Below are 57,671 nucleotides of genomic sequence, written 5' to 3'. Positions count from 1 at the left end.
GAAGGAAATTTTTGACTTTCTTGAAAATGAGATAGGAGTAGCTTATCCCTGGCAAAATTATAAGCAGATTCCTGTAAGCGATTTTTTATATTCTGGCATGGAGAATACTAGTGCTACTATTTTCTCGGATCAGTTTATGATTGATTCCACTGCATATGTTGATAAAAACTATTTTAATGTAAACGCACATGAATTAGCCCACCAATGGTTTGGTGATTTGGTGACGGAAAAAAGTGGCGAACATCATTGGTTGCAAGAAGGTTTTGCTACTTATTATGCCTATCTGGCGGCGCAGCATGTATTTGGTGATGATTATTTTTATTGGAAATTATTTAATACTGCAAAAGCGTTGCAAAAAATTTCTGATGATGATGGAGGACAAGCGTTAACAGACCCAAAAGCTAGTAGTGCAACTTTCTACGAAAAAGGAGCTTGGGCATTGGTAGTATTAAAAGAACAAATAGGAGTAGAGGCCTTTAAAAAGGGGATAGGTACATACTTGAACAAGTATAAGTATGATAATGTAGCTATTGCATTTTTTATTAAAGAAATGGAATTGGCATCTGGACAAAATTTAGATGCTTACAAGGCAAAATGGATAGAAGCAACTGAATTTCCAGCCGAAGACGTGAAGACTTATTTAATGACTTATAATTCTTCCATTCATAAGTTTTACGAAACTGAAGAAATGAATAATGAAGCCATAACTTATTTATTGAAAGACATAAATGAGCCTGTAGAATACAAACTGGCTGTTTTAAGTAAATTAGAACAGAAACCTTCACAAATGGTCTTAGCTGAATCGATAAAACATTCAAACCTCGAAATTAGACAAAAGGGAGCTCAATTATTAGATAAAGTTCCTGTTGAATTAAGAAATGATGCAGAAAAACTACTTTTTGATAAAAGTTATGTGACTCAAGAAACTGTTTTGTATAAACTATGGTCTAGTTTTCCAGAAAATCAGAAAGCATATTTAGATCAAACCAAGCATATAGTAGGACTTCCAAATAAAAATGTAAGATTGCTGTGGTTAACTTTAGCTATATTAACAGATGGATACGAATCGTTGAAAACAAAGGAATACTTTCAAGAATTGAGTGGTTATACAAGTTCGGAATATTCTTTTGAAATTCGTCAAAGTGCTTTCTTTTATCTAAGGGAAACATTTGGTTTTAATAGATTAGCTTTGACAAATCTTGTAAAGGCAACGAACCATCATTCGTGGCAATTTAGAAAAGCCACAAGAGCTATTTTAGATGATTTATTAAAAGATAAAGAATACGAACCTCGATTAATAGCGCTTTCAAAAGAACTAAATTTTGAGGAAATTCGTTATTTAAAAAGTAAACTTAAAGAATAATGCGCGCATTAGTAATTTCGGGAGGTGGCAGTAAAGGTGCCTTTGCAGGTGGTGTTGCTCAATTTCTTATTCAAGAGGCCGGAAATGAATATGAGCTCTTTGTTGGCACTTCTACTGGTAGTTTGCTTATTTCCCATTTGGCATTAGGCAAACTTGATAAAATCAAGGAGATTTATTCTAATGTAGACCAGAAAACCATTTTTAGTAATTGTCCGTTTGTAATCACCAAAAAGTACGGTGTTGATGAAATTTCTATAAATCATTGGAATGTTGCTAAGAACTTAATTCGCGGTAAAAAAACATTTGGAGAGAGTGAAAACCTTAGAAAGCTTATTCGCGAAAGCCTTACAATTGAAGAATTTGAAGAGCTGAAAAACGGTCCTAATGATGTTGTTGTAACAGTTTCTAATTTATCGCTAAATCAAGTTGAATATAAATCAATAAATGATTGTACATACGATGAGTATTGTGATTGGATTTGGATTTCATCTAATTACACGCCATTTATGAGCTTGGTTCGTAGAGATGGTTGTGAGTACGCCGATGGTGGTTTGGGCAGCATTGTACCTATAGAAGAAGCTATTAGGCGCGGTGCTACAAATATTGACGTTGTGGTTTTACATACTGAGGTGAATTATATGAATCGTATGCCATCTCGTAACCCATTCGAGCTACTAACAACTATGTTGAGTTTTATTTTGGACCGTATTGAAAATCAGAATATAAGAATTGGTAAATTAGTTGCTAATCAGAAAAATGCGATAATTAACCTGTATTATACGCCTACTATATTAACTACAAATTCTTTGATTTTTAATAAAGAAAAAATGACTCGTTGGTGGAAACGTGGGTATTTGTACGCCAAAAATAAAAACGAAGAAACCAATCCTATTGAACCAAATGAATTGGAATAGTATTGGTTTCGTATTAAATCAATTCGATAATTACCTTACCAAAGTTGACCAATTTCTTTTTTAACAAAAGCTAAAGCCGTACCGGAAGGTGAGCTCTTGTCCATTGTTTCAGTCAAAACATCTTCTCGAAGTTTATCGGCAGATTCGGTTTCACTTAAAGCCGCTTTTCTAATCATTTGAATCGTTGCACTTTTTGCAGCTTTAATAATATTCCAACATTCATCGGATATATATATTTGTTGTGTAAGATTGTGTTCAAATTCGCTTTCAATTGTTTTGATAAGCAAATTTTCATAGTCTGCTTTATCAGCATTTTGTGGTGCAATTCGAACAACTAGGTTTGGTATTGCTATGCGCTCTAAAAATAAAGCCATTCTTTCGTAGGCCTGCAAACGAATAGGTAAGGTACTAGATTGAGTCTCTTTTTGTAACATAAAACGGCGGCGACCTTCCTCGTTTTTAGTGTGCATTTTAAAAAAGTAAAAAGCAACAACACCTGTTACGACTGCAGGTAATAAAAAACCGAACATTTGTAGAATTCCTTCTTCTTGCATTTTGGTTGTGGTTAATTGGTTTCTGAAAATACAACGATGATTTTTTTCAAAAAGTATTTGTGCCAAGTAACTCCATTGTTTTGATGAGCTTAATTTTGCGATTCAACTAAATTATTACCAGTTGTTCGAAAGGATTACACTAAATAATAAGTGTAATGCGTTAGACGTTTATCAAGCCCTAATCCTCTTAGAATGCGACACAAGTTGACTATAATAATTGTTCTTTTAATTTCATTTTATTCTTGCGAACAAACAGAAGACCCAATAACTAACATACCTAATAATGAAGATTCAACAGAAGATATTAAAGAAGACCCAGTTGAAGTTGATGAAACGGCACCGGTTTTGACAATATCAGGATTTACAGATGTTATAGAAACTATTTCTGATGTTTCAATAACAATTGAAGATGATTCTTCGGTAGAAACTAAAGTATTCTATGAAGGAGAAGAAATTGCTGTAAGTTTAGAAAAGCAATTAAGTTTTGCACTAAATCCTTATATTTTACCGGTCGGAGATATAGATATTGAAGTTGTTTCTATTGATGTTTTAGGCAATGAAACAACCGAAATTCTTACAACAGAAATAAAACACCTTTTGATGACCTATAGTCAAAGCCCTAGTGAAAATTATTCCACAAATTGGTTGTTTTTTAATAGTTTAGAGGGAACAGAATTAGCAGTTGTTCAGCCAATTATTGGCGATTTAAAAATATATACCGATGAAATTATTCTTGAGAATAGAGTTTTATATTCATATGCTCGATTAGAAGAATTCAAATACGGTAGCGGTAGTGATAGACAACTACAAATAACAACATTTGCCATTAGTTTGGGTAGTACTAAAATTTCACCCCAACCGTCAACTGTTTATAAAGATCCTGAAAATATTGTAGAGGTTACGGTAAATAATGTGCCATTTCAAAACTATAGCCCAGATTATACTTCTTCCGGCTCAGGTTATTATACAACTGAATTTGGAGGAGATGAAATGCAAACTGTTTTAACTATTAAACATGATGTAGAGAACGCTATATATTTAGTTCCCAATTATTATGGAAACACATATTTTGATGGAAAAAAAGAAAATTATAAATACGCAAAGCTCTTGCCGGAATCTGGGAATACCACTACTGAAGTAGATGTAAATGAATTTTTACAAGCGGAAGATAATTTTAAAATTAATATACCTGAGCACGATGCTGGCACTTTGTTTTTTAATCGTACAGGTATTGATAATTATGATGATTTTAATGAAAAATTTTTCAATATATATTGGATGGATGAAGATGAAGAACAAGGATTAGTTACTTATTTGGATTTACCCAAGTTTTCTACTATGAATGAATATAAAAATGAAATAAGTTATTCTAAGGATGGAGTTTATTATAGTAGTAATGGTACTGATAGTAGTATTGAAGTTGATTTCCCAAACTGGAATTCGGAGATTGAAGTAACTAAAACCGAAATTAAATTAGTAGAAAATAATCCTGATGTGGATTATTATGCTATTTCTTTGGATAAAAGACAGTTCGAAAATGCAGAAGGTAGAGTTTTAAATTGGAATTACAGTGTGTTTGGTAAAGACAATGGTATCCGAAATGTTAAACGTTTGACATTGCCAAATTTAATATCTGAAGAGTTGAATGAAGCATTTTTTGAAACAGCTGATGACTTAGAATTATATAGAGAAGTAAGGTATGACTATAAGGATATTGAATCTTACGATGAAATTTTAAACCTAGATGTTTTTCATCAATTTGTACCTGATGTAACATTGTTTTTAAGAAGTACCAATGAAATGTTTTCTACATCTTTTTCAAATAAAAGTACTCAATTGAATAAAAAAGCATTTATACAAGACGAGAAACAACAAAGGTTTGGAGTAAACCCTGATTTTTAGATTTTCATAAATTAGCTAATTCACTAAATAAAAAAGCCACTATTTATAGTGGCATTTTTATTTAATATATAGAACTTTTAATTCTTCATTTCCTCTTTAACCATAGCGTAGAAATCGTCGTAATTAGGATGTATTTTAAGATTTATTCCCTCTTTCAAATTCCCATCTTTACCTAAAGAAGATAGGCGTTCTGGTGCAATTTCAAATTTGGTTTTGAGCACGTTTTCTATCGCTAATGCTTGTTGTGCAGGTGTATTTAAATCCCCAGTCATACTCAGACCTTCAATAGTCAAGGATGTTTTAGGGTTTGCTACTAATACAGCAGCTATTTTCCCTAACCATTCTTCTGAACTGGCCGTGACACTAGTACCAGTATCGCTTCCGAATAAGGTTGCTAATTTTTCAGATATAATAACTGCACCGTTTGAAACTCCTATTTTGGCATTTTCACCTAAAGTCTGTTTAGCATTAGTTAATACTACTAAGGCTGTAGAATCATGACTTGCAAGTGCTGCTTTGATTTTTTTCAATTGTGCTTCTTTTGCTTCAATTGTTGCCATTGCGGTATTTACAATACTTGTATTTTTGTTTGATACTTCTGCGAAACTATTTAAGTTTTTCATTAAAGTAAGATTGGCATCTTGTAATTCAGTAACCTGTTTTTTATATGTAGCCGCTTCTGTTAAGCCAATTTTTTCATTCTGTTTGGCTAGGGCAACTTCCGAAGAAACTGAATCCAATTGTGTTCTTAAGGTTGCTACCTCAGCAATTAAATCACTTTTTCGTTGTGCGTTCGTAAAAGTGCATAAAAATAGAATTGCACAAAAAGTAAGTAATTGTTTAGTCATTTTTGATACTTGTTTGGTTCTTATTGTTTGTTGTTACAAATATACAATTGTATATTATTTGAACTATTCGTATTTCGTTAATTAAGTCATCGTAAAAAAGCGAATCTTATAATTCTTTATACTTTTAACGAAGAGCAAAGACATTTAATATATTTAACCAATAGCTTATTTATTATTTAGGTAGTCTAGACTCATTTGTGTTAAGGTTTTTACGCCTAAAAGCATTCCTTTATCATCAATCAAAAAATCTGGAGTATGATGCGGAAAAGACTCCGTATTCCCTGGTGTCATTCCTCCTAAAAAAAAGAAAAAACCGGGAACTTCACGTTGAAAATATGAAAAATCTTCAGCTCCGGTAACCGCTTTTTGTAACTGTACATTCTTGTTTCCAGCAACCGACTGTATACTTGGCAGCATTTGTTCTACCAAGTCTGGATCATTATAGGTAATGTCAGTAGCATCCTTAATAACACAAGTTGCTTCACCGCCATAGGCTTTAGCAATATCACGCACCATTTCCACCATTCGCTTGTTTAGCTTTTCTTTCATATAATAATCCAGTGTGCGAATGGTTCCTATCATTTCTGCAGATTCTGGTATAATATTGAAGCGAACTCCACTTTTAATTTTTCCAACCGTAATAACAGCAGCTTCTTCTGTAAGTTTTGTTTCCCTACTGATTATTGTTTGTAAACCATCTATTATTTTGGCGCTTATTAAAATAGGATCAACGCCAGCCCATGGTTGTGATCCATGACTTTGTTTGCCTTTTACATTTATGGTGAAATATTGAGCCGCAGCCATTATTCCACCTGGTTTATAACGAATAACACCAACTGGAGTTTGCGAGTTAATATGTAATCCGAAAATAGCATCAACTCTCGGGTTTTCTAATACGCCTTCTTTCACCATTAGTAACGCGCCCCCTTCTTCGCCTGGTGGTGGGCCTTCTTCAGCTGGTTGAAAAATAAACTTTATTGTGCCCTTAATTTTATCTTTATGTTTCGAAAGTATTTCAGCAACGCCCATTAAAATTGCAGTATGTGTGTCATGTCCGCAAGCATGCATTACCCCAACATTTTCTCCACCAAAATCTGAAGTTACAGTAGATTTATAAGGCAAATCATTTCTTTCGGTTACCGGCAATGCATCTATATCTGCACGTAAGGCAACTACCTTTCCGGGTTTATTTCCTTTAAGTAAACCTACAACACCTGTATGAGCAACACCTGTTTGCACTTCTATTCCTAATGATTTTAGGTGTTTTGCTATTTTTTCTGCTGTTTTAAACTCTCTATTGCTTAATTCAGGATTCTCATGGAACCAATGTCTCCAATCAATAACCTTGCTTTCTATAGCAGTATATTCTTTTTCTAAATTCTGTGCTTGAATTTGAATTGAATACCCTAAAATAATTAGAACTATTATTTTTTTCATACTATTTATTTATAACTAATTATACCTTGCTTAACATCAGTAATATATAAGATATGTTATACTAAACACAAGTCTTAAAATACTTTACGATAATCATCATCTTGTAATTGGATTAAAGCGGTCATTGCAGAAAGTGATACTTGTACACCCGCTATTAAATCAGTCTTTAAATAGCCCAATGATGAAAAGGTTTGACCACAAAAAATAACGTGTACACCCACATTCATTAAATCTTGTAACATCTTTTCGTTCGGATTATCTACACCATATTTAACCTTATAAGCTTCAGAATTTAGTAAATCTTTAGAAGAAGTACCATGTACGACCAAGGCAACCTTTAATTGTTCTAAAGGAACACCTTCTTGAACATGCATATTTAAAAATCGTGCAGCTGTTTCCAAACTTCCATTTAGTTTAGATTTGTCTTCTGGTGAATATGAGACATCAAAAAGTGCTTTAAAAGTATTGGATTTATTTGTTTTAAAATCTAGTTGGTCTATTTTCCATACTTTCCCATAATCTGTTAATACAGGTCCGGTTTTTTGAGCTGTGATACATACCGTAAATCCTAAAAAAGTAAGTATTAATACAGTTGAATTTAATGATTTTCTTCGCATAGATAAATAAGTTTAAAAGCTAAATATATTCAAATTGAAAGGAAATACAATCCATTGTTTATAATTCTAAAAGACAACATTTTTCCTATCGCTATTTATTGGCTAAATTCACGCTCCTAAATGAAAGTATATTGAATAAGTATATAGACGAATTGAATGAAGCCCAAAAAGCGCCAGTTTTACATAAAGATGGCCCTTTAATGGTGATTGCTGGTGCTGGTTCAGGTAAAACGAGGGTTCTTACATATAGAATTGCTTATTTAATGGATCAGGGTGTAGATGCGTTTAATATTTTGTCATTGACGTTTACTAACAAGGCTGCACGCGAAATGAAAAAGCGTATTTCTGATATTGTTGGTGCCGAGGCCAAAAACCTCTGGATGGGTACTTTCCACTCTGTTTTTGCAAAGTTACTGCGGTATGATGGTTCCAAATTAGGGTATCCAAGTAATTTTACAATTTATGATACGCAAGATAGTCAGCGCCTTATTTCTGCCATTATTAGAGAAAAAGCATTAGATAAAGATGTATATAAATATAAGCAGATCCAGAATAGAATTTCTTCTTTAAAGAATAGTCTAATTACTGTAAAAGCTTATTTACAGAATCCTGAACTTACTGAAGATGACGCCATGGCGAAGCGCCCTAGATTGGGTGAAATTTACCAAGAATATGTAGAGCGCTGCTTTAAAGCTGGTGCGATGGATTTTGATGATTTACTTTTGCGGACTAACGAATTATTAACACGTTTTCCAGACGTTTTGATGAAATATCAAGACCGTTTTAGATATATCTTGGTGGATGAGTACCAAGATACAAATCACTCGCAGTACCTTATTGTAAAGGCCTTGTCAGACCGTTTTCAAAATATTTGTGTTGTTGGCGATGACGCTCAGAGTATCTATTCTTTTAGAGGTGCCAATATTAGTAATATTCTTAATTTTCAACGCGATTATGAGAATGTAGGTGTTTATAGACTGGAGCAAAACTATCGATCGACTAAGAATATTGTAAACGCTGCAAATTCGATAATAGCTAAAAATAAAAATCAATTAGAAAAGGTAGTGTGGACCGCAAATGATGACGGACCATCTATTAAAGTTCATCGAAGTGTTACCGATGCAGAAGAAGGTCGTTTTGTAGCTGGTTCTATTTTTGAGAATAGAATGCAACAGCAATTACCTAATGGTAATTTTGCAGTTTTATATCGTACGAACTCGCAATCTCGTGCTATTGAAGATGCTTTACGAAAAAGAGATATTCCGTATCGTATTTATGGTGGATTATCTTTTTATCAACGTAAAGAAATAAAAGATGTATTGTCGTATTTGCGATTGGTAATAAATCCAAAAGATGAAGAAGCACTTAAAAGAGTTATCAATTATCCAACTAGGGGTATTGGGCAGACAACTGTAGATAAACTTGTGGTTGCCGCAAATCATTATGGACGTTCGATTTTTGAGGTGATTCAAAATCTAGATAAAATCGACTTGCGAATTAATGGTGGCACTAAAAGAAAATTACAAGATTTTCTAACCATGATTCAGAGTTTTCAGATTATGAATGAAAATGCAGATGCATTTACACTTGCAGAACATGTTGCCAAGAAGACAGGAATTTTAATAGAATTTAAAAAAGATGGTACTCCTGAAGGTATTGCCCGTATGGAGAATATTGAGGAACTTTTAAACGGTATTAAGGATTTTGTTGAAGGGCAAAAAGAAATTGCCGATGCCACCGGAAATATTTCTGAATTCCTTGAAGATGTGGCTTTGGCTACTGATTTAGATAAAGATACTGGAGAGGATGACCGTGTGGCATTAATGACTATTCACTTAGCAAAAGGACTAGAATTTCCATACGTGTACATTGTAGGCTTGGAGGAAGATTTATTTCCTTCAGGAATGAGTATGAATACACGAAGCGAACTGGAAGAAGAACGCCGGTTGTTCTATGTGGCTTTAACAAGAGCTGAGAAACAAGCATATCTTACTTATGCCCAAACTAGATATCGTTGGGGAAAATTAATTGATTCGGAACCTAGTCGATTTATTGAAGAAATTGATGAAAAGTATATTGAAAACTTAACGCCGATTGAAAATACATACCGTTATAAATCATCAATAGACGCTGATATTTTTGGGGAAATAGATAAGTCTAAACTACGTCAGATTAAACCAAAAAGCGGAACGGCGCCAACAATTGGTTCACCCAATGCTTCACAATTGCGTAAGCTTCGAAAACTAAAACCCGAATTAGCGAAACCTGTTGCAAATACCAATGTAATTGATTCTAATTTGACAGAAGGATCTTTAGTAAATCATACACGTTTTGGTAGGGGCAAAGTTATAAAAATTGAAGGTATTGGTAACGACAAGAAGGCCGAAATTCAATTTGATCAAGGCGATATTAAGAAATTACTGCTGCGCTTTGCTAAGTTAGAAGTACTAGGGTAGAGAGTAGCGAATATTAAGATAATTAAAGACCTTGAAACTTTTTGTTTCAAGGTCTTTCTGTTTACTAATTAGCAATAAATGGTGCTTTTTTAACAAACAAATTTGAGTCAATCTGCTCAATAATAAAATTTGCTAAGTCTGTGGCACTTATCGAATCTCCCAAACAATCTTCAAGACTAATCTTGACTTCGTAGTGTTCATCTGTCATTATTATTAATGGTAAACGGACTAGTGTCCAATTAATAGAACTTGCTTCTAATAGCTCATATTCGTATTGTCGGTCTTTTGTTGTTTCGGGGAAGTTAGCATGCATCCAATCTGTTCCCGACTGCGTTGTACCCCCTTTTTGATCGTTCGCTGTATTAACATTTAGGCCTGTAACTACGATATAGCGTTGCATGTTAAATTCAGACATCGCCTTTAATATGTTATTTGTCGCTTGACTAAAAACTGTAGGTTCACTTAAAGGTGTTCCCCCTAATGTGCTAATTACAACTGTACAATCTTTTATTAGGTTTCGTACAGTATCATAATCGCGAACATCGCCATATACAACTTCTACTTTGGGACTATTGACTTTGAAATTTTCTTTATTCCGTACAAGTGTCTTTAAGTTATATTGCGTATTAAGTAATTGCTGAATTAAATATCTTCCAGATTTTCCTGAACCGCCGATAACGGCTACTTTTATTGCATTATTCATTATTTCTCTTTATAAAATTATAGTACTAAGATTTTGACATCAATGTAGTTGTGATGTCTTAAAAGAAGTGTTTAGCTTCTGAAGATGTATATGTTATAAAGAGATTCTAATGGTTTAAAATTAAGTAAACCTTTGCAATTAATTGTAGAAATTTGATACTGAATTACAAATTAGCTTCAATAAAGGCTTTTAGTTTTATGGAAGTATCAAATAAATCTAATCCAACCCAGCCATGTGCACCATTTTCATAATGGGTAAATTCATGGGTTACATTTAAAGAATCTAGTTTGGCATTCAAATCAATCCCCTGTGAATTTGGTATAAGTGGGTCTTTTTTGCCATAAAAGAGCTGTGTAGGTGCTGAAGTTTCTTGAACTTTATACAAGGGACTTACTTCTTTTAAAACAGTTAGTTCTGTTCCGAATTGAAAAATTAGATTCTTTAATTCCTGACTAGTTGAATTAATATAGTTTTCATCTGCTAGGTTGGTGGGACCAACAATACTACTTACCATTTTCACTTGATTTCTAGCATCATACGCGTAGGCCCATAAAAGCGATAAATGACCACCAGCGCTAACCCCTAAGAGTCCTATTTCTGTACTAATTTGATATTCATTTTGTCGTGTTTCTAAATCATTTACTACCGCAGTTATATCGTCTATTTGCATAGGAAAAGGAGGGTGGCTTTCATCTGCTAACCTATAATTCATATTCACAACTGCGATATTCGGTAATTGTTCACGAATAAAGTTTTTAAAATCTGTCATGTCAGCTTTATCACCTTCATTCCAACCTCCACCATGCACTAAAATTATTACCTTGGTTTTCGTATTCCTATCCTTTGGTAAATATAAGTCATAGGTTTGCTTCGCATTTGACCCATACGATACATCATCAATAGTATGCGCTTTGGTAGTTTCAATAGATGAATCTTCTATTTCTTTTTCAGAAGTGCATGAATAGAAATTTATAAGTGAAATAAAAACATAGAAAACGATTTTTTTCATGGCAATAATTATTGCTTACTTTGTAATAACGTAACAATTAGTTAAATATGGCGGAACTCATTAGAATTTATGAAGAAAACCCTAACCCTAAAGAAATTAAAAAGGTAGTAGATGTACTTCAAAAAGGGGGAGTTGTAATCTATCCTACAGATACTGTTTATGGAATGGGCTGCGATATTACAAATAATAGAGCATTAGAAAAACTGGCAAGGATAAAAGGGATTAAATTGGCAAAAGCTAATTGGTCTTTTGTTTGCTCGGACTTAAGTAATATTTCTGATTATGTTAGGCAAATAGATACGAGTACATTTAAAATTTTAAAACGTTCTTTACCAGGTCCGTATACTTTTATATTACCAGGTAATAACAATCTTCCGAAGGCTTTTAAAAAGAAAAAAACAGTAGGTATTCGTGTGCCTAAAAACAACGTAATATTGTCATTGGTTGAAGCCCTTGGTAACCCAATCGTGTCTACCTCTATATATGACGAAGATGAACTGTTAGAGTATACTACAGATCCAGAATTGATTCATGAAAAATGGAATAAACTTGTAGATATAGTTATCGATGGAGGATATGGAGATAATATGGCCTCAACAGTAATCGACCTTTCTGGTAGCGAGCCAGAAATTATACGAGAAGGCAAAGGAAGTTTAGATATCTTTTGAGAGTATATCCAATAAAAAACCCCGACCAAATGGTCAGGGTTTGTACTATTTGAATTTTAATTCTTAGTTGTTGATAGCAGGATCGCTCATGCCTTCTTCAATCATACTATAGAACTGATCGATTTTTGGAAGAACTACAATTCTTGTTCTTCTGTTTTTAGATTTCTGAGTTTGTGATACTGGGATAAACTCAGCTCTACCAGCAGCAGTCATACGCTTAGGATCTACATTATAGTCATTCTGAAGTATACGCACTACAGCAGTTGCTCTTTTAACACTTAAATCCCAGTTGTCCAACAAAATACCACCTTTTCTGTAAGGTACATCATCTGTGTGACCTTCAACCATAAATTCGAAATCTGGTTTGTTGTTAACTACTTGTGCAACTTTTCCTAAAACAGTTTTAGCTTTGCTAGTTACATTATAGCTGCCACTGCTAAATAAAAGCTTATCAGAAATAGAAACGAAAACAACACCTTTTTCAACGCTGATTTCAATATCTTCATCATCCAAGTTTCCAAGAACACCTTTTAAACTTTGAACCAAAGAAAGGTTTACAGAATCTCTACGAGTAATTGCATCTTGCAATTTTCTGATGGTCAAATCTTTTTCTTGTAAACTCTCTAACGACTTTTCTAAGTTCTCTGCACCTTTAGTAGTTAGGGTAGTTAAATTACCCATATTGTTTATTAATTCTTGATTGTTCGCTTTTAAGAAAGCATTTTGATCAGAAAGAGTTTTTAACTTAGAAGAGGCAGTCGCTTTTTCTTCTAAACAATCGTTTAATTTTACTGTTGCAGAATTAAGTAAATCTTTTGCTTCCGCAGCTTGAGCTTGCGCATCTTTAAATTTTTTCGATGATACACATGACCCTAACATAAGAGTCAATCCTAAGCAGCCTAAAATGATTTTTTTCATAATATTAGTCCTTGAAATTAATGTTTGTTATTTGTTTTATTTGTTGGTTTCGCCAATTGTCTACGCTAAGTTAAATAATAGCGTTTTTACGCGTTGGCAAAATTAGTTAATCTTTTATTAAAGCGTTAAAATTATTTATTTGATGTACGAAGTGAGACCACACTATGGACTTTACCATATAATATTTTAGCATAAAATTAGCTTTTTCTCTTTTACGGTACATCTTTCGGAATTGCCTATAAAAGCTAAGGTGCGCTCGTAATATAGCGAAACAGTGATTAAATTTTAGCTGAAAAATAAAACGGAAAGCGGCTATACCATCAAGTATAAGCCTCAAGAAAATTATAACAAAAGCCTTTCTTCTTGGTAAATTTTTTGTGATTGAAAATAATGAATTTCTAAAGTTTAGATATGTTTTCTTCGGATTCATGTTATTTAGCGTAGAACCACCCAGGTGATAAACATGCGATTGCGCAGTGTAATAAACAGAGTGCCCTAAATTTTTAGCACCCCAACATAGGTCTACTTCTTCTTGATGTGCAAAATAATCTTCATCAAAACCTCCTAATTCTTCAAACACAACACGTTTGATAAACATACATGCTCCGGTAGCCCAAAATATCTCACGGTCATCATTATATTGCCCCGTATCTTTTTCCAAAGATTGAAAAATTCGTCCTCGACAGAAGGGATAACCTAATTTATCTATATATCCACCTGCTGCTCCTGCATACTCAAAATATTCTTTATTTCTTAAATCAAGTATTTTAGGTTGAATAATGGCAACTTGTGGTTTTGTTTCAAAAATTTGTATAATAGGACTTATCCAATTTGGAGTTACCTCAACATCGGAATTAAGAAGACAATAGATATCAGCATCAATATGTTTTAAACCATCATTATATCCTTTGGCAAAACCGCCGTTTTCTGTATTTTGGATTATGGTTACTGATGGAAAATACTCTTTTACAAACGCTACAGAGTTATCTTCAGAAGCATTATCTATGACATAAATGGGGGTGTCATCGGAATATTGCAACACAGATGGAAGGTATTCTTCCAAAAGTGATTTCCCATTCCAATTTAATATGACGACTGCTATTTTCAAGATGGTGGCAAATTAACGGCTAAAATCAGGAATTTGCCTCAAAAAATCATACTTTTCTTCTTTATAGTTCATTTGACAAAAATAATGATCATGACCATTAGTAACCATGAGATAGTTAGCGGCTAATTGCAGATTATATCGTGCAATTTGATCGAAAGTTTGTTGGTCTATTTTTATATTCGGTGCTTTGCACTCCACTAGTAAATGTATTGAAGCGTCATTATTATAAACAACAATATCATACCTTTTTTTTAAATTGTTGATTGTCAATTGTTTTTCGACATTTATAAGGTTTTTAGAATAGCCTTTATCATAAATTAGTTGATGTACAACATGTTGTCTAACCCATTCTTCTGGTTGTAATACGACAAATTTTTTACGTATTACATCAAAAATTTGGACTTTATTTTCGCTACTTTTAAAGCGAAAATCATAGGAAGGAAAGTTTAGTTGTACCACATTGTAAAATTGATCATTTTTTTTGAATGGATGAAGTAAAACGTATTGTAGCAGATATTCGCTCTGGAAATATAAAACCAATTTATTTTCTTTTCGGAGAGGAACCATATTATATTGATAAAATCTCAGAATTTATTGAGAAAAATGTACTCGCAGAAGAGGAGCGGGGTTTCAATCAAATGGCTTTGTATGGTAGAGATGCTAGTATAGACGATATTGTATCGAATGCAAAACGATTTCCGATGATGGCAGAAAGACAGGTGTTGGTGGTTAAAGAGGCTCAAGATTTGTCGAGAACTATTGAAAATCTAACGCCGTATGTAAACAATTTGCAACCTAGTACAGTACTTGTTATTTGTTATAAGTATAAAAAATTAGACAAGCGTAAAAAACTTTATAAAGCGGTACAAAAAGCTGGAGTAATTTTTGAAAGCAAAAAATTATATGAGGATAAAATTCCTGAATGGATTCGTAAAGTTCTACTTGGACGTGGATATACAATTACCCCGAAAGCGGCCGTATTATTAGTAGAATTTTTAGGAAGTGATTTAGGTAGAATAAATAATGAACTAGAAAAGTTACAAGCCATACTTCCAAAACAAACAGAAATTACTCCTGAGTTAGTTGAAGAGCATATTGGTATAAGTAAAGACTATAATAATTTTGAACTTAAGAAGGCAATTGGAGAACGTGATATATTGAAAGCAACTCGTATAATTAACTATTTTACCCAAAACCCAAAAGCAAATCCTTTTATCTTAACTATAAGTCTTTTGCAAACATTTTTCACACAACTTTTAAAGTATCATGGTTTGAATGACCATTCTAAAATGAGTGTTGCTAGTGCTTTAAAAATTAATCCATTTTTCGTGAATGAATTTCAAATAGCGGCACGTAATTATCCCATGAAAAAAGTGAGTGGCATTATTTCAAGCCTACGAGAGCTTGATTTAAAATGCAAAGGAGTTGGTGCAACCAATATTTCACAAGGTGATTTGCTTAAAGAACTATTGGTAAAAGTTATTTAATTTATTTTCTGTCTATACTATACTTACCAGCACCCATTATTAGAATTACTGTAAACATTAATAGATAAACTATTGCCTTTTCCATAACCCCAAAAGGGTCGGATAAGTGTACAAAGAAAATTGCGACTAGCATCGTAATAATAGTGGGAATAGTAGCTAATCGTGTTTTGTAACCTACAAGTACGAAGAGGGGACATAGAAATTCACCAATAACAGCAAGAAATAAACTAGCAGGGACACCGATTCCTATGGGATCTCCAAATTCGAAGTTTCCGGAAAGTAGATTTGAAAGTTTTGGTATTCCGTGGGTAAGCATCAAAGCAGCTGAACCTATTCTTAAAATTCCTAGGCCAATATCTTTTTTCATCATCATAATATCTGGGACGTAACTATGTTTTTGTAAAAATATAAAAATTTATATGTTTTTCTGCAGAAATCTTTTGAAGGTGGTAATAAATTGTTTAACGTTATCGATAGTAAAAGACAGTGGTGGTTTGATTTTTAGAACGTTATCAAACGGACCATCAGTTCCTAATAAAATAAAATTATCTCTAAAATAATTTTTAATATCGGCGGCAAGTAGTGTATCTGGAAGTCCCTTCTCGTTTAAGAGCTCTATACCTAGAAAAAGCCCAGTACCTCGGACATCGGCAATACAGTTATATTCTTTACTTAAAAGATTCAATTCATTCTTAAAATAGTCACCTACATTTTTTGCATGTTCTTGCCATGCTTCTTCTACTATTACATTAAGAACGGCATTACCAATGGAACAAGAAACCGGATTACCACCGAAAGAACTAAAAAACTCCGGACCTTTTTCAAAACTTGTAGCTATTTCTGAGGTGGTTACTATCGCCCCAATTGGATGACCGTTACCCATGGGTTTACCTAAGACTACTATATCTGGAACAACACCATGCATTTCAAATCCCCAAAATGAATCGCCTAACCGACCAAAACCTACTTGTACCTCATCACTGATACAAAGGCCACCTTGAGAACGTATTTTAGGATAAATAGACTTTAAATAATCTTTAGCAAGCGGTACTTGACCGCCACAACCAACAATGGGTTCGGCAATGAAAGCTGCAATTTGGTTTTCATTTTCTGCGATTGTTTTTGATGTTAATTTAGTATAATGCCTGCCTGCTGAATCTGAATTAAACCCTGAATTAAACTCTTTCGGCATTGGTGTTTTAAGTATGTATTCTTTTTGGCCGTCACCTTTATTGTTTGAATATTTATAATGACTCGCATCTATTGTAATTTTTGTATTACCATGATAACCATGTTCTAAGGCCAATATTTTGCTTTTTTGCGTAAAATGAAAGGCCATTCTTAAAGCTAAATCACCTGCGGCACTCCCAGAATTTACAAAGAAGACCTTATTTAATTTTAAGGGAAATTTTGACAATAACTTTTCTGAATATTCTTGTAAATCGTCATAAATATATCTTGTGTTCGTATTAAGACGAGCAAGTGATTGCTGGCCAGCCTTAACAACCTTAGGATGACAATGCCCTACCAACATAATATTGTTATAGGCATCTAAAAAAGTGTTTCCCTCAACATCGTACATGTATTGAAATGCCGAACTCTTCATGTGAATTGGTTTTTTGTAACTCAAGGACAACGATTTGCTTAAACACTCATTTCGTTTATTTAATTGGGTTTTTAAACTACTTTTAGGAGTTGGTGAAAATCCGGCTGCAATTCGAAATGAGTCTTCTGCTTTTATAGGATTTATGGTCAACCATTTTCTCAATAGATTCCATGCAGGTTTTTCACTTATTGTAATATATTCCGAATTTGGTTTTAGAATTTTTGAATAAGCAGAATTGCAAGTACTTGTACATAGTCTTGCGGCTACCAAGTAATAAAGAATGCTCAATTCAATTTCTTGAAGTGGAAACACTTCACAATACCCTTGTATCACTTCAGAAGCATTTTGCAAAGGATTCTCTTTGTCCATCATTACATAGGTAATGGCCACGGCAACCTCATTGATTACCCAGGAGTAACACATATCTCCAAAATCAATTATTCCTGAAACCTTGTCTTTATTTGTAAGTACATTCCAATCATTGGCATCATTATGAATAATACCTTTTCTTAGCTGATCTTGTATTGGAAGGATTTTTTCATTGTATTGCACGAAAAAATAGTCAACCAAACTTCTGTCCTTAGCGTTTGAAATATGATTTAAGAATTTATAATTTTTATTAAAATATCGTAGATCCCATTGAATTTCTTTGGCAAATATTGGTGCATAGTAGGCCGCAGAAATAGTTTTATCTAAGGTGCCTAAAAAAACACCTAAAGAATGTAGCAGGAGTGGTGTGTGCGTTACATCTCCTAAAAAATCACCTTCTACATAACTTAGTAGTCGATATATCTTATCATTTTCTATAACGAGAAATTCGTTTTTTAAAGATGTAATTGGGAATGGAAAATCGAATGACTCTAATTTGGAACAGCTTTGTAAAATTGAACTTTCTGCCATTAAAAGCTCAACAGTTTCTTTAGTATAATCGTATATTTTAAGCACGTAATTAGTGCTCTTTTCGGTTACTTTATAGTTAATACTATCGTAGCCTTCCATTTTGGATAACTCTGATGTTGAAATTCCATATTTTTCTTTTAACAACGTTTCTATACCCATTGTAAATAATCTTCAATTTTTACCAAACGAACTTAGTTGGTTTACTTGAATAGAACAAATAATCCTTAAGTAAGTGGTAAATTGAACACCAGTTTTAAAGTGAAGTAAATAGAAGTTTTACAAGTAAATATTATCGCAATTTTGGATAATTGGTTGGGTCCGTTTCATTCATAATAGCGTAAACTCTTTCAAAAATATCTTCTGCATTGGGTTTTGAAAAATAATCACCATCTGAACTATATGCTGGTCTATGAGCTTTAGCAGATAGTGTTTGAGGTGCACTATCAAGAAATTTGTACGCTCCTTGTTTTTCAACAATCTCCTGCATTAAATATGCCGAACATCCGCCTGGAACATCCTCATCGATTACCAACAATCTATTTGTTTTTTGAACGCTTTTTATAACATCATGATTAATGTCAAAAGGTAATAGCGTTTGCGCGTCAATTACTTCAGCTTCAATTCCGACTTCACTTAATTCCTTAGCAGCTTGTTGAACAATACGAAGAGTAGAGCCGTAAGAAACTAGTGTAATATCTGTACCTTGCTTTAAAGTTTCAACAACACCTATTGGCGTGCAAAATTCACCAAGATTGTCAGGCATGGGTTCCTTAAGTCGGTATCCATTTAGACTCTCAATTATCAAAGCAGGCTCATCACTTTTTAATAAAGTATTATAAAAACCGGCAGCTTGGGTCATATTTCTAGGAGACAAAATATAAATTCCGCGCAATACATGTATTAAACCACCCATTGGAGAACCAGAATGCCAAATTCCTTCTAATCTATGGCCTCTCGTTCTAATTATTAATGGTGCCTTTTGTTTGCCAAACGTTCGGTATCGTAAAGTGGCTAAATCATCTGTTAGCGTGGCTAAGGCGTAAAATATATAATCTAAATATTGAATTTCGGCAATTGGTCTTAATCCGCGTAAGGCCATGCCTATACCTTGCCCAACTATCGTAGTTTCTCGAATACCTGTATCTGACACCCTTACTTTACCGTACTTATTTTGTAGACCTTCTAAACCTTGATTTACATCACCAATTGCACCACTATCTTCACCAAATATTAGTATTTCAGGATATCTGCCTAATAATTTATCAAAGTTGTCTCTTAAAATAACACGTCCATCTACTTTCTCTGCACCTTTGACATAATGTGGTTTTATTCGGGCAATATTGGTGGCTTTGTTCGGAAATTCACTGTAAAGTGACGAACTGTACATGGGTTGCGAATCATTTAAAAATTTGGAGACCCAATTTTGTAATGCTATTTTTTCTGAAGAATCATCACCTAATAGATAGCGCAATGCTTTACGTGAGCTAGTTGCTAAATCCTTTTTAATAGGCTCATCAATAGCAATAAGGTCATTTTTTATTCTTGTTAAGTGTGTTTTATTTCCACTTTTTATAGCAGCAGAATCAAGCAGTTGAATTAGCGCTTTCTTAAGCTCTTTATGTGATGCTAAATATTCTGTCCAAGCTTCCTTCTTAGCGACCCTAACTTCGCGCTTTATGCTTTTTTCAATAACTAATAGTTCTTCTTCAGAAGCTATATTAGATTCTACAATCCATTCTCTAAAACGCTTGTTACAATCATTATCCTTCTCCCAATTTAGGCGTTCATTACTTTTATAACGTTCATGAGATCCAGAGGAAGAATGACCCTGTGGTTGTGTTAATTCGACAACATGAATTACAACAGGTACATGTTCTTCACGAGCCAAATCAGACGCATCTTCATAGGCATGCATTAATGCTGTATAATCCCAACCATTAACTTTTATTAGTTCGTAACCGTTACTATTTTTATCGCGTTGAAATCCACTTAATATTTTTGAAATGTCTTCGCCAGTAGTATGATATTTAGCGGGTACAGAAATACCATATTCGTCATCCCAAATACTAATTACCATTGGTACTTGTAAAACACCACCTGCATTAATGGTTTCCAAAAACATTCCTTCACTAGTACTTGCATTACCTATAGTGCCCCAGGCGATTTCGTTACCTTTTACTGAAAATCCATTCGAATTTAAACCGTCTAATTGTCGATATACTTTCGATGCTTGTGCTAGACCTAATAATCTTGGCATTTGACCAGCTGTACATGAGATATCTCCGCTACTATTTTTTTGTGCTGTTAAGTCTTTCCAACTACCATCTGCATTTAAGCTATGCGTTACGTAGTGACCACCCATTTGCCGTCCGGCGCTCATAGGTTCCTTTTCAATATCAGTGGTCGCGTATAGTGAGTGAAAAAGTTGTTTTGGTGTTAGTAGGCCTAAAGCCATCATAAAAGTCTGATCACGATAATATCCACTTCTAAAATCACCGTTCTTAAAGCTTCGAGCCATTGCTAATTGCGGTAACTCTTTGCCATCACCAAAAATTCCAAATTTTGCTTTACCTGTTAAGACTTCTTTTCTTCCTAATAAACTAACTGTTCTACTTAAAAATGCAATCTTATAATCTTTCAGGATTTGTGCCCTAAAATCATCAAAAGAAATCTCGTTGCTTGTTTTGGAAGTTATCTTCATAAAGTTGTACGTAATGTGTTACAAATGTAACATAACAAAAACTTTTTTGCAATGCGATTTGTGCTATATAAAGTTAAATCCTTTGCAATATTTGCATTCAAAAAATATCGGTTTTCAATGTATTTAATTGAATATGATAAACTTATAAATTATTTAATGCTTTTAAAACCATTTTCTAGTAAACAGACCAATTAAGGTTCTTGGACTAAGGGTAACTACAAAACGTATTTTTTCTCCGTAACTAGGTTGTGAGACTTCCCAGCCATTATTGGAATACATGGGTAGATATAGTTCGAAATAATCGGTTAATAAATTTAATCTAATACCAGAGTCATAAACGAATTTTTCATTTTGATTTCTATTCTTAACAAAACCGATGTCCCCGTAAACTTCTATCCATCTCCAAAGGTTAACACTAGCATTTGCTGTGGCTATCCAATCGTTCGAAAAGCGATATCGTTCATCTAGAAATGATTTAAACCCACCTTCAGCTATGATTATTTGTTGACTGTATAGCCCTGAATTTTCAGACCTGCCCAAATAACTATAATCAAATAAATAGTCCGTTGGACGGTCTAGCGCGAAGTTGAAAAAATCTACACCAGGATCAATTTTGTTCCTTAAAAATTTACCTGCAAAAAAACGAAGGTTTAATTGTCTGTTACTTTGAAATAATTTTCGGTATTCCCATTCAAATGATAATTTTGTGAAAATGCTGGACTGCTGTGCATCAATTAGCCAAGATGAATAATCGATTATGCCGTTGTTGGAATTGAAGAAGCGTGCATTTATAACGCTATAATCTGGATTGGTATCTAAATCGTCCAAACTTTCATCAATGGTTCTAAATACATTTATAAACCTTAAGTTGAGGATTTTTCTTTTATTGGACATTAAGTTTTTTGGACGCCAACCAAGTGTAAGTGAGGGTGTTATGGTGGAGTATCTTGAATTCACTTGAAAATGTGATGTTGAGCCACCCAAAGAATAGCTAGTTACATAATGTCCGCTCTTACCATGGTATTGTTTGTAAGATATTCTACCTGAACCAACAAAGGATTTATCACGCAGGGCATACGATGGAGAGAAATCATAAACGAATGGTCTTTCTAAAAGTGTTTTATTGTAAATACGTAATCCGGGAGACCAACCATCATATATATTAAAACCTAGTACGGGAACATAAAATATTTGATTGTAGTAAGGGTCTTCAGCGTCTTTTAAAAATTGAAATTTCAATTTCTTATTACTAGACAAAAAGCCTTTTAAGGATTTCCAATTATCCCGTTGATTGAATTCAGGAATCTTCTGATCATAATTGAGAACTAACCTTTCGGCGCTGCTTCTTGCTATGGTTACAGTGCTGTCTTCAGTAATATTTGAGAACCAATATTTTGAAACTACAGAGTCTTTTTTTAAACCAAATAAAGAAATAGGAACGTTTGTTCCCGTTTTATTTCTAAGTGTCACTGTTAATGAGTCTGGTGATTTTATTACTTTTTTTATTTTAAAATCAATTCGCTCATCGGTGCTTACATAATCATTGAAAAACCAATCAATATTAGTATTTGCAGACCTTTTCATAATTGATTCAAAATCAATAATCTTGACTTCGTTCAATTTATAATACTTGAAGAATGTCTTAATTCCTTCATCAACTTTTTCTTCACCAATATAGTTTGCCAAATATGCCAAACCGAGTCCTGCTTTATAATTGTTGGCTATTTTTTGATTGAATTTTAATAAGGAATCATTTGGCGTTGTTAATGGTTGATCTATATTTTTTCGAGCCATCAACATATAGAGAAGAGGGTATTGTTCATTAAAGTCCATTTGTGCAAGATGGAAACTACGAACGCCCCATATTTTACTCAACTTACCCAATAACTTTTGATCGGGGTAAAATTCTTCAACATACTTTATCATCAAGTAATTGGCGATAGCGCCAGATAGCCATTTTTCTTTTCTTGGGTTTAGATAAAGCGATTCGTTAAGAATGACATTTAGAGCGGTTTTAAGAAACTTCATTTCATATTGAAATTGCTCTCCGTATGGTCTTATAAAAGAAGGTAATTGGTTTATACCATAGAGTGGGTTTTTATTATACTCTAATTCGCTAACTAGTAAATCTTTATGTGGATACTCTCCTAAATTTTCTACAATAAACTTTGAAACTTTTTCTATTGATAAACCTTGTGAGAGTTCATCGTAACGTTTGGCTTCAATATCCGTAGTTACGGTCATAAAGCTATTTACATGTGTTGTAAACCGTTTTACTGGCGATAATATGAGTTCACCACTTTTTTGATTTTGGCTTTGCAACTGTACTTGTTGACCACTAGGAAATTGTGTACTACCTAATACCAAATAATTCGATTCTACATATAGACCTTTCGGGCATACTAAATTAATCGTGGTTTCTGTAACACCTGTATATAAGTCTTCCAAATTTTTGTTAGAATACAAGTGCCATTTTCCATCATATACAGCAGGAGTGAGGTACCAGTCTTTTAAATAATAGCCTCCTTTGCTATCATAACCATAAGGCGTAAATTTATTTTGTGGTAGAATTACGTTATAGGTAATAAAAACATTTACCGAGGCTCCCGGAGGCAGCGGTTCATTAAGATACATTTTAAGTATATCTTTCTCGCTTGTTCGATCTAATCGAATACCTCGATATTGATCATCAACTACGGTCAACATTTCTGTAAAACCCCGCTCACGTTGTTTTGCTAAATGAAGGCTTCTTTTGAATTCTTCTGCAAATCGTTTGGCTAGTCCAGTATCTTTATCGGAGTATGCGTGCGCCCAGTCGTTAAAATATAGTAGTTCTAAAGTATCGTCGGAGTTGTTTTTGTATGTAAACTCTTGCTGTATATTTATAGTTTTGGTATCACCATTCAATTTGGCCGTAACTTGATTAATGTGTTGTGAAAACATGCAGTTAAACCCCATAAAGGAGGTAACAACACACAAAAATATTTTGATATTTACAGCTTTTTTCAAATGTATACTTATTAGAAATTTGGACTTAGTTGATGTCCTTTGTAGAATGAATCTATTATATCAACAACTTCCTGTTCATTATCAGCTATAGTAATAAGATCTAAATCTTCAGGACTAATGTTGCCCGCTTCCAGCATGGTGGTTTTTACCCAATCAAATAATCCACCCCAAAATTCAGACCCAACCAAAATAATAGGGAACTTTTCAATTTTATGAGTTTGTATTAAGGTTATCGCTTCGAAAAGTTCATCTAAAGTTCCAAAGCCTCCTGGCATTACTACAAAACCCTGTGAATATTTTACAAACATCACTTTTCGTACGAAGAAATAGTCAAAATCAAGACTTTTATCATTATCAATATATGGGTTGTCATGTTGCTCAAAAGGAAGATCAATGTTTAACCCCACAGATGTGCCACCTGCAAGATGGGCACCTCTATTTCCCGCTTCCATAATACCAGGTCCACCACCAGTAATTACGCCATAACCCGCTTCGGCTATTTTTTTCGCAATACTAACTGCTAATTTGTAATATTGAGTATCTTCTTTTGAACGTGCTGAACCAAAGATTGATACGCATGGTCCAATAGCACTCATTTTCTCATAACCGTTTACAAATTCACCCATAATCTTGAATAAGGCCCAAGAATCATTGGTTTTAATTTCATTCCAACCTTTGTAATGTGTATCGTTTCTCATTAATAAAATTTTATGTTGCTCTCTTGAAAAGAGAATCAAATCTAAATAATTATCAAACTTATTTAATTGTTCTTTTGGGAAATAATTCTTCTTTTAAAAACTTCGCAGTATAACTTTTCTTGTCTTTTGCAACTTTTTCGGGGCTGCCTTTCGCTACAATCATTCCTCCGCCACGACCCCCTTCATAGCCAATATCAATTATGTAATCTACCATTTTAATTACATCCATATTGTGCTCAATTACTAAAACAGTATTTCCTTTGTCTGTCAAACGGTTCAAAACTTCCATTAAAACTCTAATATCTTCAAAATGAAGTCCTGTTGTCGGTTCATCTAAAATATAAAATGTATTCCCAGTATCACGTTTTGACAGTTCAGTGGCTAGTTTTACACGTTGTGCCTCACCACCTGATAATGTAGTAGATTGTTGGCCGAGTGAAATATAGCCTAAACCTACATCTTTAATGGTTTTAAGCTTCCTATGTATTTTGGGTATGTTCTCAAAGAAGTTTACCGCTTCATTAATAGTCATTTCAAGTACATCTGAAATGGACTTTCCTTTATATCGTATCTCTAATGTTTCGCGATTAAAGCGTTTGCCATTGCAAGTTTCACATTCTACATATACATCAGGTAAAAAATTCATTTCTATTACTCGTAATCCTCCACCTTGACATGTTTCACACCGACCACCTTTAACATTAAAACTAAACCTACCTGGTTTGTAACCTCTAATGGCGGCCTCTGGAGTTTTAGTAAATAAAGAACGTATTTCACTAAATACGCCAGTGTACGTTGCAGGATTTGAACGCGGTGTTCTGCCTATTGGAGACTGGTTAATATCAATTACCTTATCAATATGTTCAAGACCAGTAATCTTTTTATAAGGCATCGGTTTTTTAACACCATTGAAATAATGGGCGTTCATAATAGGGTAGAGGGTCTCGTTGATAAAAGTGGACTTCCCACTACCTGAAACTCCTGTAATGCCAATCATCTTTCCTAAAGGAAATGTTGCGCTTATATTTTTTAAATTATTACCTGTACAACCAGATAGTTTTATTTCTTTCCCGTTACCTTTTCTACGTTCTTTTGGTACCGCAATTTCCTTTTTACCAGTAATATAATCTGCAGTTAATGTATTAAAAGTGGGTAATAAAGAAGGTTTACCTTCAGAAATTATTTCACCACCATGTTTTCCAGCCTTCGGTCCAATATCAATTACATGGTCGGCACGTTCAATCATATCTCGATCATGCTCCACTACAATTACTGAGTTACCAATATCTCGTAATGCCTCTAAAGACTGTATTAGTCTGTTATTGTCTCTTTGATGGAGCCCAATACTTGGTTCGTCTAAAATATAGAGTACTCCAACCAGTTGTGAACCGATTTGTGTTGCAAGACGTATTCTTTGCGCTTCACCTCCAGAAAGCGATTTCGAACTCCTATTTAATGATAGATAATCTAGACCGACATCTAATAGGAAACGAATACGTGTTCGTATTTCTTTTATTATTTCTTCAGCTATTTTCTTCTGATTGCCAGAAATATTAGTAGCTAGTTCTTCAAAAAAGACAGCTAATTCTGCTATATCTAAATGTGCTAGGTCTGCAATGTTTTTATTGGCAATTTTAAAATAAAGAGATGCCTTTTTTAATCGAGCACCATTACATTCGCTACAAACTTCTTTATTCATAAAGTCTTTAGCCCAACGCTTTAAACTAGTGGATCCCGATTCATCATACTGCGATTTTATAAAGTTTGATATGCCTTCATAATCGATTTTGTAAGTTCGTTTTACACCTAATGTTTTGGAATCTATTTCAAAACTCTCTTGTCCACCATAAAGTAGTATTTGAATAGCCTCATCTGAGATTGAAGAAATAGGATCTGTTAGCGTAAATCCATAGCGTTGCCCAATAGTTTCAATCTGTCTGAAGGCCCAAGAATCTTTATAATCACCCAAAGGGGCAATACCGCCGGATTTAATGGATAACTTTTTATCTGGAAAAATCTTATCTACGTTCACCTCATGCACATGGCCTAAACCGTTGCAATGTGGACACATTCCTTTTGGAGAATTAAATGAAAATGTATTCGGTTCGGGTGATGGATAAGAGATCCCTGTTGTTGGGCACATTAAGTCTCTACTAAAGTAACGGGGCTCTTTTGTTCCTTCTTCAAGTACCATTAATACATTTTCACCACTATACATAGCAGTGTTTATTGTTTCAGAGAGTCGCTTATCTAAGTCCTCGCTATCGGTAACTTTTAAACGGTCTATAACAATTTCAATGTCATGCGTTTTATAGCGATCCACTTTCATGCCTTTAACAATATCCATAATAGCGCCATCTACACGCACTTTTACAAAACCTTGTTTACCAATTTGTTCGAAAAGTTCACGGTAATGTCCTTTTCTGGATTTAATAATAGGAGAAAGGATGTTTATTTTTTTGCCAGCAAAATCTTGTATAATGAGCTCTTTTATTTGCTCATCACTATAACTAACCATTTTCTCACCGGTATTGTAACTATGCGCATCACCAGCACGAGCAAAGAGCAATCGTAAGAAGTCATAAATTTCGGTAATAGTACCAACTGTAGATCGTGGTGATTTTGAAGTTGTTTTTTGTTCAATAGCAATTACTGGTGAAAGGCCATCAATTTTGTCAACGTCTGGTCGTTCTAAACCTCCCAGAAACTGTCTAGCATACGCTGAGAAAGTTTCAATATAACGCCTTTGGCCTTCAGCATATATGGTGTCAAAAGCCAAGGAAGATTTCCCACTACCCGATAGACCAGTGATAACTACTAATTTATCACGTGGTATTGTAACATCTATATTCTTGAGGTTGTGAACGCGTGCGCCTCTTACCTCAATATTTTCTTCGTATTCCGTCATTAATTTGGCAAAACCGCAAAGGTATGGTTTTGAGAAGTAATACCAAGCTTACTGGCATTTCAACCTACAATAGACTAAACCGCTTCTCTTTTTAATATATAATCATCTTGTTTTGCGATAGGTTTCTGTTGTTGAAGTAATTTTTTATTGATTAACGACTGAATAGATATGCTCTTGAAATAATTGTCAAATAGCTCCTGATAACTAAAATCGACTTCGTCTGATGTCCCCATAGAATGATTATAAGAAGCATAGAACTCTTGCAAATCGAGTGAAATTATTTCTACTTTCTCTAAATCGTAATAAATTCCATAATTACGTTTTATATCATAAATTAACCATTGTTCTTCATTGTATTTAGAACGGTAATGTTTAGAAATTAATGGTAAAATATCAAACTCTGGTTCGATATTTATAAAATTAATACGGTCTTGAGTAGACATAAATTTAGAAAAAGCCTCTATATGTTGTTTTTCTCGAGTAACATTTTTAACCAATTGTAGAATTTTAACTTCAATAGGATTAGAAAATTCGGTAGGAAAGGCTTCGTGTTGCCCAAATAATTTTTTAAGATATTTAAATAATAGTATTTCAACACCCGGAGTTTCACTTTGATATGCGAAATATATGTTCTTAATGGCGGCTGAGCTTTTTTTCTCTACACCATGCCATACACGTTTCGCTTTTTCAAGATTCGTGAATATAGTTTTAGTTTCAATAAAAAGACCACTTTGGTTATCTGAATTTTTTTGAATGTAACTAACCGTAATATTCCTTTCAAATGCAATATATACAGCTGTTAGAAATCCATTAAAACTTCCGTCATAAATTAAAATCTTCGAATTTTCCATAGCTAATTATTTTATAGTTTAACTGCTGAAATTTGTAATTATTCCAAAATTATGGAAATAATCCTAATTATGGAAATAATCCAATAAATATTTTGGAAATATTCCAAATTTACTATCTTTGGTAGTGTACAATGGTGAATAATATAGCTTTATTCGAAGCCAAGTTGTTGATTATGAATGGTTTTTATTAGTTCAATTAAACCATATGGAAATATTCCAAATTTCTATTTTTTGGATGGTATTACTCGGTTTAGTAATTAATCGCTTATCTCACTCAATTGTAATTAAAGATTCTTAGTTATGGAAAATGAGTTAACGCTTAAACGATTTACAGATATTCGAAGAGGATTGGGTTATACACAAGCCGAATTTGCTAAGTTGTTGGGTATTTCGAGTACAACAGCTGATATTGAAAGAGGACGTACAAAACTTTCTGGTAAAGTAGTTGCTGAACTTTTAAAACAGTTTAAAATTAATCCACTCTGGTTATTTGGTGAAAGCGACCAACAATATTTAGAAACCTCCAAAGCCAGTGTAATTCCTAAAGTGGTTACTGTAGATTCTTCAGATAGAGAAAATATTGTATTGGTTAATGCTAAGGCAGCTGCCGGTTATCCGCAAAATATTCAAGATGTTAGTTGGTATCGAGAACTTCCTGCATTTGATTTGCCTATTCCAGAATTTAGAAATGCATCATATCGTGGGTTTCAAGTGGAAGGAGATAGTATGCTACCTAATTTAAAACCTGGAGAATGGGTGCTTTCCAAGGCCGTGGATAGTATTGATAATGTTAGTGCAAATAAAATGTACGTTGTGGTTTTAGAAGATGCAGTACTTGTTAAAAAGGTTATATGTAAACCTAAATCGAATAATGTTACTTTGGTCTCATTGAATGAATCGTATCCACCTTATGAAATTAAACCTTTTCAAATTCAGGAAATTTGGGAGGTAAGTAGTAAAATAACCTTTGGTGTTGATGCTACAACAGAAACTGGCCTTTTGCGACAATTACAAGCATCTATGGAAGAATTAAAAACACAAATTCACAAACAACAAGCAAGTTAAGTTAGTTCAAAATAAGCCGATACAATCCGCTGTCTTTTAATTGAAATCCTAAACTTTTATATAAGTTTATTGCTGCAGTTCTATGATGGCCCGAAAACAATATAATTTCATTTAATTTCATTTTTTCGGCTTCTTTAAGAAGCTTTTCCATTAATTTTCGCCCCAAACCTTTGCCTCTATAATTATTTGATACAACAACATCTTCTATCATTCCTTTATGACCAGAAATTACTTTGTAAGTAACCATTGCGGCCATTGCAATTATGGAATCGCCTTCTTTACAAATTGCTAAAACAATTGTGTCATTGTCTTTAAGTGTTTCTGCTAATGACAACTGTTTTATACTCGAGTTCAGTTCATTGAATAATTCTTCAACTTGTTTTTGAATGTTTTCATTGATTTCACCTCGTCGAAGAATTGATATAGTCATTGCTACTTTAATTTATATTAATTATTTAAATCAAGTTATTAGTTATAGGCTCTAACATTACCCATATCTAAAGTCATACTACCAATCTTATGACTTGCGGGCAGAAAGAGTCCGTTTTCCATAACTTGCCAATCGTCCCAGGTAGCTTCTAATCCTCCAATTGGAATAATTTTAACCCACATTTGATAACTTTCTGGAAAACCGTTTGCATTCAATTTCCATAGATATGAATCACCAGGAGTTGTTCCGCCAGATGAATATGTAACCATTAATGCTTCTGAGCCGTCTTCTAATTTAACAATACTTCGAGTAGTTCCATTATCAAAAATTTTAAATGGGGCTACTAACCAAAATGAGTCATTATTAAAGTAACCTTGTGCAGTTTTAATTAAATTATCCAAATCATTAGGTTGAACTGTTATATCATTTTCTGTAGCAGTACTTTTTGACGGTTTATTCAGATTTAGATTTACTTTGTAATCATCCCATGATACCAAAACCATTCCATTCTTTTTATCCCATTTATATTTGTGTTTTCCACCAGCAAAAGACCATTCTAAAAAACTTGTTTTTTCATAAAGATCATTGTTTATAGTAGTTAGCATTTGGGTTGCTAATTTGTCGGCACCGACTGTATTATTGGAATCGGGTAGGGGTTTGTTAAAAATAAAATATGCAACTACAAGGGCTATCAAAATAACACCTAATATAGCCCCCGCAATTTTTAATAGTCTTTTAAATAACTTCATAATATTAATATCCTATGGCTGTATCATCACCTCTTTTATCAGCACCACCTTCTAAACTGCCGTCTTCTAAAATTCGAATTGCATCAACTTTACCAATTATGGGGGTGCGTTTTTCGTTGATGATATAGCCTTTAGTTTTTAAATTATTTTTTAGTTCAGATGAAAACCCGTCTGGTTCAAATATTATAGCATCTGGTAACCACTGGTGGTGGAAACGAGGTGCGTTTACGGCCTCTTGCATACTTAAATCAAATTCGTAGACATTAAGAATGGTTTGGGCGACTGCAGTAATAATGGTAGAACCACCGGGAGTGCCAACTACCATATATAATTTTCCATCCTTTTCGACTATAGTAGGGGTCATACTACTTAGCATACGTTTTTCAGGGGCAATAGCATTCGCTTCAGCTCCTACTAAGCCAAACATATTAGGGATACCTGGCTTAGCGCTAAAATCATCCATTTCATTATTTAAAAAGAAACCTAATTCATTGGAATATAATTTAGAACCATAACCTCCATTAAGTGTTGTTGTAGCAGAAATAGCCGTACCCTCCGAATCTACTATTGAATAATGCGTGGTCTCCATGCTTTCAACAATTTCAACTTCGCCATGAGCTACATCCGCCGATTTTGTGGCTTTATCCCAAGAAAAGCTTTCCATTCTTTCTTTCAAATAAGTATCACTTAGTAATTCATCCATTGGAATATCTACAAAGTCAGGATCTCCTAAAAAGAAATTTCTATCTGCATATGCTCTTCGCGAAGCTTCTGTGAATAATTGGACGGTTTTTTCAGAATTATGCCCAAAAGTCGACACATCATGAGGTTCCATCATCTTAAAAATCTGATTTATGGTAAAGCCACCACTACTAGGCGGACTCATAGAAATAATTTTTAAATCGCGATAATTAAAAGTCACTGGAGTTCGCCATTTGGCCTCATATTTTGCTAAATCTTCTTCAGTAACAAACCCTCCTTTCTCTTGAATAAATGCGGCTAGCTTTTTTGCTGTTTCACCTTTATAAAATCCATCACGACCATCTTTTGCAATACGTTTTAAAGTAGTAGCCAACGCTTGATATTTTATAGTGTCTCCTGCTTTACAAATGGTAGGGAAAACTAAACTATCTCCATTTACCTCTATCATTAATTCGTGGTAACCTGCTAATCGTTTTGCTTGCTTTTCAGTAACAATAACGCCTCGTTCAGCTAAAGTTATTACAGGTTCTAATATTGTTTCGAAAGGTAATGAACCAAATTTTTTATGTACTTCAAAAACACCAGCAACCGTTCCAGGTACGCCAATAGCAGTAGCGCCTACTGTGCTCATTTTTGGAACAACGTTACCTAAGCTGTCGAGATACATATCAGCATGTGCAGCAAGTGGCGCTTTCTCTCTATAATCTATAGCACCTGTAGAACCATCTGCTTTTCTATAGACCATAAATCCCCCACCTCCTAAATTTCCTGCAAAGGGATAGGCAACAGCCAATGCTAATTCTGTTGCTACCATAGCATCAAATGCATTCCCCCCTTGTTTTAAAATATCGGAACCAATTTTTGAAGCTTCTTCTCTCGCAGATACTACCATTGCTTTTTTCGTTACAAGTCCAGTTGGTAGTACTGGTGCCTTACGGCAATTTATAAGTAGTAATAATACAAAGGAAATCAAGAGTGTTTTTTTCATAGGTTTAAAATTTAGAAATGAATAAAAAATCTTGGTCTTTCATGCTAGTTAGAGTGAATTGAATTTTTGTTTCGAGTAAACCCGTAGCTCTTCGAAAAAATCTGTAAATTCTTTTTCAAAATCTTCATAATGTTCTTCAAGATCAAGAATGGCAAAATTCATTTTAGATTTATTTTTGGTCCGTCTATTAACACCGTTTAAAACTCTTCCGATTCCTTCCATTTTCGAATAATTATAAAGCCAATTGTCAGTAATCATATACGGCATCATATGCTGCACACCATGTGGCAATATTTCAAAATTATCTTCTAAAAGGTCATAAAATCGGTCGGCAAAAACTTCTAAAGGTTCATCTGAATACTTAGCCCAATTTTTAGCTAAAAAATGATCATAAAAGATATCGACTATCACCATACTATAATGACTGTAATTTTTATGCAATCGTTTACTGCTAATCTTTGGAATAACGTGTGAATCGGTATAAGTATCGATTTTTCGATGTAACATAATACCCTTCTGAATGCGCTCAGGTAAATGCTTGTATTTGTTTCCTCGAATGCTATCGGCAATAAAATTACCTATACTAATTTCGTCATCTCCAAAAGAGAGGTATATATGGGCTAAAAAATTCATATGGTCGAATTTACAAATTTGTTCCGACGGAATAATCTAGGTACTTGTATATTTGCACAAAAAATCACATTAACCTATGACATTAATAAAATCGATTTCAGGAATTAGAGGAACAATTGGCGGAAAACCCGGTGATAACTTAACACCCTTAGATGCTGTAAAATTTGCAGCTTCTTATGGTATTTGGCTAAAAGAATACTCTAAAAAGAATAAATTAAAAGTAGCCATTGGGAGAGATGCGCGTTTGTCTGGAGAAATGGTACAAAATTTAGTGGTTTCTACTTTAGTGGGACTTGGAATAGATGTTATTGATTTAGGTTTGTCTACGACACCTACAGTAGAAATAGCAGTGCCTCTTGAAAATGCTGATGGAGGAATTATTCTCACAGCAAGTCATAATCCAAAACAATGGAACGCCTTAAAGCTTTTAAATGAGAAAGGTGAATTTTTAGATGCGGCACAAGGAGCAAAAATTCTTGAAATTGCTGACAAAGAAGATTTTGACTTTTCGGAAGTTGATGATTTAGGTGAAATTTTAAAAAATGATGCCTATATCGATATTCATATTGATGAAGTATTGGCCTTGCCATTGGTAGATGCAGATACTATTAAAAAAGCGAAGTTTAAAGTTGTTGTTGATGGAGTTAATTCTACCGGAGGTATTGCTATACCCAAGTTACTTGAAGAATTGGGTGTCGAAGTTGTAAAATTATATTGTGATCCAACAGGTCATTTTCCACATAACCCAGAACCTTTAAAAGAACATTTGGGTGACATTTGTGAGTTGGTGCTAAAAGAAAAGGCTGATTTTGGAATTGTTGTTGACCCTGATGTGGATCGTTTGGCATTTATAAGTGACGATGGAGAAATGTTTGGAGAGGAGTATACTTTAGTTGCTTGTGCTGATTATGTGTTAGGAAAAACCAAAGGAAATACAGTTTCTAACTTGTCTTCTTCCAGAGCTTTACGCGATATTACCGAAAAACATGGTGGTACTTATGAGGCTTCTGCGGTTGGTGAAGTAAATGTAGTTACTAAGATGAAAGCTAATAAAGCTATTATTGGCGGTGAAGGAAATGGTGGTATTATATACCCAGAAAGTCATTATGGACGTGATTCCTTAGTGGGTACGGCATTATTTTTAATGCTAATGGCTGAAAAAGGAGGAACTGTAGCCGAATTACGAGCAAGTTATCCTTCCTATTTTATGGGAAAGAAAAAAATTCAACTGACACCCGACTTGGATGTTGATGCTATTTTAAAAGGAATGGCTGAAAAGTATAAAAATGAAGATATCTCAACTATTGATGGTGTAAAAATTGATTTTGCTGAGAATTGGGTGCATTTAAGAAAGTCGAATACAGAACCTATTATTAGAATCTATACTGAAGCTAAAAGTCAGCAAGAAGCTAATGATTTAGGCGATAGAATAATTTCGGAAATTAAAGAAATTGCAGGTATCTAGAATGATTAAACAATACTTATTTGAAATAATAAAAAAGCCACTAATTGCAATAGCAGTAGTGGCTTTATTCTTCCATATTAAAAGTGGAGCACAAAACGAGCCTGATACACTTCGGGTGATGAGTTTTAATATTTTACATGGTGCTACCGTAAAAAACGATTTTAATCTAGACACCATTGCAGGCGTAATTAATTCGTACAAGCCACATGTGGTCGCTTTGCAAGAAGTTGACTTTAAGACTAAGCGTGCTAAAGAGTATGATTTACCAACCGAGCTTGGGTATCGTACTAAAATGACCTCTTTGTTTGCTAGAGCAATGTACTATGATGGTGGAGAATATGGTGAGGCAGTGCTTTCTAAGTTCACTTTTGTTGGAAGTGAAAATTTTGCATTACCTCATTTAGACAAATCAGAGCCTAGAGCTGCACTAATTGCCAAAGTTAAAACAGAAAAAGGAAATACATTTCAATTTGTGGCAACTCATTTAGACCACCAAAAAAATGAGACTGATCGCATAATGCAAGCCAATGCCCTTATAGAGAAGTTAGGGAATACGAGTTATGCGACGTTAATAGTAGGGGATTTAAATGCTGGCGCAGAAAGTCATACGCTAGAAATATTAAAAACAAAATTTACCAAAGCGAATCATGTGAATGCCCTTAAAAATAATTGGCCAGCTAATAAACCTAGCGTGTTACTTGACCATATTTTGTATAATATGCCCGAACACTGGACAGTTTTGGACTATAATGTATTATGCGAAAATTACGCAAGTGACCACTGTATTGTAATGGCCACGTTGGTTTTTATTCCTTAATAGCTTCTTGCTGAAAATATGCAGCACGAACAATTTTTGAAGTTTGATGTTCACCGGTATGATGCCATCCTGGGGGCATAAAAATATAAAATAGTTTGTTTTTTAGACCAGGAGCGTTGATGACATCTTTAAAAAGCGCAATGAATTCACCAAAATAGACATCTACGAAGTTTCCAGAGTCCATTTTTCTAGTGATACCATATTCAATTTTCACTTCGTCTTTTTCTTCTTGATAAGTGCCAAAAACATGATCCCATATATTCAATAAATTGCAAAAATTAGTATCCATATATAGTGGGTTTCTTGCATGATGAACACGATGGTGTGACGGAGTTAACAAAATTTTATTCAAAGGTCCAAAACGCGCATCTTTTATAAGATTCTCGCCAACATGAATAAATGCGCCATACGTACCATCAATAAACATAATTAGAAAAAGCAGTTCTGGCTGAACACCTAAAAGTATACAAACCGTAGTCCGAATAACATCTGCATATGGTGCTTCTAGAAAAAAGTGTGCATAGGTCACTGAAAGATTCATATTTTCCGGGGCATGATGTGTGGAATGCAAACACCAAAATAGACGCACTTTATGTCCCCAATAGTGGTATAGAAAATGCCCAAATTCCCAAACGATATACCCGTAAATAAACCAGTACCAGGTCATTTCGGTTTGAAAGGGAGCATATTTTTGGAAAAGGCCAATACATAAGGTAGTCATTGCAATAGCTATGAATCTGCCAATAAATCGATTGAAAATATAAATTAGAAAATTTACTTTGTATACTTTAGTATCGGGCTTTTTATAAATTAAGCCTAAGATTAATTCTAAAATTACCAGAAAGGGTATAAGCGGGTAAATTAATGAGACAATGCCATCATAAGTTCTAAATTTACTATAATCACCTGCTTGTAGTATTTCCCAGGCTTGTGAGATGCCAAGAAAACCAATAATTTCATTGTAAATTGATTCGAATACTTCCATTTAAATTAAGTTGATTTGTCGCCCCAATTTATAAAAAAAATGCCTAAATAAAATGTAGAATGCAGTGTGATTAGTATACTTATAAAAATTCGGGAGGGACTTTATCACGATGTTTCCAGCGCTTATGGGTCCAGAAGTAGTGTTCTGGTTTTTCTCTAATTTGTGCTTCAGTTAAAGCAATAAACTTTTTGGTAATCTCGTTAGGTTTGGTTTCTTTACCGGCTAATGTAATAGGAATAAACTCTGCCTCATAATAGCCTCTCTTTACTTTAGAAACTTTTAAGAAAACTACAGCTAAGTCCATTTTTCTTGCTAAAGTCTCCGTTCCAACAAAAATTGGGACAGTAATGCCCATAAATTTGTCCCAATAATGTGCGTGAATCACCATAGGTGATTGGTCGCTAACCATGCCATAGATAGAGGTTATACCCTGTTTATAGTTGCGAATAACCGTTTTTACTGTTTCATTTTGAGTGATTAAAGTGGTATTCCAGCGGGATCTAAAATCTTTAACCATTTTATCAAAATATTTATTAGCTACTTTTTGATAAACTGCATAACCTTTACTTTGGACATATAGATTTAAGCTAACGTTCCATTCCCAATTGGCATAATGTGAACAGGGAATTAATATACTTTTTTCCTTTTCAATTTCTTGTATTACCTCAATGTTTTTGATTTTGTAGCGCTTTTTCACATCAGCTTTCGAAAGATTCATGGTTTTCACCATTTCTAAGAACATATCACACATGTGTTTGTAAAATTCTTTCTCTATGCGTTTGAGTTCATTCGCACTTTTTTTAGGGAATACTAAACTTAAATTATCGTGCACTACTTTTTTGCGATAACCGACAACTTTATAAACTAAAAAGTAAACAAAGTCGGAGAATAGATAGAAAAGACGATATGGTAGAATAGATATCAACCATAAAAGAGGATAGGTAAGAATAAAAACTAGTAGTTGCATGCAAAAAAAATGTGTACAAATATAGCTATATTTGGCGCCAAACTTTAGAAGAACTTCATGGGCAATATCGAAATAGTAACAATCATTATAATAGTGGCAAACGTACTAGTTTCTTTAAAAGGTTTTAATGACACCGCTTTCTTCGAACGCTATAAATTCCAAATAGGACCTATAAATGCGGGTCAAAAAGATCGGATGTTAACTTCTGGGTTTTTACATGTAGATATTGCGCATCTTGCTATGAACATGTTAACCTTATTTTTCTTTGCAGATGTAGTAATAAACTGGTTTGGACCAATTAAATTTTTAATTATCTACTTTATAAGTCTTATTGCTGGTAGTTTGTTAGCAATGTTTTTTCATAAAGATGAACCTCATTATTCAGCAGTTGGCGCTAGTGGTGCGGTAGTTGGAGTTTTATATGCCGCAATATTGCTGCAACCAAGTATGAGCTTATACTTAATGTTTATACCTATTCCAATACCAGCTTATGTAGTGGGTATTGGTTATTTACTGTATTCTATTTATGGTATGAAAAGTAGACTAGGAAATATTGGACATACTGCTCATTTTGGTGGAGCGATTGGTGGGTATGTTACTACATTACTTTTTTTGCCAGATTTACTATTTACAGAAACTTTAATGGTAATTCTACTTGCCATTCCCATTATTATCCTTTTCGTGATGGATAAAATGGGTAAAATTTAAGGGCATTCTTCCTGTATTTTATTGGGAATCTGCTAAATTATCAAGAAAAAGTGCGGTTCAACGAATATAATATGCTCAAAAATACCTTTAACGTAATCTTGCCGTTGAATTAGAGCCCAAAATCTAATTTTATTAAAACCTACTTATTATGAAGAGAGTTTCCCTAATCCTTTTAGCGGTACTTAGTATTTCTATTTCCTGTAGCGATGAAACAACAATCTACAGCGATCCCCAAAGTGATATCAGTATTGAAGATAACGCTGCCGTATTAGGTACAAGTGTTGTTTATGACAAAGCTGGTGTATTAGATATTATTGATGAAAATCAAATTTCTGGTAAATCTTTAAGCGGAAAAGCTGAAGAACAAGCTGGTGACTACCCATTAACACTAGTTGCTCAAATTAATCCTCCTAAATTCGATAATGGCGGTGAGAATTTAACTGCTTCACATATTGATGTGGTAGATAACTATGCTTATGTATCTTATAATACTACTGAAGATGGATATGCAGGTGCAATTGACATTGTTGATGTTAGTGACCCTAATAGCCCAAATGTAACTTCTAGACTTTACTATTTAAATGCAGATATAAATGCTATTAAGTATGATGGTGGTTTTGTTTACTTAGTTGGTGGTGTTGATTCTGAAAAATCAGTAACAGCAACTTCAAATTCATTTATAGCTAAAATTGATGCATCTGGAGGTAAATTTAATGTGAGTGCCGGTATTACATATGGTTTTCAAACTGGTTATAATAGTACAGATGTGGTTGTTGATGGCAGCAAGGTTCTTGTAACCAGCGGTAAAGAAGGTTCTTTAACAGTTTTCAATAAATCAGATTTATCAGTTATTACTGAATTTCCTGCAGAAGATTTAAGATCTGTAGCTATATATAATGATGAAATTGCAATATTAGATGCCAGTAAAGGTGTTAGTATTTTAGATGAAAGCTTAAATGTAAAAAGAGAAATTGCTATCAATACAGATTTCGGTATAGCTACTAAAAGAACGATTGGATTTACTAATGAAAATGTAATCGTAGCAGAAGGTGCTAAAGGAGCTGGCGTATATAATGCCACTAATGGTAATTTTATAGAGCATATAGCTATTCCAATAAACCCAGAGGGAGTAGACCAATCGGATCAGGTTACAAATGCCGTTGCAGTTAATGAAGATGCTTTATTGATGGCTAATGGTGGAGCTGGATTATGTCTTTCTGAGGAACAAGATTCTGGTAGTAACCTAGTTGGTATTATTGAACTTGATGGTTCTATTAATTATGTGGCTTCTAAAGGTGATTATATCTTTGCAGCCTCTGGCAAGAATGGATTACAGGTAATAAAAATGAACAAGCCTAATTCAAGTTTAGAATCACGTTGTGAAAGTTTAAATAATTATAGTGGTAGCTCTAGCTTAACAGTTGCTGCAAGTACGGTTAAAGAATATAAAGGTTCTAAACGATTCAGTAGAGTGAATGTATATGGTTCTTTGTTACTATGTGGTACATGGACAGTAAGAAACACTACATATGTTCATGAAGACGGAATCTTTGAAATGAACGGTACTTTTGTAGTGGGTAGAAATAATAGTAAAAAGAATGTTTCTGTTGGTGAAAATGCTACATTTAAAGTCGAAGGTAATCTTACAATTTATGGAGATTTAATTTTAGAAGACGGAGCAACTTTAGAGTTTGTAGGTAATTCTTCAGTGGTAAGTATAACTGGTGATGTAATTAGAAATGGTGAAGTTACTGTAAATGGTAATTTCACGGACTATTACAATAAGTTCTAAATAATTTATACATACAAAAAAGCCCTTAGCATTATAATGTTAAGGGCTTTTTCATTTATAGTTATCTTCTAGTACTAGTCCAATAATTCAGAAATCTTTTGCTCTAATGCCGGACCTCTTAAATTTTTTGCGATTATTACTCCATTCTCATCTAATAAGAAAGCAGCTGGTATAGCTCTAATATTGTATAGTTGAGCGATAGGGTCATTAAAATATTTTATATTAGAAATATGATTCCATGTTAAACCGTCATCAGCAATAGCTTTTTTCCAGTCGTCTGCATTTCTATCCAAAGAAACACCTAAAACATTTAGTCCCTTAGAATGATATTTTTTATAAACACTAACAATGTTTGGATTTTCAGCTCTGCACGGTTTACACCACGCCGCCCAAAAGTCAATTAAGGTTACTTTGCCTAAAACATCTTTAAGTGCCAATTCTTCACCTGAGGCAGTAGGGCCAGAGAAAGCAGGAGCGGTGGAACCTACTTCAGTTGCTTTATCTTTTTCAGCTTGTTGTTTTGCAAGTTCTAATTTCTTTAAAATACCAGAACCAACTTCGGTCGCCTTAATTCGGCTAGATAAAGACTCAAACATTGTTGTCACTTCTTCTGGCGTAACAACACCTGCAGATGTTACAGCATCTAAAAGTAAAGCTGATACCAATGAATTAGGATTGCTCTTGATAAATTCAAGATTAGAATTCTTATATTCTTCCTGTAATTCATTCAATTCATCTTGTAAGGAAGTCATAGTAGCCATATCATTGCTGGCTTGCGCCTTTTGCATGTCCATTTGTGCAGAACGCCCTTTTTCTTGAATATAAGCTGATTTGCTGATGTATTCTTGAAATGAATCATTTTGCGGTGTTCCACCTATTTTTCCTAGGTTTAGACTGTCTTTTTGGGCCTCAATATTAATATTCCCATTCTCTAGAATTACGGCAGAATAACCAGGTAGTTGACCAATGAATAAGTAACGCATTACAGGTATAGTATCTGCAACACCTTTAAAAATAAATTTTCCATTAACAACAAAAGTAGTATCGATATCTTCACGTTGTCTCTGATCATTTATTTTAGTCATGATAACTTTTGTGCTATCAGCAACTTCTCCTCTTAAAGTTCCGGTAATCGTGTAACCCTCCGGTTCGCTGTTACATCCTAACAAAATAAGCCCTAAAATAAAGGGTAATACTATTTTTTTCATCTGATTAATTTATTAGCGCACAAAGGTAGTTATATAATAGGGATATAAAAAGAGCTCGTGAATCTGAAGTTTCACGAGCTTAACTTTAATTAATAATCTTATAATAGCCTATTAAAATTGATAACGCACCCCTAGCGCAATGTCAAAATCGAAGCGGTCTTTAAAATTATCATAACCTAAAAATCCAATCTCTGGTCTAATATCCAATGATATTAAAATTGGTAAATCAAAATTACATTCAATACCGATATCACCGGCAACAAATGCAAAGGTACCACCATCTGGTTCTATTGCTGGCCCAAGAGTAGATGGGATTGGGTCAAAAGTAACACTACCGACTCCTCCACCAAATCCATAATAGTAATTGAACATACCATCAATAGAATGCACCCATTGATAAACTCCTGAAAACTTGACAGCGTCATAGGCTCTATGATCTCTAAAGCCTAAATTTAATTCAGCACGATTATAACGACCTATTGCTCTTTGGTAGGATAATTCAGCTCCAAAACCGTCGCTGTCACCCAAGCGTAAGCCTATCGTATTATCTGAAATTTCTTGGCAGTAAGCCATTGTACCTATGAGCAAGGTTAATAATGATATAATTTTTACGATTTTCATAAGTTCTGTGTTAATTCGAGTTAGCATTGTATTCTCGATTAAAACAACTTAATTTAGCCTTCAAAATTGTTTTTCAGTGCATAAAAATATCTTAAATAATTTAAGCGATTCTATTGAAGGTGAGTTAAAACTCGATGACCTTTCTAGAACACTATACGCAACAGATGCTTCTGTATATCGTCGCATGCCGATTGGTGTGGTGTTTCCAAAAACTGATGAAGATCTTAAGAAAATTGTTCTGTTTGCTAAAGAACATAAAATAGGAATTATACCGCGTACAGCTGGTACTTCTCTTGCCGGTCAATGCGTTGGTGAAGGTCTAGTAGTGGATGTCTCCAAACATTTTACAAAAATTCTTAATCTTGATAAAGAGAACAAAACAGTTACAGTACAACCTGGTGTAATTCGAGATGAATTAAATCAGTACTTAGCGCCTCACGGTTTGTTCTTTGGCCCAAACACATCTACGTCTAACAGGTGTATGATAGGTGGAATGGTTGGTAACAATTCATCCGGGACTACTTCTATTCAATATGGCGTTACGCGAGATGTTGTATTGTCTTTAAAAACAATTCTTGCAGATGGTAATGAGGTAATGTTTTCGGAATTATCTAAACAGGAATTTATTAAAAAAAGTGAATTAGATACATTTGAAGGATCACTTTATAAAAATGTATATAAAGAATTATCAGTTAATGATATAAGAGATGAAATTATATCTGAATTTCCTAAAGCATCTATCCATAGAAGAAATACAGGTTATGCAGTAGATGAGCTGCTTAAAAATGATGTTTTTGGTGATGAAAATGAGCAATTTAACTTCTGTAAATTACTTTCGGGTAGTGAGGGTACACTCGCTTTTACTACAGAAATAACGTTAAGTTTATGTGATTTACCACCCAAGCTTTCAGCAATGGTGGTAACGCAATATCATACCTTAGAAGAAACTTTGTCTGATGTCGTTCCGGTAATGGAGCATAGCCTTCATACTTGCGAAATGATGGATAAGGTGATTCTAGACTGCACTAAAAATAATAGAGAGCAGTTAAAAAATCGCTTTTTTGTTGAAGGTGATCCTGCAGGAATATTAATGCTAGAATTAAAGTCAGATTCAGAAGCTGACCTAGAGCAACAGTTAAAAGCATTACTTGCTACAGTAAAAGCATCTGGACTAAGTTATTCAACATCTGTGCTGCGAGGGGGGCAAATTCAACAAGCAATGGAACTTCGTAAAGCTGGTCTGGGTTTATTGGGTAATATGGTTGGAGACCGTAAAGCGGTGGCATGTATTGAAGATACTGCTGTTGCAATCGAAGACTTAAAAGAGTTTATTGCGGAGTTTACATTGATTATGAAAAAGTATAATCAATCGGCTGTTTATTACGCACATGCAGGAGCAGGTGAATTGCATTTACGTCCAATTCTTAATCTTAAGAAATCTGATGATGTAAAACTCTTTAGAGCTATAACAACAGATGTTGCTAAGCTAACTAAGAAATATAAAGGTTCTTTTAGTGGTGAACATGGGGATGGAATAGTAAGAGCTGAATTTATTCCTTTAATGATAGGTCAGAATAATTATGAATTGCTGAGGCGCATCAAATCATATTTTGACCCTAACAATATTTTTAACCCCGGAAAAATAGTAGATGCTTATCCTATGGATCAGTTTTTGCGCTATGATATAGATAGAGAAGAACCTAAAGTGGAAACTTTAATGGACTTCTCCGATAGTCAAGGAATACTACGTGCAGCTGAAAAATGTAATGGTAGCGGTGATTGTAGAAAAACTGAAAAGATGGCGGGTGCAATGTGTCCAAGCTATCATGCAACACGTGATGAAAAGCATACAACTAGAGGTAGGGCAAATACTTTGCGCGAGTTTTTAACAACATCAGAAGAGCCAAACAAATTCAATCATCATGAACTTAAAGAGGTTTTTGATCTTTGCTTAAGCTGTAAAGCATGCGCTAGTGAATGTCCAAGTAATGTGGATATTGCTACTTTAAAAGCGGAGTTTCAATATCAATATCAAGAAAAAAATGGCTACTCATTTAGGTCAAAATTGTTCGCTCATAATACGCGATTCAATAAAATGGGGAGTAAGTTTTCTAGCCTAACAAATTTGCTTTTCTCATCTAGTTTAACAGGTGGATTGATAAAAAAATTGTCAGATGTGGCCAGTGAACGCAGCTTACCTAAAGTTTATAGCTTTAATTTCGATAAACACCTGCAAAATACTGAATTTAAAGTAGATGATTCTTCTAAAAAAGTTATTTTATATATTGATGAATTCACAGAATTCTTAGATATTGAACAAGGAAAAGATGCTATTGAGGTCTTGGTCAAATTAGGTTACGAGGTTCAACTTTATTATGGCGAAAGTGGTAGAACTTTTCTTTCCAAAGGGTTTTTAAAACAGGCTAAAAAGCTAGCAAATGATAATGTGGCATCATTGAAACCATACATAAAAGCTAAGTTACCAATCTTAGGTTTAGAACCATCTGGAATCTTGACTTTTAGAGATGAGTATAAAAGATTGGTTGAAGATTCAGAATCAGCAAATGCTTTAGCCGAACAATGTTTTTTAATTGAAGAATTTTTAGCTAATGAGATTGTACAAGGAGTTATAAAACCTAGTCAGTTTACTAAAGAAGCTAAAAGCATAAAGATTCATAATCACTGTCATCAAAAAGCACTAAGTAATCAAAAAGTGACTTTCGATATGCTGAACTTGCCAGAAAACTATACGGTTTCTATAATTAGCTCAGGTTGTTGTGGTATGGCTGGTTCATTCGGGTATGAGAAAGAACATTATGAAACTAGTATGAAAGTAGGGGAGCTAAAGCTATTTCCGGTAATTCGCAAATCTCAAGACGATGTAATAATAGCTGCTAATGGCACAAGTTGTAGACATCAGATTTATGATGGTACTAAGAGAAAAGCTTTGCATCCAATAACAATTTTTAAGAATGCTTTAATTGATTGATTTTATTATCTCTTCATTAAGATTTACCTTTGTAAATTAAATAAATATCTTAACTAATGGCAGGCAATTCATTTGGTTCACTTTTTAGACTAACAACATTCGGAGAATCACACGGTAGGGCCATTGGAGGTGTTTTAGATGGGTGCCCGGCGGGATTAACCTTGGATTTAGAGGCTATTCAAAAAGATTTAGACCGAAGAAAACCTGGTCAGTCTGCAATAGTAACACAAAGAAAAGAGCCTGATACAGTAGAATTCTATTCTGGTATTTTTGAAGGTAAAACAACAGGGACACCGATAGGTTTTGCAATTCATAATACAAATCAGAAATCTCACGACTACTCTCATATAAAGGATTCATACAGGCCATCACATGCCGATTATGTTTATGATCAGAAATACGGATTTAGAGATTACCGAGGTGGTGGAAGAAGCTCAGCTCGAGAAACTGCAAGTAGAGTAGTGGCCGGTGCTATTGCAAAACAGGTGCTTTCAGGGATAGAAATAAATGCTTTTGTATCTCAAGTGGGCGATTTAAAATTAAATAAGAATTATAAAGACCTTGATTTTAGTTTAACAGAATCAAACCCAGTACGTTGCCCAGATATGGCAACTGCTGCTAAAATGGAGGAATATATTAAAGCAATTAAAAAAGAAGGCGATACTATAGGCGGTGTAATTACCTGTGTTGCCCAAAACGTTCCTGTTGGTTTAGGTGAACCTGTTTTTGATAAACTTCATGCTGAATTAGGGAAAGCTATGTTGTCAATTAATGCTGTAAAAGGATTTGAATTTGGCAGTGGTTTTGCTGGAGTTACTATGAAAGGCAGTGAACATAATGATCAATTTAATTCTGACGGTACCACCAAGACAAATTATAGTGGTGGTGTACAAGGGGGAATAAGCAATGGTATGGATATTTATTTCAGTGTTGCTTTTAAGCCTGTTGCGACTGTTTTGCAGGCATATGATACTATTGACAAAGAAGGAAATCCTGTGAAAACTCAAGGAAAAGGTAGACATGACCCCTGTGTTGTGCCTCGTGCAGTACCAATAGTTGAGGCAATGACTGCCTTGGTGTTGGCCGATTTCACCCTTCTAAATAGAACGATAAAGTTATAAGGTTTCGTCTTACACATTTTCGTATCAAATTGGTATCTTACAAGCCTAAACCAATAATATATGCGAAAACTAGAATTACACTGGAAAATTTTAATAGGCATGGTTTTGGGTTTGGTCTTTGGTTTTGCCATGACTTTTCCTGAATGGGGCTCAGAATTTGTATCAAATTGGATAAAACCATTGGGTACAATTTTTATTAAACTTCTTAAGCTTATTGCTGTTCCATTAATTTTAGCGTCACTTATTAAGGGTATTTCTGATTTAAAGGATATTTCAAAATTTCGAAATATAGGTTTACGTACCATTGGTATTTACATGGGGACAACTACAGTCGCTATTATTTTAGGTCTTGTTCTGGTGAATTTAATAGAGCCAGGGAATGGTGTTTCTGAAGATACTATAGAGAAATTAACTTCGACCTATGCTAATGACGAAGGGGTAACTGCAAAACTTGAAGAGGCAACGCGACAAAAAGAAAGTGGACCTTTAAAATTTTTAGAAGATATGGTTCCTGATAATGCTGTTGGTGCATTAGGTAATAATCAATTGATGTTACAGGTTATCTTTTTTACCATTTTTATGGGAATTTCAATGCTATTGGTAGGTGAAGAAAGGGCAGCGCCTTTAAAGAATTTCTTCGATTCATTGAATGATGTAGTGTTGAAGATGGTAGATTTAATAATGCTTACTGCTCCATATGCTGTTTTTGCATTATTAGCGAATGTTGTTGTATCTTCTAGTGATCCTGAAATATTATTGGCTTTATTGAAATATGCTGGTGTTGTTACGTTGGGACTGTTATTAATGATTGTTTTCTATTGCACCCTCGTAGCTGTTATTGCTAAGAAAAATCCTTTTTGGTTTTTAAAACAGTTAAGTCCAGCGCAATTATTGGCTTTTTCTACCAGTTCAAGTGCAGCCACTTTGCCTGTTACTATGGAGCGTGTTGAAGAACATGTTGGGGTAGATAAAGAGGTTTCCAGTTTTGTTTTACCTGTTGGCGCAACGGTTAATATGGATGGAACTAGCCTTTATCAAGGCGTTGCTGCCGTTTTTATAGCACAAGCACTTAGTTTTGACCTCCCACTTGGCGCTCAATTTACAATTGTACTTACAGCTCTTTTGGCTTCTATTGGCACAGCTGCAGTACCAGGAGCAGGAATGGTAATGTTAGTAATTGTTTTGGAATCAGTAGGTTTTCCACCAGATAAATATGCCATTGGTTTAGCACTTATTTTTGCTGTTGATAGGCCTTTAGATATGCTTAGAACTGTTGTAAACATTACTGGAGATGCAACTGTAGCCACTATTGTTGCGAAGTCTGTTGGTAAATTGCATGACCCAAAACCAAAAAATTGGGATGATAATTATGATGCCGTAAAATAATAAACACTATTGTTTATAAGTGTTTTCTTGGGTTCGATGTAAATTTTAGTTCCTTTTGAATTGTTTAAACAATCAATATGCTAGTAGCGCCTGAAATATTAAATGATTATGCAGCTATTTTTGAAATAGATGCAAATCTGGATCGCTTGGTAAGCCGAATTGAATTGCTCACTCATGTGAATCCTCAAAATATTGAAAAAGCTAAAGCTGTTTTTTTTGCTTCTAAGTATACACAGGATCCGGAATTCCGCTATTCTAAAATAAGGTTCGACCCGTATAAATTACATCGTTTATTCTTTTCGCAACGTTTGGAGCGAATTGAAAATGACGAAATACGGAAGTTATATCAAGATACTATTTACTACTATTCTAATATGATTCAATGTATTGAATCTATTGGTGATAAGCGAAAGTTCCATTATAATTCCTTAAGAATTTATGGTACTCCTAAGGAGAAAGATGTTAATAATGCAAAGTTTATATTACATTTTAAAAATGAATTTCCTTCTGTTGATATGGATAAAGCCTATAATGCAGAACAAGCAAAATCATATTTTGAAGAGTTTTCGAAGCAATACGATTTTCCGTTAAACATTAAATTTTCAACAAGTATTGCAGCAGATGCAATGGTTAGTAATTCAACACAAAGTTTACTGTTAAAAAAGAATGCAAAATTTAGCAAAAACCAATTGCAGACTTTGGCAAATCATGAAATTGGGGTGCATTTAGTCACCACTTATAACGGGTTATTACAACCTTTAAAAATATTTTCAAATGGATTACCCAATAATGTTGAAACTCAAGAAGGCTTAGCTGTCTTTAGTGAATACATGTGTGGAGCATTAACTTTAAAAAGACTTAAAGCGTTATCTTATAGAGTTTTAGCGTCTGATAGTTTAATTAAAGGTTATAACTTTTCAGACACATTTGACCTTATACATGGACAGTACAAATTGAATAGAGACGATGCATTTATCATTACTATGCGTGCCCATAGAGGAGGAGGTTTTACTAAAGATCGATTATACTTAAGCGGCCTTGTTAAAATATTTAATCGATATAAAAATAATAATTCTATGGATAATCTATTGACTGGCAAGGTTTCAATGGATTATGAAAACTCGATTGAAACATTGCATAAATTGGGATTGTCAAATAAAATAACGCATCAAAATAATGCATATTCAGCATGTTTAAATTCTAATAAGACCTTGGATTTTATTCTTAAAAACCTTAAATAATGAATTGGGGCCTAATAATCATATTAATTGTAGGCCTATTTCTTTTGTTAAATATCATTGCTTATTTCTTACAAGAGCGACTCATTTTTAAACCTGAAAAGTTACCTGAAGATTTTGAGTTTCAATACGCAAATCAGGTTTTTGATGAATATAATATTGAAGTTGACGATGGTGTAAACCTCAACGGAGTTCATTTTAAAGTGCGTGAACCAAAGGGAATTGTACTATACTTAAAAGGAAACTCTAGAAGTTTAAAGGGGTGGGGGAAGTTCGCTATCGATTTTACACGGCATGGTTTTGATGTGTTAATGATTGATTATCGCGGTTTTGGTAAGAGCACGGGTATGCGAACCGAAGAAGGAATCAAGAAAGATTTACAATATGCCTACGATGAATTAAAAAAACAGGTTGAAGAAAAGTATATTGTTCTGTATGGTAGATCACTTGGGTCAGGCTTCGCTGCAAAACTTGCCTCTACAAATAACCCCCGTATGTTAATATTAGACGCACCATATTACAGTATGAGTCATATTGCTAAAAAGTACATGCCCATAATGCCCATGTCGCTTTTATTGCGTTTTCCTATTAAAACGTATCGGTGGATTGAATATGTGAAATGTCCCATAAAAATTATTCATGGTACTAATGACAAGTTGATTCCTTTTAAAACCAGTATTAAGCTCTCTAAAATAAATGCAAAACGCACTCGTTTGTACACTATTATAGACGGTGGACACAACAATTTGCATACCTATCCGCAGTATCATCGATTTTTGGAAGAGATTTTACATTCAAAACTTCCTAAAACAATTGATCCCACCACGAGTAGTCTTAGTTTTAAACGTAAAAAGCACTAAGATGAAATTGTTAAAGCGTCTTATTAAATCACTTTTAATACTTTTTATATTGATTGTAGGCATACTTTATTTTTTTCAGGAAAAACTAATATTTAATAGTAGCGAGTTGGCCCTTGACTATCAATATCAGTTTGCTACGAAACATGAAGAGCTGTTTTTAAAAGCAAAAGACGGTGCTGTTTTAAACGGCATCCATTTTAAGCAAGAAAACCCCAAAGGGGTTATATTGTATTGTCACGGTAATACAGGTGGAGTTGATGTTTGGGGCAAATGGGGTGAAGAACTTTCAAATAGATACGGTTATGATGTTATAGTTTGGGACTATCGAGGCTTTGGAAAGAGTACTGGTAAAAGAAGGCAATTGCGAATGCTTGATGATGGTTTTTTGTTTTATGAATACTGTCGAAGTTTATTTAGCGATAATCAAATAGTGACCTACGGTCGATCATTAGGTGGTTTTTTCGCTACACATATTGTCAAAAAAAATAATACTGGCCGTTTAGTTTTAGAATCCACGCCAATGAGTTTATTAAAAATAGCGCAGCAAGAATACCCTTATCTTCCTTCGAAGTATTTGTTGAAATATCGTTTCCAAAATAATAAAAACATTAAGAAAATAACAGTTCCTACTTTTATTATCCACGGTACTTCAGATGGTTTAATTCCGTATGAAAATGGACGAGAACTTATTAATTTATCCTCTGCTAAAACAAAAAAACTATACATGATAGAAGGGGGTGACCATAACAATCTTAGCGAATTTGAACGGGTATATTATGGCGCTTTGGACTCGATTTTTTTATTTTAGTTGAAAGCGAGCATTACTTAAAACATAAAGATTGTTGTAAAGCACTATGCTAAAAACTTAGCCTTCAATTCAGGGGTTGGTATCATACACTGTTCCTTTTTACCGTACCATTTGTAGCGATTACGTGCAATAAAATCGTATACGATATCGCGTAAACCACTGGAAATCAAATTTAATATCTTTGAAATTGTTCGGTACCCCTTTAAATGTCTGCCAATTTGTAAAGCGGCATCAGATTTTACGTAATAGGCAATACCTGGTTCAATTAAAATAATAGAATCAATAGCATCCGTGTCGATATTTCGCTCTTCTATCAACTTTTTTCCTATTTCACTTTGCAAGGCCGCAAATCGAAAAACATCCTCGGCATCACTTTTTATGATACGCTGAATAGTGCTATTACAAAGATTGCATATGCCATCAAAAAGGACTATTTTTTTTTCTTTATCCACAGTACAAAGATACAATAGCCAAAATAGGGATTGAAAACTTTACAAGTTATTTAAGAATGTAGTTAGATCTATCTCTTTGTCGATACCCAATTTCTTTTTTAAGCGATATTTTGATTTTAGGATACTGTCGGGTAGAACATTCATCGTGGCTGCAATTTCCTTAGTGGTTAAATTCATTCGTAAAAATGCAGCCAAACGTATTTCCTTTTCAGAGATATCGGCCGATAGGGTCTTTAGTTTTTGATCAAAATTGTTGTGCACCTCCGAAAAATAGGTTTTAAAGATTTCCCAGTCTTTATCCGAAGCATTTTCTTTCTTCAATAGCATTACGATACGCCGAAACTCCATTTTAAACTTCTCTGGAGAGTTTTTAATGTTTTCTAAGTTCTCCATCAATTCTTGAATAAAGGTGTTCTTTTGTACTAGATGTAAGGTTTGAGAGGTTAACTCTTTCTTTTTGTGTTCTATCTCCCGTTTATAAATTTCTTCTTGTTTTTCATGGGCAATTTGTTTCTTTTTCAAACGTTGTCGAAAACCAAAGAAAAGCAGCCCAGATAAGGCTATTCCGGAAATTGCTCCTCCGGCATATAGGCTTTTAGTAAGTTTGTCAACTTTGGCCTTTTCATTAAGGGTATTAATTTCTTCTTTCTGTAAGGCCAAGGCCACCTCCTTTTTTTCAGTTTCGAAAATGGTTCGCATTTCCTCTATTTGTTGCGACTTCTTTATTGTGAATATACTGTCATTTAATTTGTTGTATACTACAAAGTCCTCTAGAGCTCTTTGATATGCTTTTAATTGTTGAAAGGATTTAGATCTATTGAAATAGGCTTTAGCGGACTGAGGGACTGCCCCAATACTATCAGAAATTTTAATTGCTTTATCAAAAAAAGAAAGAGCACGATTAGGTTGGTTTATCTTATTGTAATAACGTCCTAAACTAATATATGCTTTATTAATTTCAGTTGGGTTCTCCATTTTATCATATATTTCCACTGAATTGTTTAAACTTTGTAGCGCTTCCGAGTTACGATTTAGATTAGTGTAAGCAATACCTAAAATATTATGTGCATTCGCTTCTGTTAGTTGAAAGGAATTTTTTTTAGCAATTTTAATACAGCGCAATAGATATGCTATGGCCTCTTCTGGCTTATTTTGTAATACTAAGTTTTCTCCAATGATTTTTAAAACATCACTTTCCCAAAGCACATCTTTAAAATCGGTATAAACTTTTAGCGCTTGTTTAAGATAATCAAGGCTTTGTTTATAATTTTCCAAGTCCATCTCTGTTTGACCTAACATGAAATAAGCGTCCGCCTCATATAATGGGTCTTTGGTCCTTGTTTTGTATAACTCTAAGGACTTCAATCCATTTTTCAATGCCAAATTATTTTGCCCTTTCCTTATATAAATGTTCGCAAGGGCATGATAGGTAGAACCAATATATTTGAAATCAATCTCCCTTGCATTTTTAATCGTATCTCTATTTTCAAAAATTGTAATATTCTTGTTTAAATATTCTTTAGCTTTATTAAAATCATTTTTTTTGTTATACAATACAGCAAGACCCATGTTTACAGTCAAAATCCCTCCTATATTTTGCAATCTAGTTACAATATCTAGCGATGCTTTTTTATAGTGAAGGGCGGAGTCTAGTTGATCTTTATTTAGAAAATAAAAACTTAAATTATTATATCCTTTGGCAATACCATTTTGGTGATTAATTTGCTTGGATATGGTAACCATCTCATTTGCATATTTATAGGATTCCTCAGGATCCGTAAAGCTTAAATTCTGATAGATTAACGAACCCAAGGTTACCTTGGTAGTATCATTTATATGATTATTGTATTCAGTAATCAAGCTGTCAAGATTTTTATATTCTTGTTCTTGAGAATATACATTGAGGCATAGACTTGAAGCAATAAATAGAAATAATTTAAAATTGGGTTTCATAGTATATTTAAAATTTGGTTGGTTTTGTCATTTTCTAGCTTCTTTAACCAAGATACCTATTAATATCTTTTCTTGAAATAGTTTAAACCTGTCAAAGATCGCTTGTCCAGATGAACTAAATAGAGAATTCAACTATTTATTGATGTTCAATACTTGTGAGGCGCTGTATTTGTTAGGTTTGATGAGTGGATAACGATTCTAGTAAAAAAGAGTTGTCCATATCTTTAAATAGTACAAATAACCCTTTCTGTCCATACTTTGTCCATGCCTAAAATTTGGCTAAGCCTGCTATCTACTATAGGTTTGGGGTGTTGAATCTATAAAACCAAAGTTATTATGAAAGCCAGACGAATTTTATCAAATCGATTTTATTGCATCGTATTATTTATACTTTGTTCATGTAGTAATGATGATGGAAGTGAAACTCCCAATCCCGGAATCGTAGACACCTCTACATTTAATGCAGTTATAGAAAATGGCGGAGAATTTCAAGACGTACCACAGTCAAGAACAGAAGAAACAATAGCAGAAGGTGAAACATACCCTGAAGATTATACAACAGGAGATGGATCAGAAGCAGAGACATTGCGTTTTGTATGTAGTTCTAGAACCGTTAGTGTTACCGATGGCACGGGCGATTTTCAAACCTTAGGCGGTGTTGCCAGTGAGATTTTCCCAGGAGCCCTTTTACAAGGCAAGACTATTAACAATGTTAAACCACAGGCTATACCACTAAAAAGGGCCGGTGGTAGTATTTCTTACAATTTGAACGATGGTAACTTACAGGCCTCGCAAAACTTGAGTGAGATGAGCGAGTCTCAGGTTAGACAGGCCATGAACACGATTATCTCAGGTAGTAGTGGAGTAGTTCCTTCAAACTTTGATTTGGTCTATGAAAATGTGTTTTCCGAAGAACAGCTCGCATTGAAAATGGGACTTTCTTATGAAGGGTACGGCATTAAGGCGGAAGGGAAATTATCATTTAGCACTGAACAACAATATAATAGAGTGCTGGTAAAGCTAAACCAATCCTATTATGATATAAGCTATGATTTTCCTACTAGCTACGATGATGTTTTTGACGAAAGTGTCACCCCGGAAGAGTTGGCCAAGTACATTCAAGCAGATAATCCTGCGACTTATATTAAAAAGGTGACGTATGGAAGAATTTTCTATATGTTAATAGAGTCTACTTCTTCTTTGGAAGAAATGAATACTCAAATATCAGCTTCGTATGATGGATTTAATAATGACATTGAAGGGGATCTTGAAGTGGATACCATGAATAAAATGGAAAACCTAAAGATAAAAGTCATTGCTTATGGCGGAGATTCTCAAAATACATTCGCTAGTTTGGGGGAAACGAATGTAGAAGCTTTGGCCGATATGTTGGCCAAAAGCACGGATATACGAACCGGACTGCCTCTTTCTTACGAAATATACTCATTGGAAGACCCTTCTAAACAAGTTGGAGTCAATATTTCAACCGAAATGGAAGTTGTATCGTGTGAACTAAAAGGCGTACTACCACCAGTTTTATACTCCAATCTTGTAGATCTTTTTGAAGATGGTATTGGAGCCGCAACTCAAATTAATGGTGAATTTACAGCTGTTTTTAATAGAGTAGGCACACTATACGTCATATTTAACGCTTCTGACGGTTCTGTTTCGGACCCTTATGAAATCGAAGATGGAAATGCACCTTTAGGTTCGATAGGTTTCGACAGTGTGGGAGCGGCCTTGAGACAATACTTGGATGAAATCTATATTTTTAATGCTGAGGGTACCGAATATGAAATAATAGAGTACGAATACAATCTAATTTTCGATACTCCTACCGAACCTATTGGAAGTTTTAAACAGTCAAATGGTAGTAACAGAAGGTATGTAGTCAACGATACGTTTACCCAAGCCAAAAATGAACCTGATGATTTTATCGACACTTCATTTCAAGGTGTGCAGGGTAGAGATGTCAATTGCACATCGTTTCCACTTTTTGGCAAAGGAATTCAGGCAGCCGTTAGACGCGATGTTTATAACCAAGATATTGCTTTGTATCAGGGGGATGCTATTGTACCATATCTTGTAAAAGGAGAGGTAACCTCATCGTATTTTTATTCTCGCGAGACCAATGGTACTACTTATACGAGAAGAAACTACTACAACCCAACCTATATTACAACGCCTAGTGGCACTATGGGATTCGCTGATATTGATTGTTGGGAACCTGAATCTGATACTGGAGAACATAGGGGTACTGTTGAAGCGGCTTGTAAATTCAACGTTAATGGAAGCTCGATAGTGCGTATGATGTTTTTCTCAACTGATGGTTATTTAGCATTAATGGATTTTAATGGTACTATAGAAGGGCCGTTCGCCTTATAGTTTTGATAGATAAATGCATCCGGCACCTAAAGTTGTAGATTCAGCAACTTGGTGTCGGTTGTTATTTCTGAAAAATCATATACGATTTTTGATAATTTGTTGATAATCAATTCTACTACAAACAGAAATCATCTAAATACGTTTTCATTTCGCACGTTCTACCAATTCCAACTGATCTACACTCACATTGGTAATGAAAATTCCGTAATTCACAACTGCTTTGTTTTTCTCAAGCTTATCTATAGTTCCAGTTGCCTTACCATCTTGCATTCGGACTTTATCACCAAGTTTTAAAATAGGCTTGGGTTTATTTTGCTTTTTTTGAACGGCTTTTTTCTTTTCAACCTTCTTTTTCTCACGAATTACTTTGACTTCTTTTTGTACTTCCTGCGCTACTTTAGCCTTTTTTACACGTTCAACTTTCGCTTCTTTTGCTGTTTTCCTCTTGCGCTTACTGTTTTCTGTTTCAACTATTCTAATTAATTCAGATACCAAAGATCTTTTCTTATTATCTCTAAAATAACGGTCAGCCGCCTTGTTTACTTTGTTTCCCAATTGAATCATGCGCTGATCATGATCATATAATTCTTGATAATTCTCAAGCTTCGATTTTATTTTTGCATTCAATTTTTCCAAACGAGCAGATTCTTCCCTTGCTTTTAATTCTTCTTCATGCAATCTAGAGCCTGTTTTAGCCATTTTGCTGCGTTCTTTCTGTAATTTGGCTATTGTGGCATCAAAACGCACCTTGCCGCGCTCTATCTTCTTCTTTGCCTTGTTGATTAACGAGTAGGGGATTCCGTTCTTTTGTGCAACCTCAAAAGTAAATGAACTTCCTGCCTCACCTAAAACCAATTGAAAGGTTGGTTCTAAGGTTTTTCCATCAAATACCATGTTTGCATTTGTCGTGTGTGGCAATTCATCTGCTAATGCCTTAAGATTGGCGTAATGCGTAGTAATTACTCCATATGCACCGCGTTCATAAAAAACTTCTAAAAAAGCCTCGGCTAAAGCTCCACCTAGCTCAGGATCACTACCAGTACCAAATTCATCAATTAAGAATAATGTTTCACTGTTGCACTTGCGTAGAAAATTATTCATGTTTTTCAGGCGATAGCTATAGGTGCTTAAATGGTTTTCTATGGATTGGTTATCACCAATATCAGTAAGAATTTTATCAAATAAACAAACCGTACTTCTTTCATGAACAGGTATTAATAGGCCCGATTGAAGCATTACTTGCAACAAACCTATAGTTTTTAAGGTGATACTTTTTCCTCCTGCATTAGGTCCAGATATAACAATTATTCGGTTTTTAGAATGTAATTCTATAGTCTGCGGATGTGTTTTTTGGTCTTGTAATTTATTGCTTAAATACAATAGGGGGTGGTAAGCATCTCGCAGATATAAGCGTTTCTCTGTATTAATTTTTGGTAATAATGAGTTTGTATCTACTGCATACTTCGCTTTAGCCGAAGTAACATCTAGACTGCCTAAGAAATACTGATACTCGTTAAGTAATTCCTGATACGGGCGAATAAAACTTGTTAGTTCACTTAGTATACGCTGAATTTCCTCGGTTTCATCAAATTCTAGATTGTTCAATTCTCGACTTAATTTCAAGGTCGCTTCTGGTTCGATGTAAACAATACTACCGGTTTTAGATGAACCCATTACTGAACCCTTTACCTTTCTCCGGTACATGGCCTTAACTGCTAAAACCCTACGGTTTTCAACTACGGACTCTCTAATATCGTCTAAATAATCTGAGCCATGATACAGGTTTAATGCTGATGCAAAGCTTTGACCAATTTTTCCTTTTATGACATTAATTTCTTTTCGAATTTGGAATAAATTCTCCGAAGCCTTGTCTTTTACTTCACCAAAACGGTCGATAACCGTATTAATTTCGGCAGGTATCGCTGTATTACTATCTACTTCTTCTGATAATTCATAAAGCAATGGATAATACTCTTTGAATTTTTTGAAGAATTTTTTATGAGTGATTATAGCATTACAAATACTTCCTATTTTGCGAAAACCTTCTATTTCTAAGGTGGTGTTCTCAATTTTTAATAGTTTTATTTCATTGTCTATACGGTCAAAACCATGATTGGGAATTCTATTTTCACTGACGAATGATGCATGATATTCGGCGGTTTCTCCTAGAGACTTTTGGATTAATTCAAATTCCGACAACGGATGTATTTGAGCGCATAGTTCTTTTCCTAATTCTGTTGTACAACGGGCTGATACCTGTTTTAAAACAGTAGGAAATTCTAAATCTTCGAGTGCTTTGCTAATTATTTTGTCCATCATTCAATAAAATCGATGGTAAAGGTAGCTATTGCTATTGAAACCCAAACAACTCAATTTTTTTCGGGATTGGTATTAATACTTAATTATATAAAAATTCACTGGTCATTAGCTTATGACTTTTGACTTTGTAAATTTGATACATGAATTTAGAAATTAATCCAAGTTGGAAGGAGCAACTTTCGACAGAGTTTAATGAGTTGTACTACAGCGAATTAATGTCATTTGTTGGTGAAGAATATACATCAGAAGTTTGTTACCCCAAACAGGAAGAAATTTTTAGTGCTTTTAATCATAGCCATTTTAGTAAAACTAGAGTAGTTATAATTGGTCAGGACCCATATCACGGACCGAATCAAGCTAATGGACTTTGTTT

Annotated in this window: 46 protein-coding genes (2 of these 46 running past the window's edge); 19 read left to right on the top strand and 27 right to left on the bottom strand. The window is 34.1% G+C overall.

The window, feature by feature from the left end; genetic code table 11:
- A protein-coding gene (locus UH7x_RS18540; protein ID WP_482361418.1) for a M1 family metallopeptidase crosses the window boundary here: on the top strand, positions 1 to 1,363 show its 3' portion. The gene continues 707 nt to the left of window position 1, outside the view; 1,363 of the gene's 2,070 nt are visible here — the last part of the coding sequence; the start codon falls outside the window, past its left edge; the stop codon is at positions 1,361 to 1,363.
- Positions 1,363 to 2,277, top strand: a complete 915-nt coding sequence (locus tag UH7x_RS18535; RefSeq protein WP_482361417.1) for a patatin-like phospholipase family protein — start codon at positions 1,363 to 1,365, stop codon at positions 2,275 to 2,277. The genes UH7x_RS18540 and UH7x_RS18535 overlap by 1 nt, the downstream gene beginning before the upstream one ends.
- Before the next feature lie 35 nt (positions 2,278 to 2,312).
- Here the strand turns inward: UH7x_RS18535 and UH7x_RS18530 are convergent, their stop codons facing one another.
- Positions 2,313 to 2,831, bottom strand: coding sequence for a DUF7935 family protein (locus UH7x_RS18530; protein WP_482361416.1), 519 nt, complete (start codon positions 2,829 to 2,831; stop codon positions 2,313 to 2,315).
- Positions 2,832 to 3,023: 192 nt separating this feature from the next.
- On the opposite strand from UH7x_RS18530, the gene UH7x_RS18525 reads away from it, so the two are divergent.
- Positions 3,024 to 4,733 carry a hypothetical protein gene (locus tag UH7x_RS18525; RefSeq protein WP_482361415.1) on the top strand — a complete coding sequence of 570 codons (1,710 nt, stop codon included), beginning with the start codon at positions 3,024 to 3,026 and terminating at the stop codon, positions 4,731 to 4,733.
- Between the two features lie 77 nt (positions 4,734 to 4,810).
- Here UH7x_RS18525 and UH7x_RS18520 read toward each other — a convergent pair whose 3' ends face one another.
- The 3 genes from UH7x_RS18520 to UH7x_RS18510 form a co-directional block, all read right to left on the bottom strand.
- Positions 4,811 to 5,581, bottom strand: coding sequence for an OmpA family protein (locus UH7x_RS18520; RefSeq protein WP_482361414.1), 771 nt, complete (start codon positions 5,579 to 5,581; stop codon positions 4,811 to 4,813).
- A 165-nt stretch (positions 5,582 to 5,746) separates the two neighbouring features.
- Entirely contained in the window at positions 5,747 to 7,018 is a 1,272-nt protein-coding gene (locus tag UH7x_RS18515) for an amidohydrolase (protein ID WP_482361413.1), read from the bottom strand.
- A 74-nt stretch (positions 7,019 to 7,092) separates the two neighbouring features.
- Positions 7,093 to 7,635 carry a DsrE family protein gene (locus UH7x_RS18510; RefSeq protein ID WP_482361412.1) on the bottom strand — a complete coding sequence of 181 codons (543 nt, stop codon included), beginning with the start codon at positions 7,633 to 7,635 and terminating at the stop codon, positions 7,093 to 7,095.
- 131 nt (positions 7,636 to 7,766) lie between these two features.
- On the opposite strand from UH7x_RS18510, the gene UH7x_RS18505 reads away from it, so the two are divergent.
- Complete coding sequence (locus UH7x_RS18505) at positions 7,767 to 10,091, top strand: ATP-dependent helicase (protein WP_482361411.1); 2,325 nt, start codon at positions 7,767 to 7,769, stop codon at positions 10,089 to 10,091.
- Positions 10,092 to 10,155: 64 nt separating this feature from the next.
- Here the strand turns inward: UH7x_RS18505 and UH7x_RS18500 are convergent, their stop codons facing one another.
- Together UH7x_RS18500 and UH7x_RS18495 are read right to left on the bottom strand one after the other, a co-directional pair.
- Positions 10,156 to 10,794, bottom strand: a complete 639-nt coding sequence (locus tag UH7x_RS18500; protein WP_482361410.1) for an NAD(P)-dependent oxidoreductase — start codon at positions 10,792 to 10,794, stop codon at positions 10,156 to 10,158.
- A 163-nt stretch (positions 10,795 to 10,957) separates the two neighbouring features.
- Positions 10,958 to 11,803, bottom strand: coding sequence for an alpha/beta hydrolase fold domain-containing protein (locus tag UH7x_RS18495; protein WP_482361409.1), 846 nt, complete (start codon positions 11,801 to 11,803; stop codon positions 10,958 to 10,960).
- A gap of 47 nt (positions 11,804 to 11,850) precedes the next feature.
- Between UH7x_RS18495 and UH7x_RS18490 the strand changes: the two genes are divergently transcribed.
- Positions 11,851 to 12,471, top strand: a complete 621-nt coding sequence (locus tag UH7x_RS18490) for an L-threonylcarbamoyladenylate synthase (RefSeq protein ID WP_482361408.1) — start codon at positions 11,851 to 11,853, stop codon at positions 12,469 to 12,471.
- Between the two features lie 63 nt (positions 12,472 to 12,534).
- Here UH7x_RS18490 and UH7x_RS18485 read toward each other — a convergent pair whose 3' ends face one another.
- The 3 genes from UH7x_RS18485 to UH7x_RS18475 all read right to left on the bottom strand — a co-directional run bounded on the left by UH7x_RS18485 (position 12,535) and on the right by UH7x_RS18475 (position 14,956).
- Complete coding sequence (locus tag UH7x_RS18485; protein WP_482361407.1) at positions 12,535 to 13,389, bottom strand: OmpA family protein; 855 nt, start codon at positions 13,387 to 13,389, stop codon at positions 12,535 to 12,537.
- Positions 13,390 to 13,495: 106 nt separating this feature from the next.
- Positions 13,496 to 14,500, bottom strand: coding sequence for a glycosyltransferase family 2 protein (locus tag UH7x_RS18480; RefSeq protein WP_482363629.1), 1,005 nt, complete (start codon positions 14,498 to 14,500; stop codon positions 13,496 to 13,498).
- A 9-nt stretch (positions 14,501 to 14,509) separates the two neighbouring features.
- Positions 14,510 to 14,956, bottom strand: coding sequence for a type I restriction enzyme HsdR N-terminal domain-containing protein (locus tag UH7x_RS18475; RefSeq protein ID WP_482361406.1), 447 nt, complete (start codon positions 14,954 to 14,956; stop codon positions 14,510 to 14,512).
- A 26-nt stretch (positions 14,957 to 14,982) separates the two neighbouring features.
- Here UH7x_RS18475 and holA point away from each other — a divergent pair, with 26 nt between their 5' ends.
- The gene (holA, locus tag UH7x_RS18470) at positions 14,983 to 15,984 is read left to right on the top strand and encodes a DNA polymerase III subunit delta (protein WP_482361405.1); all 1,002 of its coding nucleotides are present in this window, start codon (positions 14,983 to 14,985) and stop codon (positions 15,982 to 15,984) included.
- A gap of 1 nt (position 15,985) precedes the next feature.
- Here the strand turns inward: holA and UH7x_RS18465 are convergent, their stop codons facing one another.
- The 7 genes from UH7x_RS18465 to UH7x_RS18435 form a co-directional block, all read right to left on the bottom strand.
- Positions 15,986 to 16,351: a DoxX family protein gene (locus UH7x_RS18465; protein ID WP_482361404.1), complete on the bottom strand. Its 366-nt coding sequence runs from the start codon at positions 16,349 to 16,351 to the stop codon at positions 15,986 to 15,988.
- 48 nt (positions 16,352 to 16,399) lie between these two features.
- Complete coding sequence (locus tag UH7x_RS18460; protein ID WP_482361403.1) at positions 16,400 to 18,649, bottom strand: aminotransferase class III-fold pyridoxal phosphate-dependent enzyme; 2,250 nt, start codon at positions 18,647 to 18,649, stop codon at positions 16,400 to 16,402.
- Between the two features lie 130 nt (positions 18,650 to 18,779).
- The gene (locus UH7x_RS18455) at positions 18,780 to 21,191 is read right to left on the bottom strand and encodes an alpha-ketoacid dehydrogenase subunit alpha/beta (RefSeq protein WP_482361402.1); all 2,412 of its coding nucleotides are present in this window, start codon (positions 21,189 to 21,191) and stop codon (positions 18,780 to 18,782) included.
- Positions 21,192 to 21,353: 162 nt separating this feature from the next.
- Complete coding sequence (locus UH7x_RS18450; RefSeq protein WP_482361401.1) at positions 21,354 to 24,134, bottom strand: gluzincin family metallopeptidase; 2,781 nt, start codon at positions 24,132 to 24,134, stop codon at positions 21,354 to 21,356.
- 77 nt (positions 24,135 to 24,211) lie between these two features.
- Positions 24,212 to 24,898 (bottom strand): LOG family protein, encoded by a 687-nt coding sequence (locus UH7x_RS18445; RefSeq protein ID WP_482361400.1) that lies wholly within the window; start codon positions 24,896 to 24,898, stop codon positions 24,212 to 24,214.
- A gap of 58 nt (positions 24,899 to 24,956) precedes the next feature.
- Positions 24,957 to 27,806, bottom strand: coding sequence for an excinuclease ABC subunit UvrA (uvrA, locus tag UH7x_RS18440; protein ID WP_482361399.1), 2,850 nt, complete (start codon positions 27,804 to 27,806; stop codon positions 24,957 to 24,959).
- A 74-nt stretch (positions 27,807 to 27,880) separates the two neighbouring features.
- A complete protein-coding gene (locus UH7x_RS18435) occupies positions 27,881 to 28,657 on the bottom strand; it encodes a TIGR03915 family putative DNA repair protein (protein ID WP_482361398.1) in 777 nt (258 codons plus the stop codon).
- Positions 28,658 to 28,957: 300 nt separating this feature from the next.
- Here UH7x_RS18435 and UH7x_RS18430 point away from each other — a divergent pair, with 300 nt between their 5' ends.
- On the top strand, positions 28,958 to 29,722 hold the full coding sequence (locus UH7x_RS18430) for an XRE family transcriptional regulator (RefSeq protein WP_482361397.1): 765 nt from the start codon (positions 28,958 to 28,960) through the stop codon (positions 29,720 to 29,722).
- A gap of 1 nt (position 29,723) precedes the next feature.
- On the opposite strand, the gene UH7x_RS18425 is transcribed toward UH7x_RS18430, so the two are convergent.
- From UH7x_RS18425 to UH7x_RS18410, 4 genes are read right to left on the bottom strand one after another with little or no spacing between them, the layout of a single operon-like run.
- Positions 29,724 to 30,152 (bottom strand): GNAT family N-acetyltransferase, encoded by a 429-nt coding sequence (locus tag UH7x_RS18425; RefSeq protein WP_482361396.1) that lies wholly within the window; start codon positions 30,150 to 30,152, stop codon positions 29,724 to 29,726.
- A 38-nt stretch (positions 30,153 to 30,190) separates the two neighbouring features.
- Positions 30,191 to 30,901, bottom strand: coding sequence for a hypothetical protein (locus tag UH7x_RS18420; protein ID WP_482361395.1), 711 nt, complete (start codon positions 30,899 to 30,901; stop codon positions 30,191 to 30,193).
- A 4-nt stretch (positions 30,902 to 30,905) separates the two neighbouring features.
- Positions 30,906 to 32,591, bottom strand: coding sequence for a gamma-glutamyltransferase (ggt, locus tag UH7x_RS18415; protein ID WP_482361394.1), 1,686 nt, complete (start codon positions 32,589 to 32,591; stop codon positions 30,906 to 30,908).
- A 48-nt stretch (positions 32,592 to 32,639) separates the two neighbouring features.
- Positions 32,640 to 33,224, bottom strand: coding sequence for an acyl carrier protein phosphodiesterase (locus UH7x_RS18410; protein ID WP_482361393.1), 585 nt, complete (start codon positions 33,222 to 33,224; stop codon positions 32,640 to 32,642).
- Positions 33,225 to 33,300: 76 nt separating this feature from the next.
- Between UH7x_RS18410 and glmM the strand changes: the two genes are divergently transcribed.
- Positions 33,301 to 34,689, top strand: a complete 1,389-nt coding sequence (glmM, locus tag UH7x_RS18405; protein ID WP_482361392.1) for a phosphoglucosamine mutase — start codon at positions 33,301 to 33,303, stop codon at positions 34,687 to 34,689.
- A 1-nt stretch (position 34,690) separates the two neighbouring features.
- A complete protein-coding gene (locus UH7x_RS18400) occupies positions 34,691 to 35,506 on the top strand; it encodes an endonuclease/exonuclease/phosphatase family protein (protein WP_482361391.1) in 816 nt (271 codons plus the stop codon).
- Here the strand turns inward: UH7x_RS18400 and UH7x_RS18395 are convergent.
- Positions 35,496 to 36,491 carry a sterol desaturase family protein gene (locus UH7x_RS18395; protein ID WP_482361390.1) on the bottom strand — a complete coding sequence of 332 codons (996 nt, stop codon included), beginning with the start codon at positions 36,489 to 36,491 and terminating at the stop codon, positions 35,496 to 35,498. The two genes, UH7x_RS18400 and UH7x_RS18395, sit on opposite strands and share 11 nt — an antisense overlap.
- Before the next feature lie 79 nt (positions 36,492 to 36,570).
- A complete protein-coding gene (locus UH7x_RS18390) occupies positions 36,571 to 37,458 on the bottom strand; it encodes a lysophospholipid acyltransferase family protein (RefSeq protein WP_482361389.1) in 888 nt (295 codons plus the stop codon).
- A gap of 57 nt (positions 37,459 to 37,515) precedes the next feature.
- Here UH7x_RS18390 and UH7x_RS18385 point away from each other — a divergent pair, with 57 nt between their 5' ends.
- A complete protein-coding gene (locus UH7x_RS18385) occupies positions 37,516 to 38,166 on the top strand; it encodes a rhomboid family intramembrane serine protease (protein ID WP_482361388.1) in 651 nt (216 codons plus the stop codon).
- 148 nt (positions 38,167 to 38,314) lie between these two features.
- Positions 38,315 to 39,958, top strand: coding sequence for an LVIVD repeat-containing protein (locus UH7x_RS18380; RefSeq protein WP_482361387.1), 1,644 nt, complete (start codon positions 38,315 to 38,317; stop codon positions 39,956 to 39,958).
- Positions 39,959 to 40,032: 74 nt separating this feature from the next.
- Here UH7x_RS18380 and UH7x_RS18375 read toward each other — a convergent pair whose 3' ends face one another.
- Positions 40,033 to 41,166: a redoxin domain-containing protein gene (locus tag UH7x_RS18375; protein ID WP_482361386.1), complete on the bottom strand. Its 1,134-nt coding sequence runs from the start codon at positions 41,164 to 41,166 to the stop codon at positions 40,033 to 40,035.
- Between the two features lie 111 nt (positions 41,167 to 41,277).
- Positions 41,278 to 41,787 (bottom strand): hypothetical protein, encoded by a 510-nt coding sequence (locus UH7x_RS18370; RefSeq protein ID WP_482361385.1) that lies wholly within the window; start codon positions 41,785 to 41,787, stop codon positions 41,278 to 41,280.
- 76 nt (positions 41,788 to 41,863) lie between these two features.
- Between UH7x_RS18370 and UH7x_RS18365 the strand changes: the two genes are divergently transcribed.
- The 6 genes from UH7x_RS18365 (at position 41,864) to UH7x_RS18340 (ending at position 50,189) form a co-directional block, all read left to right on the top strand.
- Positions 41,864 to 44,776: an FAD-binding and (Fe-S)-binding domain-containing protein gene (locus tag UH7x_RS18365; protein ID WP_482361384.1), complete on the top strand. Its 2,913-nt coding sequence runs from the start codon at positions 41,864 to 41,866 to the stop codon at positions 44,774 to 44,776.
- A gap of 56 nt (positions 44,777 to 44,832) precedes the next feature.
- Positions 44,833 to 45,897: a chorismate synthase gene (gene aroC / locus UH7x_RS18360; RefSeq protein ID WP_482361383.1), complete on the top strand. Its 1,065-nt coding sequence runs from the start codon at positions 44,833 to 44,835 to the stop codon at positions 45,895 to 45,897.
- 60 nt (positions 45,898 to 45,957) lie between these two features.
- A complete protein-coding gene (locus tag UH7x_RS18355; protein WP_482361382.1) occupies positions 45,958 to 47,283 on the top strand; it encodes a dicarboxylate/amino acid:cation symporter in 1,326 nt (441 codons plus the stop codon).
- A gap of 77 nt (positions 47,284 to 47,360) precedes the next feature.
- Positions 47,361 to 48,524, top strand: a complete 1,164-nt coding sequence (locus UH7x_RS18350; protein WP_482361381.1) for a peptidase MATCAP family protein — start codon at positions 47,361 to 47,363, stop codon at positions 48,522 to 48,524.
- The gene (locus UH7x_RS18345) at positions 48,524 to 49,381 is read left to right on the top strand and encodes an alpha/beta hydrolase (RefSeq protein ID WP_482361380.1); all 858 of its coding nucleotides are present in this window, start codon (positions 48,524 to 48,526) and stop codon (positions 49,379 to 49,381) included. The genes UH7x_RS18350 and UH7x_RS18345 overlap by 1 nt, the downstream gene beginning before the upstream one ends.
- A 1-nt stretch (position 49,382) precedes the next feature.
- Complete coding sequence (locus UH7x_RS18340; protein ID WP_482361379.1) at positions 49,383 to 50,189, top strand: alpha/beta hydrolase; 807 nt, start codon at positions 49,383 to 49,385, stop codon at positions 50,187 to 50,189.
- 44 nt (positions 50,190 to 50,233) lie between these two features.
- Here the strand turns inward: UH7x_RS18340 and UH7x_RS18335 are convergent, their stop codons facing one another.
- Positions 50,234 to 50,641, bottom strand: a complete 408-nt coding sequence (locus tag UH7x_RS18335) for a thiol-disulfide oxidoreductase DCC family protein (RefSeq protein ID WP_482361378.1) — start codon at positions 50,639 to 50,641, stop codon at positions 50,234 to 50,236.
- A 39-nt stretch (positions 50,642 to 50,680) separates the two neighbouring features.
- Positions 50,681 to 52,594, bottom strand: coding sequence for a tetratricopeptide repeat protein (locus UH7x_RS18330; protein WP_482361377.1), 1,914 nt, complete (start codon positions 52,592 to 52,594; stop codon positions 50,681 to 50,683).
- A 336-nt stretch (positions 52,595 to 52,930) separates the two neighbouring features.
- Between UH7x_RS18330 and UH7x_RS18325 the strand changes: the two genes are divergently transcribed.
- Positions 52,931 to 54,979, top strand: coding sequence for a thiol-activated cytolysin family protein (locus tag UH7x_RS18325; protein ID WP_482361376.1), 2,049 nt, complete (start codon positions 52,931 to 52,933; stop codon positions 54,977 to 54,979).
- Positions 54,980 to 55,123: 144 nt separating this feature from the next.
- Here UH7x_RS18325 and UH7x_RS18320 read toward each other — a convergent pair whose 3' ends face one another.
- Positions 55,124 to 57,295, bottom strand: coding sequence for an endonuclease MutS2 (locus UH7x_RS18320; protein ID WP_482363628.1), 2,172 nt, complete (start codon positions 57,293 to 57,295; stop codon positions 55,124 to 55,126).
- A gap of 143 nt (positions 57,296 to 57,438) precedes the next feature.
- Here UH7x_RS18320 and UH7x_RS18315 point away from each other — a divergent pair, with 143 nt between their 5' ends.
- Positions 57,439 to 57,671: the 5' end (the start) of a uracil-DNA glycosylase gene (locus UH7x_RS18315; protein ID WP_482361375.1), read on the top strand. 433 nt of this gene lie beyond the right edge of the window; the window shows 233 of its 666 coding nt (coding positions 1-233); its start codon is at positions 57,439 to 57,441; its stop codon lies beyond the right edge, outside the window.

Source organism: Aurantibacter sp. UH7 (genome assembly GCF_056839165.1).
The sequence above is the reverse complement of the archived record's forward strand: the minus strand, read 5'-3'. Positions and strand labels throughout refer to the sequence as shown.

What these genes read in the sequence shown, in the direction of transcription:
- UH7x_RS18535 (WP_482361417.1), top strand. Translation starts at nt 1,363, where the DNA reads ATGCGCGCATTAGTAATTTCGGGAGGTGGCAGTAAAGGTGCCTTTGCA.
- UH7x_RS18530 (WP_482361416.1), bottom strand. Translation starts at nt 2,831, where the DNA reads ATGCAAGAAGAAGGAATTCTACAAATGTTCGGTTTTTTATTACCTGCA.
- UH7x_RS18525 (WP_482361415.1), top strand. Translation starts at nt 3,024, where the DNA reads ATGCGACACAAGTTGACTATAATAATTGTTCTTTTAATTTCATTTTAT.
- UH7x_RS18520 (WP_482361414.1), bottom strand. Translation starts at nt 5,581, where the DNA reads ATGACTAAACAATTACTTACTTTTTGTGCAATTCTATTTTTATGCACT.
- UH7x_RS18515 (WP_482361413.1), bottom strand. Translation starts at nt 7,018, where the DNA reads ATGAAAAAAATAATAGTTCTAATTATTTTAGGGTATTCAATTCAAATT.
- UH7x_RS18510 (WP_482361412.1), bottom strand. Translation starts at nt 7,635, where the DNA reads ATGCGAAGAAAATCATTAAATTCAACTGTATTAATACTTACTTTTTTA.
- UH7x_RS18500 (WP_482361410.1), bottom strand. Translation starts at nt 10,794, where the DNA reads ATGAATAATGCAATAAAAGTAGCCGTTATCGGCGGTTCAGGAAAATCT.
- UH7x_RS18495 (WP_482361409.1), bottom strand. Translation starts at nt 11,803, where the DNA reads ATGAAAAAAATCGTTTTCTATGTTTTTATTTCACTTATAAATTTCTAT.
- UH7x_RS18490 (WP_482361408.1), top strand. Translation starts at nt 11,851, where the DNA reads ATGGCGGAACTCATTAGAATTTATGAAGAAAACCCTAACCCTAAAGAA.
- UH7x_RS18485 (WP_482361407.1), bottom strand. Translation starts at nt 13,389, where the DNA reads ATGAAAAAAATCATTTTAGGCTGCTTAGGATTGACTCTTATGTTAGGG.
- holA (WP_482361405.1), top strand. Translation starts at nt 14,983, where the DNA reads ATGGATGAAGTAAAACGTATTGTAGCAGATATTCGCTCTGGAAATATA.
- UH7x_RS18465 (WP_482361404.1), bottom strand. Translation starts at nt 16,351, where the DNA reads ATGAAAAAAGATATTGGCCTAGGAATTTTAAGAATAGGTTCAGCTGCT.
- UH7x_RS18460 (WP_482361403.1), bottom strand. Translation starts at nt 18,649, where the DNA reads ATGGGTATAGAAACGTTGTTAAAAGAAAAATATGGAATTTCAACATCA.
- UH7x_RS18455 (WP_482361402.1), bottom strand. Translation starts at nt 21,191, where the DNA reads ATGAAGATAACTTCCAAAACAAGCAACGAGATTTCTTTTGATGATTTT.
- UH7x_RS18450 (WP_482361401.1), bottom strand. Translation starts at nt 24,134, where the DNA reads ATGTTTTCACAACACATTAATCAAGTTACGGCCAAATTGAATGGTGAT.
- UH7x_RS18445 (WP_482361400.1), bottom strand. Translation starts at nt 24,898, where the DNA reads ATGAGAAACGATACACATTACAAAGGTTGGAATGAAATTAAAACCAAT.
- uvrA (WP_482361399.1), bottom strand. Translation starts at nt 27,806, where the DNA reads ATGACGGAATACGAAGAAAATATTGAGGTAAGAGGCGCACGCGTTCAC.
- UH7x_RS18435 (WP_482361398.1), bottom strand. Translation starts at nt 28,657, where the DNA reads ATGGAAAATTCGAAGATTTTAATTTATGACGGAAGTTTTAATGGATTT.
- UH7x_RS18430 (WP_482361397.1), top strand. Translation starts at nt 28,958, where the DNA reads ATGGAAAATGAGTTAACGCTTAAACGATTTACAGATATTCGAAGAGGA.
- UH7x_RS18425 (WP_482361396.1), bottom strand. Translation starts at nt 30,152, where the DNA reads ATGACTATATCAATTCTTCGACGAGGTGAAATCAATGAAAACATTCAA.
- UH7x_RS18420 (WP_482361395.1), bottom strand. Translation starts at nt 30,901, where the DNA reads ATGAAGTTATTTAAAAGACTATTAAAAATTGCGGGGGCTATATTAGGT.
- ggt (WP_482361394.1), bottom strand. Translation starts at nt 32,591, where the DNA reads ATGAAAAAAACACTCTTGATTTCCTTTGTATTATTACTACTTATAAAT.
- UH7x_RS18410 (WP_482361393.1), bottom strand. Translation starts at nt 33,224, where the DNA reads ATGAATTTTTTAGCCCATATATACCTCTCTTTTGGAGATGACGAAATT.
- glmM (WP_482361392.1), top strand. Translation starts at nt 33,301, where the DNA reads ATGACATTAATAAAATCGATTTCAGGAATTAGAGGAACAATTGGCGGA.
- UH7x_RS18400 (WP_482361391.1), top strand. Translation starts at nt 34,691, where the DNA reads ATGATTAAACAATACTTATTTGAAATAATAAAAAAGCCACTAATTGCA.
- UH7x_RS18395 (WP_482361390.1), bottom strand. Translation starts at nt 36,491, where the DNA reads ATGGAAGTATTCGAATCAATTTACAATGAAATTATTGGTTTTCTTGGC.
- UH7x_RS18390 (WP_482361389.1), bottom strand. Translation starts at nt 37,458, where the DNA reads ATGCAACTACTAGTTTTTATTCTTACCTATCCTCTTTTATGGTTGATA.
- UH7x_RS18385 (WP_482361388.1), top strand. Translation starts at nt 37,516, where the DNA reads ATGGGCAATATCGAAATAGTAACAATCATTATAATAGTGGCAAACGTA.
- UH7x_RS18380 (WP_482361387.1), top strand. Translation starts at nt 38,315, where the DNA reads ATGAAGAGAGTTTCCCTAATCCTTTTAGCGGTACTTAGTATTTCTATT.
- UH7x_RS18375 (WP_482361386.1), bottom strand. Translation starts at nt 41,166, where the DNA reads ATGAAAAAAATAGTATTACCCTTTATTTTAGGGCTTATTTTGTTAGGA.
- UH7x_RS18370 (WP_482361385.1), bottom strand. Translation starts at nt 41,787, where the DNA reads ATGAAAATCGTAAAAATTATATCATTATTAACCTTGCTCATAGGTACA.
- aroC (WP_482361383.1), top strand. Translation starts at nt 44,833, where the DNA reads ATGGCAGGCAATTCATTTGGTTCACTTTTTAGACTAACAACATTCGGA.
- UH7x_RS18355 (WP_482361382.1), top strand. Translation starts at nt 45,958, where the DNA reads ATGCGAAAACTAGAATTACACTGGAAAATTTTAATAGGCATGGTTTTG.
- UH7x_RS18350 (WP_482361381.1), top strand. Translation starts at nt 47,361, where the DNA reads ATGCTAGTAGCGCCTGAAATATTAAATGATTATGCAGCTATTTTTGAA.
- UH7x_RS18345 (WP_482361380.1), top strand. Translation starts at nt 48,524, where the DNA reads ATGAATTGGGGCCTAATAATCATATTAATTGTAGGCCTATTTCTTTTG.
- UH7x_RS18340 (WP_482361379.1), top strand. Translation starts at nt 49,383, where the DNA reads ATGAAATTGTTAAAGCGTCTTATTAAATCACTTTTAATACTTTTTATA.
- UH7x_RS18330 (WP_482361377.1), bottom strand. Translation starts at nt 52,594, where the DNA reads ATGAAACCCAATTTTAAATTATTTCTATTTATTGCTTCAAGTCTATGC.
- UH7x_RS18325 (WP_482361376.1), top strand. Translation starts at nt 52,931, where the DNA reads ATGAAAGCCAGACGAATTTTATCAAATCGATTTTATTGCATCGTATTA.
- UH7x_RS18320 (WP_482363628.1), bottom strand. Translation starts at nt 57,295, where the DNA reads ATGGACAAAATAATTAGCAAAGCACTCGAAGATTTAGAATTTCCTACT.